Source organism: Nocardioides astragali (genome assembly GCF_024436375.1).
Classification (GTDB): Bacteria; Actinomycetota; Actinomycetes; order Propionibacteriales; family Nocardioidaceae; genus Nocardioides; species Nocardioides astragali.
Map to the genome: position 1 here is coordinate 514537 of NZ_JAFMZM010000004.1, position 56822 is coordinate 571358.

Genomic DNA, 56822 nt, shown 5'->3' on the forward strand with positions numbered 1-56822 from the left:
CGACCGAGGCCGGTCGGACGACGGCCGTCGCCTCGTAGGTGTGATTCCCGGCCCAGTTGCTCGCCATGCTCCGACTCCCTCGCCCCGATCTCCGATCGGCCAACCTATCTTCGATCACCGCACTGGACGCGCTCGTCCACGTGCGGTGAGCGGCGGTCGGGTGGGCGGGCGCCTGACGACGACCCAGGTGTGAGCGCCGCCCGATGGGGCAGGGTGGGCACATGACGATCCGGGCCGTGGTGTTCGACATCGGCGGAGTCCTCGAGGTCATCGACGACGCCGTCTTCCCCGGCCCGGCCGAGCAACGACTCGGTCTCGCGGCGGGCGCCATCACCGGCGGGCTGGCCGGGCTGCCGGGTGACGCGGTGATCGGGCAGGTGACGGAGGCCGAGGTGCGCGCCGAGTGGACGCGCAGCCTGGGGCTCGACGAGGCGCAGGCCGACGAGCTGCTGGCCGACTTCTGGAGGTGGTACGTCGGCACCCTCGACCGGCGGCTGGCCGACTGGTTCGCCGCGCAACGTCCGGACCGGCTCACCGGCATCCTGTCCAACTCGGGCCCGGGCGCGCGTGAGGCCGAACGCGTGCACGGCTTCGAGGCGATCACCGACGACATCGTCTACAGCCACGAGGTCGGCCTCGCCAAGCCCGACCCGGCGGCGTACGAGCTCACCACCCGCCGACTGGGGGTCGAGCCAGCCGAGGTGCTGTTCCTCGACGACGTCGAGGCCAACGTCGACGCGGCGCGCGCCTTCGGCTGGCACGCCGTCCTCCACGTCGACACGTCCACCTCCATCCGCGAGATGGAGGAGATCATCGCCGCGCAGGCCGGCCTCCACACCTAGGGGTGGAGGGTGGCCGAGGACTACCCGTTTCGTCGTTGAATATGCCGCCCGCGTGGGTGTGTTCTGCGTCCCGAGCCGGACGCACAGTGGAAGGAACCCCCCGGCTGCTCCGGGGGCCTCCGCAAGAAAAGGACATCCCCCGTGGACATCGGTGACAGCTTCCAGAACACGACCGACGGCATCTTCGACTTCCTGCCCAACCTGCTGGGCTTCCTGCTCATCCTGCTCGTCGGTTTCATCATCGCCAAGGTCGTCTCGGGCCTCGTGCGCACGCTCCTCCAGAAGGCGAACATCGACAGGCAGCTCCACGAGAGCTCCGCGAGCCGGTACGTCGACGCAGTCCTGCCCGGCGCCTCACCGGCCAAGGGCATCGCCCGCATCGTCTTCTGGCTGATCTTCTTCTTCTTCATCACCGTCGCCATCGGTGCGCTCGGCATCCCGGCGGCGACCAGCTTCATGAACGACGTGCTGGCCTACCTGCCCAACGTCATCGTGGCGATCCTGATCTTCATCGTCGCCGCGCTCCTCTCCGGGGCCGTGGCCGGTGTCGTGATGAAGTTCATGGGTGACACCCCCACCGGCAAGGTGGTGGGCACCGTCGCCCCGGCGGTCATCATGACGATCGCCTTCTTCATGATCCTCGAGCAGCTCCAGATCGCTCCTGAGATCGTGCGCATCGCCTTCACCGCCATCATGTTCGCGCTGGCGCTCGGGCTGGCCCTCGCCTTCGGCCTCGGTGGGCGCGAGCTCGCCGCCGACATGCTGCGCCAGGCCCGCGACAAGGGCGCCCAGGCGGCCGACCAGGCGAAGCGCGACGCCCAGCTCGGCAAGGAGCGAGCCCAGAGCGAGTACGGCTCGACGACGTCGACCGGCACGGCGACCACGGGCGCGACGACGGCCACCGGGCAGTCGACCTGGGACTCCCAGGACACTGGGCAGCCGACGTGGGACCAGCAGTCCACCCAGCAGATGCCTCCTCCCGCCCGCTGAACCACCACGAGCCCGCCCGCGACAGCCGACAAGGTGTCGCGGGCGGTGCTGTGCGGTGGAGTCGCGGTGAACCCGGGATGTCTGGGTACCGGGCCGCATGGACCCTGCATCGACCACGAGCACGACCGCGACCGCGCCGCCCAGCGAGCCGGACTCTCCCCGCGACCTGACGAAGCCCTCGTGGACCTACATCGCCCGCAAGACGTGGCGGGAGTTCTCCGCCGACCAGTGCACCGACCTGGCCGCGGCCCTGACCTACTACGCCGTTCTCGCCCTCTTCCCGGCCGCGCTCGCGATGCTGTCGCTGCTGGGCCTCGTGGGCCAGGGACGCGAGGCCGTCGATGCGCTGCTGCAGATCCTGCGTGACACCGGCGCCGGGGGAGCGGCCGACACGCTCGAGCCGACCCTCGTCCAGCTCAGCAACTCCTCGGGCGCCGGGTTCGGCCTCGTGCTGGGGCTCGTCGTGGCGCTGTGGTCGGCGTCCGGCTACGTCGGCGCCTTCGGACGCGGGATGAACCGGGTCTACGAGGTCGCGGAGGGCCGCCCGATCTGGAAGCTGCGGCCCATCATGCTGCTCGTCACCATCGTGACTGTGGTCCTCACCGCCGTCGTCGCCCTCGGTCTGGTGCTCACCGGGACTGCCGCGCAGGCGGTGGGAGACGCCCTCGGACTCGGGTCGAGCGTCGTCACCGTCTGGAACATCGCGAAGTGGCCCGTGCTGCTGCTGGTCGTCATGTTCGTGGTGGGCCTGCTCTACTACGCGACGCCCAACGTGAAGCAGCCCGGGTTCAGGTGGATCAGCGTGGGGGCCGCAGTGGCCATCCTCATCTGGATGCTGGCGTCCGCGGCGTTCGGCTTCTACGTCGCCAACTTCGGCAGCTACGACAAGACGTACGGCTCCCTGGCAGGGGTCGTGGTGTTCCTGCTCTGGCTCTGGATCACCAACCTCGCCCTGCTCTTCGGGGGCGAGCTCGACGCCGAGCTCGAGCGGGCCCGCGAGCTGCAGGCCGGGATCGCCGCGGAGGAGGAGATCCAGCTGCCGGCGCGTGACACCCGCAAGAGCGACAAGGCGGCCGAGAAGGAGCGGGCCGACCAGCTCCGGGGCCGTCGACTGCGCGAGACACGGGGGCGCGACTCCGACCCGCACGACGCGGGACGCACCCGATGAGCCGGTCGCCCCTCTCCCGCACGACCACCGTCTCGCGACCTCAGGTCGACCTCGCGGTGTTCGAGGGTGGCAACCGGGACGGGCAGACCCTGGTGATGGTCCACGGCTGGCCGGACACCCACCTGATGTGGCGTGGCGTGGCGGAGTGCCTCGAGTCTGAGTTCCGCCTCGTCGCCTACGACACCCGCGGGCAGGGGGAGTCGGCGACGGCCGCGCCCGACGCTGCCTTCACGCTCGACGAGCTGGCCGACGACCTGTTCGCCGTGCTCGACGCCGTCAGTCCCGCGTCGCCGGTGCACGTCCTGGCCCACGACTGGGGGTCGATCCAGGCGTGGGAGGCGGTGTGCCGCGCCGGTGCCGAGGACAGGATCGCCTCGTTCACGTCGATGAGCGGGCCGAACCTGGCGCACGTGGCGTCCTGGGTACGCCGGACCCTGAGCCACCCGAGCCCCCGCGGGCTCGTCGACGTCCTCACCCAGGCCGTCTCGTCGTCCTACGTGCCCTTCTTCGTCTCCCCGCTCGCTCCTCCGGTGCTCGAGAGGCTCGTCGACCGGGAGCGATGGCGGACCTTGCTGCGGGTGTCCGAGGGTCGTGCGCCGGTCCCGGACGCCCACGCGGAGTCACTGGTCCGCGACATGGTGGGTGGCCTGCGCTACTACCGCGCGAACCTCGTCGGTCGTCAGGATCGGACCGAGGAGCAGCGGACCCGCGTCCCCGTCCTGCAGCTCGCGTTGACTCGCGATCCGGCGGTCCGCCCGGCGACGCTGGCGGCCAGTGATCCCTGGACCGACGTGCTCGAGCGGCGAGGGCTTCCCTACGGCCACTGGGTCGCCCTCACGCACCCCGAGGTGGTTGCGGATGAGGTCGCTCGCCACGTTCGAGACCGCGCGCCAGCGAGGTAGCCGTTCCCGAGGCGCATGCGAGTCCGCACGTGATGGGTACGGGGCGTGCTCGCTCACCGACCTCGGAGGAACTGCCCATGAGTCCCAAGAAGCCTGTCGCCACTGCCAAGAAGGCTCCCAAGAAGGCTCCCAAGAAGGCTGCCAAGAAGGCTGCCAAGAAGGCCGGCGACGTCGTCGAGGCGGTCGCCCAGGCTGTCTCGCTCGTGGACAAGCCGGTCCCCGGCGCTCCGGGCAGCGAGCCGCCGGCGTTCGAGGAGCCCACCGAGCCCCGTACGCCGCCCGCGCCGAAGCCCGACCAGGCGGGTCCTCAGGTGGTGAGCGCGACCGGCGAACCGGCCGGCGACGACGAGCTGGTCCGTGCCCAGCACGGCGAGTTCCTGACCACTTCGACCGGGCTCCGGCTGCGCGACACCGACCACTCGCTCAAGGCGGGTCCTCGCGGTCCCACCCTGCTGCAGGACCACCACCTGCGCGAGAAGATCACTCACTTCGACCACGAGCGCATCCCCGAGCGCGTGGTTCACGCACGTGGCGCCGGCGCGCACGGCGTCTTCGTCGGCTACGGGACAGCCGACGCGGTGAGCCTGGCCGAGTTCCTCGGCGAGGGCGTGGAGACGCCGGTGTTCGTCCGCTTCTCCACCGTCCTCGGGTCCCGGGGCTCCGCCGACACCGTCCGTGACACCCGAGGGTTCGCGACGAAGTTCTACACCGAGCAGGGCACCTTCGACCTCGTGGGCAACAACATCCCGGTCTTCTTCATCCAGGACGGCATCAAGTTCCCCGACGTCGTGCACGCGGCCAAGCCGCACCCCGACCGGGAGATCCCGCAGGCGCAGAGTGCCCACGACACCTTCTGGGACTTCGTGTCGCTGCACACCGAGGGCCAGCACCACACGATGTGGAACATGTCCGACCGCGGGATACCGAGGTCCTACCGCACGATGGAGGGCTTCGGCGTCCACACCTTCCGGTGCCTCAACGCCGCCGGCGAGACGTCGCTGGTGAAGTTCCACTGGAAGCCGCGGCTCGGCGTCCACTCCTTGGTGTGGGAGGAGGCGCAGTTGCTGGCCGGGCTCGACCCCGACTTCCACCGCCGAGACCTCTACGACGCGATCGAGTCCGGCGCGCACCCCCAGTGGGAGCTCGGCGTCCAGGTGTTCCCGGACGTGCCGGAGCAGGTGTTCGAGGGCATCGACCTGCTCGACCCGACCAAGATCGTGCCGGAGGAGCTCGCACCCGTGCAGCCGATCGGCCTGCTGACCCTCACCGCCAACCCGACGAACTTCTTCGCGGAGACCGAGCAGGTGGCCTTCCACGTCGGCCACCTCGTGCCCGGCATCGACGTGACCGACGACCCGCTGCTCCAGGCGCGGTTGTTCTCCTACGTCGACACGCAGCTGAGTCGGCTCGGCGGGCCGAACTTCAACCAGATCCCGATCAACCGGCCGCACGCGCCCGTGAACGACATGCTGCGCGACGGGTTCCACCAGCACGCCGACCACACCGGGGTGGCGCCCTACCGGCCGAACTCGCTCGACGGCGGCTGCCCGTTCCATGCCGGAAGCACGGACGGCGCGTTCACCGACGTGCCCGTGACGGTGCCGGCCGCGTCGAAGGTGCGGGAGAACCCCGCGTCGTACGACGACCACTTCAGCCAGGTGCGCCTGTTCTGGACGAGCATGACCCCCGTCGAGCAGGAGCACATCGTCAGCGCCTACTCGTTCGAGCTCGGGAAGTGCTACGAGCAGGCGATCAAGGAACGCCAGCTGGTGGCGCTCGCCAACATCGACGACGAGCTGTGCTCGCGTGTCGCCCAGGGGTTGGGCCTGCCCGCCCCTGAGCGGACCATCGAGTACGACGAGCCCGAGCCGAGCCCCGCGCTCTCGCAGGTCGGGGAGATCTGGCCCACCGACGGCCGGATGGTCGGCGTGGTCGTGGACCCGGCCGGCGACCTCGAGGCCGTGGCCGAGATGCGCGAGACCCTGCTGGCGGCAGGCCTGTTGCCGCTGCTGATCGCTCCCCACGGTGGCGACCTGGGGAACGGGCTCGTGGCGCAACGGACCTTCGCCACGGCGCGGTCGGTCGAGTTCGACGCGATCGTCGTTGCCGGCGCTGCCCCGCCGGCGCCGGACGCAGTGCCCGCCCGTGACGCCAAGGCCGGAGATGCGTCCACCGTCGCCAGCGACCCGCGCGTGGGCCTGCTGGTGGAGGAGTGCTTCCGGCACAGCAAGTCGATCGCGGCCTTCGGTGAGGGCAGATCGATCCTCGACGAGCTCGCGATCAGCGGTGCCGGCGTGACGACCAGTGACGACGCCGCCGACGTGGTGGACGACCTCATGACGCTGCTGGGTGCGCACCGGGTCTGGGAGCGGTTCGCGACGACGGTCTGAGTGAGGGGCGGTGGCTCACCCTACGGCGAGCCACCGCCCGAGCTCGTCTCGGCGCACCAGTCCGCGCTCCTCGAAGGCCTCGAGCCATCCCAGCATCGGGGAGATGCCCCAACGGCTGCGGAAGACCTCGGCGTTGCGCACGATGTCGGCGACGTGCTCGACCGGCGGCCGGGAGATGGGGTGCCACTGGTGGAAGGCGCGTGCGGCGCCGACCCAGCCCAGGTCGAGGCCGACGCTGAGGGCCACCCTCGCGAAGTCTGTGTCCTCGCCGCCGTAGCCGACGTAGTCCTCGCAGAACCCGCCGCTGCGGCGCCACGCCTCGGCGGAGCAGGCGAACGACAAGGACCAGAAGAGGTCGGGGTCGGCGCCGCGCAGCCGCTCGCCGACGGCCGGGGAGGGCCGCGCCGGGTGCGGCGAGTCGAGGTCGCGGAGCGCGGTCAGGTCGTAGCCGTCGGCCGGCGGCGGGTCGAGGTAGGTGACCGGCCCGGACCAGATGGTGTCGGGCTCCGCGGCCGCGACGTCGGCGTACGCCTCGACCAGCGCCTCGTCCGCGAGGCAGTCGACGTCGAGGAAGACCAGCGTCCGGGCGCCCCGGTCCAGGGCGACCTGCGCACCGCGGTTGCGGGCTGCGGCCAGGGGGAGCCCCAGAGGCGTGGTCGGGAGGGAGGCGCTGCACCAGTCGGTGGCGGACAGGGCCGGGTCGTCGATGGCAACGACGACGTGGTCCACCTCGGCAGCACCCGCCGTGAGCGACGCCCGCTGCCTGGCGAGGTGGTCGTGCCGGCGGTGGACGACGGTGACCACGGCAGCGGTCATGCGGCCCCTCCCCGGGCGATCACCTGGTCCACCACGGCGGCGATGCGTCCGGGCGCGCCACCGTCGCACCAGTCGGTCCATCCCTCGCCGTCCAGGAAGAGCGCTGCATCGAGCAGGTCGTCCCAGCCGATGTCCGGCACCCAGTCGACGACCACGGCGGGCCACCCGTCGGCCAGCGCCGACGCGGTGACGTGCTGCTCGTGGAAGGGGCGCTGCGCGGGCACCACGACGGCCGGCACGCGCAGCGACGCGACCTCGGCCAGCGAGTTCTGCCCGGGGTGCAGCACCACGACGTCCGCGTCCGCGAGCACCGCGACCGGGTCCGCGTGCCACGACCCCAGCGATCGGCTGAGCACGCTCCAGTCCCAGCTGGGTGTCTGCTCCTGGGCGCGGGCGACGACATCGGCGGTGAAGCCGTCACCCCCGGTGCCCGCGAGGAGGACGACGTGTGGCCGATGGCGGTGCGAGGGGGCGCGGCGCGGGGCGACGGGGAACCGCGACACGGCCCCCACGGCGTGGAAGCGGTCGGCAGGCACCGTCGGCAGGCCCGGGAGGAGCCGGCGCGTCCACCCCTGCGGCCACGCGCCGACGAGTGCGGTGGCCGCGCCGAAGCCGAGGAGGTGGGGGGAGTCCGTACGCCGCCCGGGTGCGGTGAGGGCGACCACCGGGGTGCCGTGGAGCCGGGCGAGCAGGCACACCTCGATCGACTGGTCAACGACCACGGCCTGCGGAGTGTGGCACTCGATCCACCCCGAGATCGCGGCCATTCGCCCGCGGAGCCCCGCGTCGTCCAGCGGCGCCCAGTGCAGGAGGCCCTCGGCGGTGACGTCGGCGTCGGCGTACGTCGAGGCACCGTCGTCGCGGGGCAGCTGCACCCACGGACCGGTCCAGCCCTCAGGCCGGGGCAGCGACGACAGCCCGGTCACGGGACCCGGCAGCTGCGGGGCCACGGTCATCGCCCGGTGGAGGTGGCCGGTGCCGTGGTGGTGGACGTAGTAGCCGATCATGCCGCGAGCCGGCCGGGCCGCACCTCGGAGTAGAGCTGTTCGTAGCGGTCGACCATCCGCTCCAGGGAGAGGTGGGCGAGCGCGTGCTCGCGACACCGCCCGCGATCCAGCTCGAGGGCGTCGCGCATCGCGCCCGCCAGCAGCCTGACGTCACCGGCAGGTGCCAGCCGGCCGGTGTCGTCGGTCAGCACCTCGGGCAGCCCGCCGCGGGCGTAGGCCGCCACCGGGGTCCCGCACGACAGTGCCTCGGCGGCCACCAGGCCGTAGGGCTCGTCCCACGCGGGTGTCACGGCCGCGACGCTCGAGCTCCCGACGAGGGCCGCCAGCTCGGACTGCGCGAGGTGGCCGGCGTACATCGCGTCACCGCCGAGCAGCGGCTCGACCTCACTGCGGAAGTAGTCGAGGTCGAGGATCGGACCCGCCAGCACGATCGGGATGCCGGCGAGGCGGGCGGCGACGACGGCGTCGTGGGGTGCCTTCTCCGCGACCAGCCGGCCCGACCACACCGCATGCCCGCCACCGCGACCCGTCGGCCAGGCGGTGACGTCGATGCCGTTGAGCACGCACGTGCTCGGCGTAATCGAGGCCCAGGACGCCGCCGTGAAGCGGGAGACGGCGGCGAAGGTGCTGGTCCCCCCGTCCAGCCGCACCGCGGACTCCAGCCACCACAGCGGCGGGGTGTGCAGCGTGGTGAGCATCGGCATGGGCAGCGACCTGGCCATCGCGACGGGCAGGTAGTGGAGGCTGTTGTTGTGCAGCACGTCGAAGCGATCCCCTGCCGCGGCGAGCTCCAGCATGAGGGCGAGGTATGCGTGGTGCTCGGCCAGCTCGACGTACGGCGGAGCGCCGTGGTCGTGGCGCCCGGCATGGTCCGGCAGGGCGTCGACCGCGAGCTCGACGACCCCCAGCGTCGGATCGGATCCTGGTGCGGCGAAGACCGCCACCTCATGTCCGCGCCGGATGAGCTCACGGGCCAGGTGCCAGGTCATCGACTCGAGCCCGCCGGTGAACGGCTCACCGATGGGGAAGCGGCTGTTGGCGACCAGGCAGATCCGCAGCGGATCGATCGCACTCGACGCGGTCATCGACCGAGCACCCGGTAGAGCTCCTCGTGCATCCGGGCGACCTCGCGCCGCTGGGCGGTGCGCTCGTCGATGGTCGCTCCGAGGCGCGGGCGCTCGGTGTGGGCGCGCACGACCGCGTCGCGCAACGAGTCGGCGTCGAAGGTGTCGCCATCGTTGGTGTAGGAGAGGCACGGCCCCTGCTCGGCGTAGAAGCCGCAGGTGGGAGCCAGGACCGTGGTCTGCAGGTCACGGCACGCCTCGAGCCACCCCGAGTGAGTGCCGAAGGTGTAGGGCAGGACCGACAGGTCGAGCGACGACAGGTAGGCCCAGAGGTCTTCGTCGGAGTAGTAGTCGTGGACGTGCAGCTCGAGCCGCTCGGCCGCCGCCTCCCGGCGCAGCCAGGCCGACAGCTCCTCGTCCCGGCGCGCGCCGTCGGGGTCGAGGATGTCGCGGTGGCAGTTGACCTGCAGCACGGCGTCGTCGAGGCCTGCCACCGTCTCGACGAGGGTGGGCAGGATCCGCATCGGATCCATGTTGGCGCGCAGGCTCTTGAGGTGCAGGCCCACCCGGAACGGACGGTGCCGCCAGAGGGGTCGTACGGTCAGCGCTCGGGTGATGGTGGGCAGGTCCACGACGTGCGGGTGGGGGATGACCGTAACCTCGTGCCCCCAGCGCGACCGGATCTCGCGTGCCGCCCCGGGGGTGAGCGTGATGACGGCGTCGGCGGCGGGGACCAGCACGTCGAGCTGCTCGTCGTGCAGACGACGGTCGTGGTGGTGCGGGTTGCGCAGGTCGTGCACGGTGAACACGAACGGCTTGCCCCGCCCGCGCAGCACCCGGGTCAGCGTCTCCAGGCGCTCCGGGGGACAGGAGTCGAACCCGAAGTGGAGGTGGAAGACGTCCAGGTCCGCCTGCCTCGCCCACTCCGGGTCGAGCATCACCGGCGGCCACCAGGTCGCGCCGGCGGGTCGGTCGGGGTCCTCGGGAGAAGGGTCAGGGAGTCGGACCGCACCTCTGCCGTTCAGCGGCGCGAGGTGACGGACGTAGACGTGGCCCGACGGCACTGACGCAACCGTCACTGGCCGGGCGCCGGACAGCTGCTTCCCGGACTGCGCAAGTGTCATGCGTCCGGGTACCCCGAAGCGTCCACGGGCATCCGTGCACAGCAGGTGGGAAACCGGGGTGAGCGGGCCCTGGACCGGCCGATAGCATCGCGGGGAGATCGCGCGTGGACATCCGTCGCCCGCGCCCAGCGCCCACCCGAGCTTCAGAAGGAGCCCACGTGTCCGACATCAAGGTCGCCCGCATCCACGCCGGTCAGCGTGCGGAGACCACGGTCACGACGGGCACCAAGGCCTGGGAGCTCTTCCGCGACGACGCCGACGTGGTCGCCGCGCGGGTCGGTGCCCCGGGCGAGCAGAGCCTCAAGGACCTGGCCTACGAGCTCCGTGACGGCGACGAGGTCGAGGGGGTGGCCATCGACAGCCCCGACGGCCGCGACATCCTGCGCCACTCGACCGCGCACGTGATGGCCCAGGCCGTGCAGCAGATCTGGCCCGACGCCAAGCTCGGGATCGGACCGCCCATCGAGAACGGCTTCTACTACGACTTCGACGTCGAGACCCCGTTCGTGCCCGAGGACCTGGTGAAGATCGAGTCCGCGATGCGGAAGATCATCAAGGAGAACCAGCGCTTCGAGCGCCGCGTCACCACCGATGCCGATGCCCTCGACGAGCTCAAGGACGAGCCCTACAAGCTCGAGCTGATCGGGCTCAAGGGCGGTGCGGGTGCCGACGACACCGAGGGCGCGGCGGTGGAGGTCGGTGCCGGTGAGCTCACCATCTACGACAACGTCGGCCGCAGCGGCGAGGCCAAGTGGTCCGACCTCTGCCGTGGTCCGCACCTGCCGACCACCAAGCGCATCCCTGCCTTCAAGCTGATGCGGAGCGCCGCGGCCTACTGGCGCGGCGACGAGAAGAACAAGCAGCTCCAGCGCATCTACGGCACCGCGTGGGAGACCAAGGAGGCACTCGAGGAGCACCTCCACCGGATCGAGGAGGCCGAGCGGCGCGACCACCGCAAGCTCGGCCGCGAGCTCGACCTCTACTCGTTCCCGGACGAGATCGGCTCCGGGCTCCCGGTCTTCCACCCCAAGGGCGGCGTGATCAAGCGCGAGATGGAGGACTACGTCCGTCAGCGGCACATCGAGGAGGGGTTCGAGTACGTCGGCACCCCCCACATCGCCAAGGAGGGGCTCTTCTACACCTCCGGGCACCTGCCCTACTACGGGGAGGGCATGTTCCCGGCCCTCGACGTGGACGGCATGGACTATCGCCTGAAGGCGATGAACTGCCCCATGCACAACCTCATCTACCGCTCCCGGCAGCGCTCCTACCGCGAGCTGCCGCTGCGGCTCTTCGAGTTCGGTTCGGTCTACCGCCACGAGAAGTCCGGAGTCGTGCACGGCCTGACCCGGGTCCGCGGATTCGCCCAGGACGACTCCCACTCCTACGTCACGCCCGAGCAGGCGCCGAGCGAGATCAAGCACCTCCTCGACTTCTGCCTCGGTCTGTTCCGCGACTTCGGACTCAACGACTTCTACCTCGAGCTCTCGACCCGCGACGACTCCAAGCCGGACAAGTTCATCGGCTCCGACGAGGACTGGGCGATGGCCACTGAGGTGCTGCGCCAGGTCTGCGAGGAGTCCGGACTGGAGCTCGTGCCCGACCCCGGTGGTGCCGCCTACTACGGGCCCAAGGTGTCGGTGCAGGCGCGCGACGCGATCGGTCGTACGTGGCAGATGTCGACCATCCAGTACGACTTCAACCAGCCCTCGACCGACCGCTTCAACCTGGAGTACGTCGCCGCCGACGGCACCCGCCAGCAGCCGGTGATGATCCACTCCGCCAAGTTCGGCTCGATCGAGCGTTTCATCGGCGTCCTCGTCGAGCACTACGCCGGCGCGTTCCCGCCCTGGCTCGCTCCCGTGCAGGTGCAGGGGATCCCGATCGCCGAACGCCACAACGACTACCTCTTCGACATCGCCAGGCAGATGAAGTCGCAGGGGCTGCGGGTCGAGGTGGACGACTCCGACGACCGGATGCAGAAGAAGATCCGCAACGCGCAGCTGGCCAAGGTCCCGTTCATGATGATCGCCGGCGACAACGACGTGGAGGCCGGTGCCGTCTCGTTCCGCTACCGCGACGGCCGCCAGGACAACGGCGTACCCCTCGCCGAGGCGATCGAGCGGGTCGCGGCTGCGGTGGCGTCGCGCGAGCAGGTCTGAGCCTGCCGTGGAGAGGGCGGGGGACGTCTTCGAGCTGCGGTTCGAGCCGCGGGACCGGCGCGGGTTGCGGCTGCTCGCCGCGACGATCTGGCAGGCGGTCACGCTGGCCGACACCGTCCCGGGCAACGACGCCGGCGGGGCCGGCGGCACCTACGTCGTGACCCGACGCGCCGACCGCACGGAGCTGGTGCGGGTGGACGTCACGCACGAGGAGATCGCCGCGACCCGGGCGCACCTCGAGCGCCAGCTGACCGAGCTGTCCCCTGGGGAGCTCGAGGCAGCCTGGAGCAGCGACGGCGACGGCGACGGCGACGCCCACGAAGGACCGCAGTGATGGACACGACGGCCCGACGCCCGATCGTCGACCTGACCGACGCCGAGGCCCGCCTCAAGCTCCCGTTGAAGTGGGGAGTCCCCGAGGGCGTGATCCCGGCGTGGGTGGCGGAGATGGACTACGCCGTCGACCCGGTGGTGCTCGAGGCCGTGCAGCGGATGCTCGCCGACGGCATCACGGGCTACCCGATCTTCGGCTGGGACGTCGACCTGGCGGAGTCGTACGCAGGCTGGTCCGAGCGACACTTCGGCTGGGCGCCGGAGCCGGCCGCCGTGCACCCCGTGGTCGACGTGACCGCCGGGGTACGGGTGGCGATCGACGTGCTCAGCGGTCCGGGCGGAGTGGTCTTCCCGACGCCCGGCTACAACGCGCAGCACGGCCTGGCCCAGGTGACCGGTCGCGAGGAGCTCCTGCTGGAGCTGCCGACCTCCGCGGAGCGGGCCGAGATTGACCTCGACCGGCTCGACCGGCTTTTCGCCGCCGGCGCGCAGACCCTGCTGCTCACCCAGCCGCACAACCCGTGGGGGCGGGTGTTCTCGCGGGCCGAGCTGGAGGGGATTCGCGACGTCGTGGTCCGGCACGGTGCCCGCGTCGTCAGCGACGAGATCCACGCACCGCTGGTGCTTCCCGGCGCCGAGCACGTCTCCTACCTCTCGGTCGAGGGCACGCACGACCACGCCGTCGCGGTGGTGGCGGCGTCCAAGGCCTTCAACACCGCCGGCCTGCGATGCGCCCAGCTCGTGGTGCCCGACACGGCGGCACGGAAGCGGCTGGCGGACCAGCCGATGTCGCGCAACGACTCCTACTCCCCGCTCGGCGTCACGGCCGCACGGGCGGCGTACGACCACGGCGACGGGTGGCTCGCCTCGCTGGTCGAGCGGCTCGACCAGCAGCGCACCCTGCTCGGCGAGCTGCTGGCCACGCACCTGCCCGAGGTGCGGATGCGTCCGCTCGAGGCGACCTACCTCGCGTGGCTGGACGCCTCGGCCTACGGCCACGACGACGCTGCTGCGGTGGCGCTGCAGCGCGGCCGGGTGATGGTGAGCAGCTGTACGTCCTTCGCGCCGGGCACCACTGGCCAGGTGCGGCTCAACGTCGCCACCTCGCCCGGCCGGTTGACCGAGATCGTCGAGCGGCTGGCGGGGGCCTGGCGGTAGGTCGCCGGTTTCTGTTCGGTGGCTGGAGAGCGAGCGGTGCGAGCCTCGAACCCCGCCCAGGCGGGACGGCAATCTTGAGGTTTCCTGGACTCGCAGGCGGGGTCGGGTGTCAGTGGGTTTCCGTAGACTCGAACACATGATCGAGAGGCTGGAAGCAGTACCCGGGACCGAGGTCGACGACGACCTCACCGCCGCCGGCCTGCTGGCCTCGATCCGCTCCGCCCGGACGGCCGAGGACGCGGCCGCTGCGCGCCAGCTCGACCTCGCGGCCCGGTGGGCGGACCTGCATCCGCCGGAGTCGATCCACTCGGCCGCGACGTTCACCAGTGGTCGTGGGATCGGGATGGAGGTCGAGGAGCCCATCGCGGGGGAGGGCTGCCCGACGGTGGCGGAGTTCTGTGTCGCGGAGCTCGGCACCGTGCTGGGGATCTCGACGGTGTCGGCGAAGCGGCTGATCGGGCATGCCCTGGAGCTGCGGCACCGGCTGCCCCGGTTGTGGACCCTGGTCCAGTCGGGTCGGGTCGCGCCGTGGCGGGCCCGGTTGGTGGCCGAGGCCACGATCCACGCCACCCCGTCGCTGACTCCTGAGGCGGCCGGGTGGGTCGATGCCCAGGTCGCGGCCGTGGCCGGGCGCATCGGTCCCGCCCAGCTGGACCGGCTGGTCGCCGAGGCGATCAAACGGCACGAGCTCGCCGCCTACGATCCGGCGGCGGACCCGGAGGACGGCTACCTGTCGGTGGACCCGCGCCACGTCACGGTTCACGGCGAGGACGTCCACTTCGCCGGCACCGTACGGATCGAGGCGGAGGTCGACCTGGCCGACGCCCTCGACGTCGACCGGGCACTCGTCCACGGCGCCGAGCTGCGCAAAGCACTCGGCTCCACCGAGTCCCTCGACGTACGCCGCGCCCAAGCCCTCGGCGACCTCGCCCGCACCCAGACCGCCCTCGACCTGCACTCCCAAGGCCGGGCAGCCACCCCGAGCACACAGGACGGCCTGCCCGCAGCGCGGGAGGTGGTGCTGCACGCCCACTTCGACGCCCGCTCCGTGGAGGACGGGGACACGGTGTTCGGTCCGACCGGGCGGCTCGAGGAGGGCCAACGGCTCCTGCTGCTGGAGCAGGTCCGGTCCTGGTGCGGCGACTCCCGGACGAAGGTGACCGTCCAGCCCGTCATCGACCTCAACGCTCACCTCGAAGCGCCCGGCTACGAGGTTCCCGACCGGATCCGTGAGCAGATCATTCTCCGAGACACGACCTGCGTGTTCCCGTTCTGCACCCGCCCCGCACGTGGCTGCGACGTCGACCATGTCATCGAGTACGACCACGACGCCGAGGCCGAGGGCCGGCCCCAGCCCGGCCCCACCCTGACTCCCAACCTCGGTGCGCTGTGCCGGTTCCACCACCGCCTCAAGACCCACACCGCCTGGCACTACGACGTCATCGGACCCGGCGAGTTCGAGTGGACCAGCCCCCACGGCCACCGCTACCGCCGCGACCCCACCGGCACCACCCCACTCGACCCACTGGTCATCCCGCGACCACAGCGACCATGACCCCGCCCCGCACCCCGCCGCTCTACCGAGGGCGGGGCCACACGTCTGTCCATGCGCGGCAGTCGGGACGCTGGGCGGCAGGGCGGGCGTGCAGCAGCTCGACTGACCGCACTGGGACACGCACGCCTCGCCGCCTGACGGTCGTCACTCGAGCCATGGTGGCCGAGAAGCTGACCCTGACGCGGGTCGGCACGCATGAGTCGACCGATCGGCACGCCCTGCTCTCGTGCCCAGCCGCTAGACGCGGCTAGCCTCAATAGGTGGCCGACGTACCTCCGGAGCTGACACAAGACGCGGACGGCCCCGTAGAGCCTCAACTCTGGCATCGGTACGGGATGCAATCCACGATCAGCAGGGCGGGGCTCGATCCTGCACTGACCTCGGCCCAGAATAAGGCGTTCGAAGACGCCTGGGACGTCCTGGTCGTGCGGGAGGAGTGGCGCGCATGGGTCCGCGAACACCTCATCCCGCCCTCGCCCAACCTCATCCTCCTGATCAGGCCCGGACTCAACGCCAGACGGCTCCGGAAGACGAAGACCGGTGTATCCATGCACCTACCTGCCAGCGAGGTCCACGAGGCAGACGGCTCCGGCGACCTCATCTCGCTCTACCTCGACGTCATCTACGCCATGTACTTGAAATGGGCTCAGACGAGCGCTTGCCCGCCACCTCCGCGCCTGCCGACCTGATCAGACCTCCTTGACGTACCTCCGGCACGGCGAGGTCCACGTCCGCCCACCCGCGATCACCTCGTAGGGCAGCTCGCCGTTGTCGCGCCAGCCGCACTTCTCGTAGAACCGTCGTGCCCGGGCGTTGCCTTCGACCACGGCCAGCCAGGCCTCGGGGTGGCCGGCCGCCGCGACCTGGCCCTCGGCCTCGGCAAGCAGCTGGGCGGCGACACCGGAGCCGCGAGCGTCGGGTCCCACGAAGAGCTGCTCGACCTCATCGCCCACCACCGTCACGAAGCCCATCAGCTCATCCGCCTCGTCGAGCGCCACCGTCGTGTCTGCCACCCGCGTCGGTGTGCGGGCGTGGAAGGCCTCGAGCGTGCGCAGCGCGGTCAGCCCGTCGGGCACGTGTCCCGCGTGCCCTGCGTGCCAGCCCTCGTGCCACAGGTCGGCGACGGCAGCCATGTCGGCCCCGGTCGCCGGACGGATCAAGTTCATGGACGCATCCTCCCGTGAACTCCTTGCACCTGAGCCTTGTACGGGCAGACCGACGAGAGGAGATTGGGTCGAGCCGGTGGCGCCACCGGGGCGTCGCCTCAGAAGGGATGGTGTGCCGTGGTGTATGCACGCTCGACGTCGATCCAGGGTGATCCGGGCCGGATGGACGAGGGCATCAGATTCGCGCGGGAGGAAGTCATGCCGGCCCTGACCGGCATGGAGGGCTGCATCGGCATGTCGATGCTGGTCAATCGCGACACCGGACGCGGCATCGTCACGTCGTCGTGGATGTCGCAGGACGCGATGCGGGCCACTGACAGCCAGGTGGGTTCGCTCCGAGCCCGCGCTGCCGAGATCATGGGCGGCGAGGTGGACGTCAAGGAATGGGAGATCGCGGTCATGCACCGCGAGCACGAGGCGCGTGAAGGCTCGTGGTGCCGAGTCACCTGGCTGACGTGTCCTCCTGCCGAGGTCGACTCCACCGTCGAGTTCTTCCGGGACACGGTGATGACCCGCCTGGAGGAGGCCGAGGGGTTCTGCAGCGCGAGCATGATGGTCGACCGCGAGAGCGGTCAGTGCTGCGGGACTGCGCGCTTCGAGAGTCGCGAGTCCCTCGAAGCCACGCGGGAGATGGCCCAACGGATGCGCGACCAGCGCAGCCGTGAGGGCAACGTCCAGTTCGGCGACATCGAGGAGTGCGAGCTCGTGATCGCCCACCTGCGCGTTCCTGAGCTGGTCTGAGGGAGCACGAGAGGCGCATGCCGGCGATCGGGCCCGCGCCCGACCGTCGGCAGTGCGCAGGTTCAGCGGCCCTGGAACGCCGTGATCGCCGGGTTCTGGATCACGCCGTCCCTGATCTCGATCGCCCGGCTGATCGTCTCGTCCGCGTCCCACGCCTCGGGCCCGGACAGCACGGTCCCGATGAAGGGCAGCAGCGCCTCGCTGTTCTCCCAGGTGGCGGAGCTCCAGAGGTAGGACGGGCTGTGGTCGACCGCGTAGTAGTGGACCCGGTCGGCGACGGTGAACATCGGCTCGTCGAACGTCGTCGGCTTCGCCCACGAGAAGCCCATGCCCTCGTCGCACGAAACGTCCACGACCAGGCTGCCCACCCGGAAGTCCGCGAGGTCCTCGGTCCGGAGGTAGGTCAGCGGCGCGGCTGTGTCCTGGAGGGTGCAGTTGACGACAATGTCGTTCTCGGCGAGGTACGGCGCCAGCGGCACCCGGCCTTGGTCGGTGATCACCTGGCTCGCGCCCGGGTTGTCGGGGTCGTGGTCGAACTGGCGGATCCGCACCGAGTGGATGGGCGAGCCCACGGCAGCGACCCCGCGGGTCGTCAGGACTGCGACGTCGCCGACGCCGTGGGCCTTGAGGGCCGTGACCGCGCCGCGGGCGGTGGCACCGAACCCGATCACGACGGCGCTCAGCCGGCGTCCGTAGTCACCGGTGATGCCGACGAGCTGCATGGCCTGGAGCACCGAGCAGTAGCCGGCGAGCTCGTTGTTCTTGTGGAAGACGTGGAGGCCGACGTGGCCGTCGGACGTCCAGTGGTTCATCGCCTCGAAGGCGATCAGCGTCAGCTCGCGGTCGATCGCCAGCTGGGTCATCTCGGTGTCCTGGACGCAGTGCGGCCACCCCCAGAGGACCTGTCCGGCGTGCATGGCGGCGACGTCCTCGTGCTGGGGCTTCGGCAGCACCACCACGTCCGAGTCGCGGAGGATCTCGTCGCGTGACGCGAAACCGGCCACGTGCGGGGCCAGGTCGTCGTCGCCGAAGCCGAAGCGTTCGGCGTACCCGTGCTCGAGCGTCGTCCGCGCGGCGATGCCGGGGCCCAGGCGCGAGAGGTGCTCAGGATGCAGGGGGAGGCGGTGCTCGTTCTCCTTGGCGGACGTGCCGATGACGCCGAGGCTGAGCAGGCTCACTTCTTCTTCGGGGGCATCAGGGGCTCGGCGATGCCGCTCTTCCCGGCCGCCTTGGCGTGCTTGTCGGCACGCTTCTCCTTGATGGACTTGCCGGACTTCTTGGACATGCCTTGCCGCGGCGATTTGTCGCTCATCGGGGCTCCCTGGTCGGAAGCCTGGATGGCTCCGTGCGGCCACAGTACGCCCAACCCTAGGATCGCCCGCATGAGCGAGGAGAGCCCCGACGGACTCGAGCGCATCTGGACGCCGCACCGGATGGCCTACGTCCGCACCGCCGTCCAGGACGAGGGTTGCCCGTTCTGCGCGATCCCGGGCCACCCCGACGAGGAGTCGCTCGTCGTCGCGCGGGGGGAGGCGACGTACGCCGTCCTCAACCTGCACCCCTACAACCCGGGCCACCTGATGGTGCTGCCCTACCGTCACGTCGCGGACCTCACCGACCTCACCGAGCAGGAGGCGACGGAGCTGATGACGATGACGCAGCGGGCGCTGCGCACCATCCGCGCCGTCAGCCGTCCGCACTCCTTCAACGTCGGGCTCAACCTGGGCACGTCAGCCGGCGGGTCGCTCGCCGACCACCTCCACCAGCACGTCGTGCCCCGCTGGACGGGCGACGCCAACTTCATCACGGTCGTCGGCGGTACGAAGATGCTGCCGCAGCTCCTCGCCGAGACCCGCGGCCTGCTGGCCGAGGCCTGGCTGCGCGCGTGAGACCCCACTCGCTCGCGGCCGACGCCGCCCTGGCCGCCGACCTGGTGCGGGAGGCGGCGCTGCTGGCTGCCCGGATCCGCGTCGAGGGGCTCGACGTGTCGCGCAAGACCAGCGGCTCCGACATCGTCACGCAGGCCGACACGGCCGCGGAGCGGCTCATCGTGGCGCAGCTCACGGCCGAGCGACCCGACGACGCGATCGTGGGGGAGGAGGGCGCCTCGCGCCCGGGCACGTCGGGCCGCACGTGGGTGATCGACCCCGTGGACGGCACCTACAACTTCTCGCGCGGCAGCGACTGGTGGTGCAGCGCGATCGCGCTCCACGATGCCGACGACGTGCTCCTCGGCGCCGTTCACCATGCCGCGTCGCGCCAGACCTGGGTCGGGGGTCCCGACCTGCCCAGCACGTGCGACGGCGAGCCCTTGGGTCCGCTGCCCGACACGCCCCGCGAGGCCCGCTGCGCGGTCACCTACCTGCACCCACCGTTCTACGAGAGCGGGGTGGGAGAAGCGTTCGCCCGCGCGCTCGGGCAGGTCGGCACCCTGCGGATGCTGGGGTCGGGGACCATGGACCTGATGGCCGTCGCCTCGGGTCAGTGGGACGTCCTCTTCCAGCACTCCGTCGCCGACTGGGACCGACTGCCGGGTGCCGCGATCATCCGCGGCACCGGGGGCGCGTCCGTCGTCGTGCCCGCCGCGGGGGTGGACTGGACCGTCACCGGGGCGGCGAGCGCCGTGGAGGACGTGCGGTCCGCCCTTCTCGGCAACCGGTAGCCTGCGCCCGTGCTCGACAGGTTCAAGCAGTTCTGGCAGGGCGTCATGCTCGCGCCCTTCATCAACCTCTTCATCAGGCTGGGGATCAGCCCCGACGTGGTGACTGTCGTCGGCACGCTCGGGGTCAGCGCGGGCGCGTTGGTCTTCTTCCCGCTCGGCCTGGTCTGGCAGGGCGTGCTGGTCATCACCGCGTTCGTCTTCAGCGACCTGGTCGACGGGGCGATGGCACGCAAGATGGGCCGCAAGGACAACTTCGGTGCGTTCCTCGACTCCACGCTCGACCGGATCGCCGACGGGGCCCTCTTCGGTGGCCTGGCGCTCTACTTCGCATGGCACGCCGAGAGCCGCCTCTACCTCGTGCTCTGCCTCGTCATCCTGGTCATGGGTGCGGTGACGTCGTACGCCCGCGCCAAGGCCGACCACCTCGGCTACGACGCCAAGGTCGGCATCGCCGAGCGCCCGGACCGCCTCGTGGGCATGCTCGTCCCGGCGTTCTTCGCCGATGTCCTCGACCTGCCGGTCCTGCTCCAGGTCGCGCTGTGGGCACTGGCGATCGCCGCGACCGTGACGGTCGTCCAGCGGATCTGGGTCGTACGCCGTCAGGCCCTGGCACGGGCGGCGTCCCAGGGCTGATCCCGGGGTCGGAACCGCCGCCGCTGCGCCGTAGGATCGAGTCATGGCTGAGCACACCCCCGAGACCCCCATCGAGCACGGCACCAGCCGCGTCAAGCGCGGCATGGCCGAGATGCTCAAGGGCGGCGTCATCATGGACGTCGTCACCGCAGACCAGGCGAAGATCGCCGAGGACGCCGGCGCGGTCGCCGTGATGGCCCTCGAGCGCGTCCCGGCCGACATCCGCGCGCAGGGCGGCGTCTCCCGCATGAGCGACCCCGACATGATCGACGGCATCATCGAGGCCGTCTCGATCCCCGTCATGGCCAAGGCCCGCATCGGCCACTTCGCCGAGGCGCAGGTCCTGCAGTCGCTCGGCGTCGACTACATCGACGAGTCCGAGGTGCTCACCCCGGCCGACTACACCCACCACATCGACAAGTGGGCCTTCACGGTCCCCTTCGTCTGCGGTGCCACCAACCTCGGCGAGGCGCTGCGCCGCATCACCGAGGGCGCCGGGATGATCCGCTCCAAGGGCGAGGCCGGCACCGGCGACGTCTCCAACGCCGTCACCCACATGCGCACCATCCGCGGCGAGCTCAACCGGCTGCACGGCATGGCCGAGGACGAGCTCTACCTCGCCGCGAAGGAGCTCCAGGCCCCCTACGAGCTGGTCAAGGAGGTCGCGGCCGCCGGCAAGCTCCCGGTCGTGCTCTTCACCGCCGGTGGCATCGCCACCCCCGCCGACGCGGCGATGATGATGCAGCTCGGTGCCGAGGGCGTGTTCGTCGGCTCCGGCATCTTCAAGTCCGGCAACCCCGCCCAGCGCGCCGAGGCCATCGTCAAGGCCACCACGTTCTTCGACGACCCCGACGTGGTCGCCAAGGTCTCCCGCGGCCTGGGCGAGGCCATGGTCGGCCTCAACGTCGACGAGATCCCCCAGCCGCACCGCCTGTCCGAGCGCGGCTGGTGACAAGGGTGGGCGCCGCGCCCACCATCGGCGTGCTGGCGCTCCAGGGCGACGTCCGCGAGCACCTCGCCGCACTGCGCTCGCTGGGTGCCGACCCGATCTCCGTACGCCGACCGGCGGAGCTCGCCGCCTGCGACGGGCTGGTCGTCCCGGGCGGGGAGTCGACGACGATGATCAAGCTCGCCACGATCTTCGACCTGCTCGAGCCGCTGCGCGAGGCTGTCCGCGGAGGGCTGCCCGCCTTCGGGACCTGCGCGGGCATGATCATGCTCGCCGACCGGATCGAGGACGGGACAGTGGGGCAGGAGACCATCGGCGGCCTCCACATCACGGTGCGCCGCAACGCCTTCGGGCGCCAGGTCGACTCGTTCGAGGAGGACCTCCACGTCGACGGGCTCGCCGACCCGGTGCGCGCCGTCTTCATCCGCGCGCCCTGGGTGGAGGCCGTCGACGACGACGTCGAGGTCCTGGCTCGGGTCGAGGCCGGACCCGCCGCGGGTAGGATCGTCGCGGTCCGTCAGGGCCCGCTGATGGCGACCTCGTTCCACCCGGAGGTCGGCAGCGACGACCGCGTCCACGGCATGTTCGTGGACCTGGTGCGCTCGTCCTGACGCGTCGTACGAGCTCAGCACCGCACCTGCATCTCCACCCGTGACACTGCACCCGATCCGATAGAGGGACTCATGTCAGGCCACTCCAAGTGGGCAACGACCAAGCACAAGAAGGCCGCGATCGACGCCAAGCGCGGCAAGCTCTTCGCCAAGCTGATCAAGAACATCGAGGTCGCGGCCAAGCAGGGCGGCGGCGACCCGGCCGGCAACCCGACGCTCTACGACGCCATCCAGAAGGCGAAGAAGAGCTCGGTCCCCAACAAGAACATCGACTCGGCCCTCAAGCGCGGCTCCGGCGCCGAGTCCGGCGGGGTCGACTACAAGACGATCTCCTACGAGGTCTACGGCCCGCAGGGCGTCGCGATCCTGGTCGAGTGCCTCACCGACAACACCAACCGTGCCGCGATGGAGGTCCGCACCGCCGTCACCCGCAACGGCGGCACGATGGCCGACCCCGGCTCGGTCTCGCGCCTGTTCACCCGCAAGGGCGTCGTGACGGTGCCGAAGTCGCAGGAGGACCGTGAGGTCACCGAGGACGACGTCCTCGAGGCGACGCTCGACGCCGGTGCCGAGGAGGTCAACGACCTCGACGAGGCCTTCCAGGTGCAGAGCGAGGCCACCGACGTGGTCGCCGTGCGCACCGCCCTCCAGGACGCCGGGATCGACTACGACTCCGCCGACGTGGAGTTCGTCGCGAGCCTGGAGATCCCGGTCGACGCCGACGGCGCCGGCAAGGTCATGCGCCTCGTCGACGCGCTCGAGGACCTCGACGACGTGCAGGACGTCTTCACCAACGTCGACATCCCGGCCGACGTGCTGGCCGAGCTCGAGGCCGCCGACGCCTGAGCCCGGGCCGGGGCGCCGCGTGTCGTACGCCGTCCCGCGCCCGCGGCGGGTTAGCGTGATCCGGACGAACATGTGTTCGGACGGACCGGCTGGCGAAAGGTGTGAGGCGTGCGCGTGCTCGGCATCGACCCGGGTCTGACCCGCTGCGGCGTGGGGGTCGTCGACGGCAGTGTCGGACGCCCGCTGACGCTGGTCGACGTCGGCGTGATCCGCACCAGCTCGACGCTTCCGATCGCCCAGCGCCTGGTCACCATCGAGCGCGGCCTGGACGCCTGGATCGAGGAGCACCGCCCCGACGCCGTCGCCGTCGAGCGGGTGTTCGCGCGCTCGGACTCCAGCACGATCATGGGCACCGCGCAGGCCAGCGGGATCGCCCTCGTGGTCGCCGCCCGCCGCGGCCTGCCGATCGCCATGCACACCCCCAGCGAGGTCAAGGCCGCCGTCTCCGGCAACGGGCGCGCCGACAAGGCCCAGGTCGGAGCGATGGTCGTCCGCATCCTGCGACTGAGCGAGCTTCCCAAGCCCGCCGACGCCGCGGACGCGCTCGCCCTGGCCATCACCCACGTCTGGCGCGGGGGTGCCCAGTCACGCATCGACGCAGCAGTGGCCGCGACTCGACGACCAGTGAGGACCCGATGATCGCCTTCGTCCGCGGCGAGGTCGCCGCCGTCACGCTCAACAGCGCCGTGCTCGAGGTGGGCGGTGTCGGCCTGGAGCTCATGTGCACGCCCGGCACGCTCGCCACGCTGCGCGTCGGCCACCAGGCGATGCTGCCGACCAGCATGGTGGTGCGCGAGGACAGCCTCACCGTGTTCGGCTTCCTCGACGACGACGAGAAGCAGGTCTTCGAGATCGTGCAGACCGCGTCGGGCGTCGGACCCAAGGTCGCCCAGGCGATCGTCGCGGTGATGAAGCCCGACGACGTACGCCGCGCGATCGCAGGGGAGGACGTCAAGGCGCTGACCCGGGTCCCGGGCATCGGGCAGAAGGGCGCCCAGCGCATCATCCTCGAGCTCAAGGACCGCATCGGACCGCCCGTCGGCGCCCACCAGGCCGCTGTCGGCGCGCCCCCGTCGGCGCCGTGGCGCGACCAGGTGCACCAGGGCCTCGTGGGCCTGGGCTGGTCGGCCAAGGAGTCCGAGAAGGCCGTCGAGGCCGTCGCGCCCGAGGCCGGCGACTCGCCCGACGTCGGCGCCCTGCTGCGCGCAGCACTGCGCACGCTGAGCCGGGCCTGAGCGAGGACGGGACCGGATGGACTGGGACGACACCGACCTCGACACCGACCACGAGGCAGAGCTGACGGGCGCGGAGCTCACCCACCTGCAGCGCCTCACCGACGCCGACGCGGACGGTGACGAGCGCGCCGTCGAGGCGGCGCTGCGCCCCCGCACGCTCGACGAGGTCATCGGCCAGGTCCGCGTACGCGACCAGCTGGGGCTGGTCCTCGAGGCCGCGCGCCGCCGGGGCCGGGCGCCCGACCACGTGCTGCTGTCCGGGCCGCCCGGGCTCGGCAAGACCACGCTGGCGATGATCATCGCCGGCGAGATGAGCACGCCGCTGCGGCTCACCAGCGGCCCGGCGATCACCCACGCCGGCGACCTGGCCGCGATCCTCTCCGGGCTCAACGACGGCGACGTCCTCTTCGTCGACGAGATCCACCGGATGTCTCGGCCGGCCGAGGAGATGCTCTACATGGCCATGGAGGACTTCCGGGTCGACGTGGTCATCGGCAAGGGGCCGGGGGCCACCGCGATCCCGTTGGAGATCCCGCCCTTCACGCTCGTGGGCGCCACCACCCGCGCCGGGCTGCTCCCCGGCCCGCTGCGCGACCGGTTCGGCTTCACCGCGCACCTGGAGTTCTACGAGCCCCACGAGCTCGACCAGATCGTGCACCGCTCCGCCGGCCTGCTCGGCGTACACCTGACCGCCGAGGGGTCCAGCGAGATCGCGTCACGCTCGCGCGGCACGCCCCGCATCGCCAACCGCCTGCTGCGCCGGGTCCGCGACTACGCCCAGGTGCGCGCCGACGGCGTGCTGACCCTGCCCGTCGCCCAGGCTGCCCTCGAGATGTTCGAGGTCGACGAGTCCGGGCTCGACCGCCTCGACCGGGCGGTGCTCGACGTCCTGTGCCGCCGCTTCGGCGGGGGACCGGTCGGGGTCTCGACCCTGGCCGTCGCGGTCGGCGAGGAGCGCGAGACCGTCGAGGAGGTCGCGGAGCCGTTCCTGGTCCGCACCGGCCTGCTCGCCCGCACCCCACGAGGGCGCGTCGCGACCCCGGCGGCGTGGCAGCACCTCGGCCTCACACCGCCGCTCGTCCCCACGGTCGACTCGACCCTGTTCGACGACGCGTAGCCGCAGCCGGCCCCGGCCAGCGGGGTCCGCGTAGACTCCACGCGCTCCCGCACCCGACCCTCTCGAGGAGAGCCCCGACCGTGAACGACCTCGCTGCACTGCTGCCCCTCGTGGCCATCCTGGCCCTCTTCTGGCTGATGGTCGTCCGGCCCCAGCAGCGCCGGGCGAAGGAGGTCAGGAACCTCCAGCAGGCCATCGAGGTCGGCCAGCGCGTGATGATGTCCTCGGGCGTCTTCGGCACCGTCACCTCGCTCGCCGACGACCGGGCCCGCCTCGAGATCGCCCCCGGCACGGAGATCGAGATCGCGCGTGCCGCGATCGCCAAGGTGGACACCCCGCCCACCGGCGAGGTCGACGATGCCTGATCGTCGCACCGCACAGGAGGCGCTGAAGCGGCTCACGGTCGACGTACCCGACTGGCCCGAGAAGGGCGTCACGTTCAAGGACATCACCCCGGTGCTGGCCGACCACCACGCCTTCTCCGCCGTCGTCACCGCCCTGGCGGCTGCTGGTCGGGACGACCACGGCAACGTCGTGGTCGACAAGGTCGTCGGCATGGAGGCGCGGGGCTTCATCCTGGCCGCCCCCGTGGCGCTGGCCCTGGGCGTCGGCTTCGTGCCGGTCCGCAAGGCCGGCAAGCTCCCGCGCGAGTCCCACGCGGTGTCCTACACCCTGGAGTACGGCGCGGCGACCCTCGAGGTGCACCGCGACGGGATCGCGCCGGGGGAGCGGGTGCTGATGATCGACGACGTGCTCGCCACGGGCGGCACCGCCGACGCCACGCGCCAGCTGATCGAGGCCTGTGGCGGGGTCGCCACTGGTGCCTCGGTGCTCATGGAGCTCAGCTTCCTCGACCCCCGCTCGGTCACCGGCGACCTGCCCGTCTCCACCCTGCTGACCATCTGACCAGCCCTGACCGCATCCCTGACCACATCCCGAGCACTTCCCCTGACGACTCGGCGCACGGGAGTGCCCGCAGCCTCACTAGACTGAGGAGATGGCAGAGGAGCACGCACCCGCGCAGGAGCCGAAGGCGCCCCTGACCGCGCGCGGCATGCGTGCCCGCCTCGCTCGCGTCGGCACCCGCCCGCCGTCGTCCAACCCCGTGCTCGAGCCGCTCTTCCGGGCGGTGCGCGCCAACCACCCCAAGGCCGACCTCGCGCTGCTGGAGCGGGCCTACGCCGTCGCCGACAAGTGGCACACCGGCCAGATGCGCAAGAGCGGCGACCCCTACATCACCCACCCGCTCGCGGTGACCACGATCTTGGCCGACACCGGCATGACCGAGCCCACCCTGGTCGCCGCACTGCTGCACGACACGGTCGAGGACACCGCCTACACGCTGGAGGAGCTGCGCGCCGACTTCGGTGACGAGGTCGCCCTGCTCGTCGACGGGGTGACCAAGCTCGACAAGGTCCAGTACGGCGACTCGGCGCAGGCCGAGACGATCCGCAAGATGATCGTGGCGATGTCGCGCGACATCCGCGTCCTGGTCATCAAGCTCGCCGACCGGCTGCACAACATGCGGACGCTGCGCTACGTCCCCGCCGCCTCGCAGGAGCGGTCGTCTCGCGAGACGCTCGACATCTACGCCCCGCTGGCCCACCGGCTCGGCATGAACACGCTCAAGTGGGAGCTGGAGGACCTGGCCTTCGCCACCTTGCACCCCAAGATCTACGACGAGATCGTGCGGATGGTGGCCGAGCGCGCGCCGTCGCGAGACCAGTTCCTCGCCGAGGTGGTCGCCGACATCGAGCAGGACCTCAAGGCCTCGCGGATCAACGCCAAGGTCACCGGGCGCCCGAAGCACTACTACTCGATCTACCAGAAGATGATCGTCGGCGGCCGGGAGTTCTCCGACATCTACGACCTGGTCGGCATCCGGATCCTCGTCGAGGAGGACCGCGACTGCTACAGCGCGCTGGGCGTCATCCACTCCCGGTGGAACCCGGTGCTGGGGCGGTTCAAGGACTACGTCGCGATGCCGAAGTTCAACATGTACCAGTCGCTCCACACGACCGTCATCGGGCCGCAGGGCAAGCCTGTCGAGGTGCAGATCCGCACGTTCGCCCAGCACCGCCGCGCCGAGTACGGCGTCGCCGCGCACTGGAAGTACAAGGAGAACACCAAGGCGGGGGTCGACACCGACCGCATGGGGGACCGCGACGACCTGACCTGGCTGCGCCAGCTGCTCGACTGGCAGAGCGAGGTCGAGGACCCGGGGGAGTTCTTGGAGTCGCTGCGCTTCGAGATGAACCAGGCGCAGGTCTACGTGTTCACGCCGCGCGGAGACGTCATCCCGCTGCCGATGAGCTCGACCCCGGTGGACTTCGCATACGCCGTGCACACCGAGGTCGGCCACCACACGATCGGCTCGCGGGTCAACGGCCGCCTGGTGCCGCTGGAGTCCAAGCTCGACAACGGTGACGTGGTCGAGGTCTTCACCTCCAAGTCGCCCACGGCCGGCCCCTCACGCGACTGGCTCAACTTCGTCCAGTCACCGCGAGCCCGCTCCAAGATCCGGCAGTGGTTCACCAAGGAGCGCCGCGAGGAGGCGATCGAGCACGGCAAGGACCAGATCGCCAAGCTGATGCGCAAGGAGGGACTGCCCCTCACCCGGCTGATGACCCACGACGTGCTGGCCCTGGTGGCCGAGCACTTCCACCACGCAGACGTCTCCGCGCTCTACGCCGCCGTCGGCGAGGGCAATCTCAGCGCCCAGGCAGTCGTACGTCGGGTCATCGACCTGCACGGCGGTGACGAAGGGGCTGCGGAGGACCTGTCCGAGGGCGTCACCATCACCGGTCGCTCCCGTGCCGCGCGCAGTCCGACCGACTCCGGTGTCGTCGTCCCGGGCGTCGACGACCTCTGGGTGAAGCTCGCCAAGTGCTGCACCCCCGTGCCGCCGGACCCGATCCTCGGGTTCGTCACGAAGGGTGGGGGAGTGTCGGTCCATCGGCGCGACTGCACCAACGCCTCCAGCCTGCTCGGCCAGCCCGAGCGGGTCCTCGAGGTCGAGTGGGCGCCGACGTCCCAGTCGACGTTCCTGGTCAACATCCAGGTCGAGGCGCTCGACCGCGCGCGCCTGCTCTCCGACATCACGATGGCGCTCTCCGACGCCCACGTGAACATCCTCAGCGCGACCCTGTCGACCACCCGCGACCGCGTGGCCAAGAGCCGGTTCTCCTTCGAGATGGCCGACGCCGCCCACCTCGACGGCGTGCTCCGCGCCGTACGCCTGGTGCCGGGGGTCTTCGACGCCTACCGCGTCACTAGCTGAAAGGCGAGCGCAATCTAACCGAACTCGGCCGCTGCCTTCTTGGCCATGTCGAGGAACGCCTCCTGGTTGGCGAGCTCGCCCTCGAGGTCCTTCGCCTTCTTGGTGTCCCCGGCCGCGGTGGCCTTGTCCAGCTTGGCCTGGGTCTCGGCGATGCCGGCCTCGAGCTTGCCGATCATGTCGTCGGCGCGGGCCGACTTCTCGGGGTCGCTGCGGCTCCACTGCTCGTCCTCGACCGCGCGGATGGCCTGCTCGACCTTGCGCATCCGCGCCTCGAGGTCCTTGATGCGGTCGCGCGGCACCTTGCCGGCGGCATCCCAGCGGTCCGCCAGGACGCGGAAGGCCTTCTTGGCCGCATCGATGTCGGTGACGGGGAGCAGGGCCTCGGCCTCCACCAGGATCTGCTCCTTCACCTCGGCGTTGGCCGCGAACTCCTCGTCGAGCGCCGAGTTGGCGGCGTCGCGGGCACCGAAGAACGTGTCCTGGGCTCCGCGGAATCGCTGCCAGAGCCTGTCGTCGACGTCGCGCGGCGCGGGGCCGGCGGCCTTCCACTCGCGCATCAGGTCGCGGTACTTGCCGGCGGTGGGGCCCCAGTCGGTGGACGTCGCCAGCGCCTCCGCCTCCTTGGCCAGGCGCTCCTTGACCACGCGAGCCTCGTCGCGGCGCTCGTGCTCCTCCGCGAAGTGCGCCTTGCGGTGACGGGTGTACGTCGTCCGCGCGGTGGAGAAGCGACGCCACAGGGCGTCGTCCGTGGCCCGGTCGAGCCGCGGGAGCTCCTTCCACGTCGCGAGCAGCTCCCGCAGACGGTTGGCACCGTTGCGCCAGTCGCTGCTCTCGGCGAGGCGCTCGGCCTCGGCGACCAGCTTCTCCTTCTCCGCCTTCGACTCCGCGCTCTTCTGGGCCCGCTCCTCCTTGCGGGCGGCCCGCTGGGCCGCGATCACGGGAGCGAGGGCGTCGAGGCGGGCAGCGAGCGAGATCAGGTCTCCGACGGCGTGGGCGTTCACGACCTGCTCACGCAGGGCCTTGATCGAGGAGGTGGCCTCCTCGGGGGCCAGCCGGCCCGACGCCACGCGCTGCTCGAGCAGGTGGACCTTGCCCTCGAGCTCGTCGAAGCGCTTGGTGAAGAACTCCATGGCCTCGGCCGGCGTGCCGGCCTCGTAGGACCCGACGGGACGCTCTCCGTCGGGGGTGCGGACATAGACCGTGCCGTCCTCGGCCACCCGGCCCCAGGGGGCAGAGTCGTCTCGGAACTGCTTGTCGGAGCTCATGGTCGCCCATCGTAGTCATGGCCCGGGACGGCCTCGGTAGGCTTCCCACCTGTTCACGACACCGACCGACGCCCGACCCGCCCAGCCGCACGACGAGCCGCACGACAAGCAAGGACTGACGCCTGTGTTCATCGCTGGCTTCCCCGCCGGACCCTGGGGGACCAACTGCTATGTCGTGGCGACGGGACCCGGTGCGGAGTGCGTGGTGATCGATCCGGGCAAGGACGCCGCGGCAGGCGTCGACCAGGTCGTGCGCGAGCACCGCCTCAAGCCGGTCAGCGTGCTGGTGACGCACGGGCACGTCGACCACATGTGGTGCGTGGCCCCGGTCGCGGGGACCTACGACGCGACGGCCTGGATCCACCCCAGCGACCGACACCTGCTCACCGACCCGATGTCCGGGATGAGCCGCGAGACGACCCAGATGCTGCTCGGCGGCAGCTACGCATGGGCCGAGCCCGACGACGTACGCGAGCTGTCCGACCTGGCCGAGCTGGAGCTCGCCGGCCTGAGGTTCGTCGTCGACCACACTCCGGGGCACACCCAGGGCTCGGTGACCTTCCGCTCGCCGTACGCCCAGCAGGACGTCTCCGAGGTGATGTTCTCCGGTGACCTGCTGTTCGCAGGCTCCATCGGACGCACCGACCTCCCAGGCGGCGACCACGCCACGATGCTCCGCAGCCTGAGCGACAAGGTGCTGCCGCTGGCCGACGACATCGTCGTCCTGCCCGGCCACGGCGAGCAGACCTCGATCGGGCGCGAGCGCGCCACCAACCCCTACCTCCAAGACCTGGGCCAGGACCTTTCATGAGCAAGATCAGCCCGCTGAGCGGGTTCCCCGAGCTGCTGCCTGCGCAGCGCACCGTCGAGCGCGACGTCATCGCGTCGCTGTCGCGCACCTTCGAGCTGCACGGCTTCGCCAACATCGAGACGCGCGTCGTCGAGCCGATCGACCGCCTGGCCAAGGGCGGCGAGGTCGACAAGGAGATCTACGTCCTCCAGCGGCTCCAGGCCGAACGCCACGGGGGTGGCCCGGCGCCGACGGCCGAGCTCGGCCTGCACTTCGACCTCACCGTCCCCTTCGCCCGCTACGTGCTCGAGCACGCCGGCCACCTGGAGTTCCCCTTCCGCCGCTTCCAGATCCAGCCGGCCTGGCGGGGGGAGCGGCCGCAGGAGGGCCGCTACCGGCAGTTCACCCAGGCCGACGTCGACATCGTCGGGCGTGACGAGCTGCCGTTCCACCACGACGTCGAGGTGATGTCGGTGATGGTCGACGCGCTCGGCCGGCTGCCCATCCCGCGCGTGTCGTTCCAGTTCAACAACCGCAAGCTCATCCAGGGCTTCTACCGCGGCCTCGGCATCGACGACGTCACCGATGCGATCCGGGTGATCGACAAGCTCGACAAGCTGCCCGCCGACGAGGTGGCGGCGATGCTCGTCGAACGTGTCGGCACGACGCCGGAGCAGGCGCAGCGCTGCCTCGAGCTGGCCACGATCCGGGTCGAGGACACGTCCTTCGTCGAGCGGGTCCGCGCGCTCGGTGTCGCTGACGACCTCCTCGACGAGGGCCTCGCGGAGCTCGCGGAGGTGGTCGAGGCCTGCAGCGCCGTCGCCGGCGACCGCGTCGGCGTGGAGGCCAACCTGCGCATCGCCCGCGGTCTCGACTACTACACCGGCACCGTGGTCGAGGTCTTCATGGAGGGCTACGAGCACCTGAAGTCCGTCGGCGGTGGGGGTCGCTACGACGCACTGGCCAGCGACGGCCGGACGACCTATCCCGGGGTCGGCGTCTCGTTCGGCGTCTCCCGCACACTGATCCCGCTGATCGCCGACGGCGTGCTCTCCGGCAGCCGGCCGGTGCCGAGCGCCGTGCTCGTCGCGCTCAACGCCGAGGAGGACCGCGCCGCGAGCGCCGCGGTCGCGCAAGGCCTGCGCGAGCGCGACATCGCGTGCGAGGTCGCCCCCACGCCGGCCAAGTTCGGCAAGCAGATCCGCTTCGCCGACCGCCGCGCGATCCCGTACGTCTGGTTCGTCCAGGCCGACGGTCCGGACGAGGTCCGGCACCAGGTCAAGGACATCCGCACCGGCGAGCAGGTCGACGCGGACCCAGCCACCTGGACCCCGCCCGAGGCCGACCTCCGGCCCGGCATCGTCACCACGATCCCCATGCCCAGCACCCACACCAGCACCACCGAGGAGAACCAGTGATCCGCACCCATGACGCCGGCGCCCTGCGCACCGAGCACGTCGGCCAGACCGTCACCCTCGCCGGGTGGGTGGCGCGGCGGCGTGATCACGGCGGCGTCGCGTTCCTGGACCTCCGCGAGGCCAGCGGGGTCGTGCAGGTGGTCGTGCGTGACGAGGCGGTGGCCCACAGCCTGCGCAGCGAGTACTGCCTGAAGGTCACCGGCGAGGTCGTGGCCCGCAAGGCCGGCAACGAGAACCCCAACCTGGCGACCGGCGAGATCGAGGTCGTCGCCCTGCCCGGCGAGGCCGGCGTCGAGGTGCTCTCCACCGCCGACCCACTGCCGTTCCCGGTCGACGACGCGTCCGGCCACAAGGGCGGCGAGGTGGGGGAGGAGGCGCGGCTCAAGCACCGCTACCTCGACCTGCGCCGCTCCGGTCCCAACGCCGCGCTGCGCTTGCGCAGCAGGATCAACAAGGCGGCCCGCGACGTGCTCGACGAGCGTGACTTCGTCGAGGTCGAGACGCCCACCCTGACCCGCTCGACCCCGGAGGGCGCTCGCGACTTCCTGGTGCCGGCGCGGCTCGCGCCGGGGAGCTGGTACGCCCTGCCGCAGAGCCCGCAGCTGTTCAAGCAGCTGCTGATGGTCGGTGGCATGGAGCGCTACTACCAGATCGCGCGGTGCTACCGCGACGAGGACTTCCGCGCCGACCGCCAGCCCGAGTTCACCCAGCTCGACATCGAGATGAGCTTCGTGGACCAGGAGGACGTCATCACCCTCATGGAGGACGTCCTCGAGGCCATGTGGGCCGAGGCCGGTCACACCATCGAGCGGCCGCTGCCGCGGATGACGTACGCCGACGCGATGGCGCGCTTCGGCTCCGACAAGCCCGACCTGCGGATGGGTCTCGAGCTGGTGGAGTGCACCGACTACTTCAAGGAGACCTCCTTCCGGGTGTTCCAGGCCCCCTACGTGGGTGCCGTGGTCATGCCCGGTGGCGGCAGCCAGCCGCGCCGCCAGTTCGACGCGTGGCAGGACTGGGCCAAGCAGCGTGGCGCCAAGGGCCTGGCCTACGTCACCGTCGCTGACGACGGCGAGCTGGGCGGGCCGGTCGCGAAGAACCTCACCGACGCGGAGCGGGACGGTCTGGCCGCCCACGTCGGAGCGCGGCCGGGCGACTGCATCTTCTTCGCCGCAGGACCGGCCAAGAGCAGCCGGGCACTCCTCGGCGCCGCCCGGCTGGAGATCGGCCGCCGCGGAGGCATGCTCGACGACTCGACGTTCGCCTTCACCTGGGTGGTCGACGCGCCGCTGTTCGAGCCGAGCTCCGACGCGGTCGCCGGGGGCGACGTCGCCGTGGGTGCCGGCGCGTGGACGGCCGTGCACCACGCCTTCACCAGCCCCAAGCCGGAGTTCATCGACACCTTCGACACCGACCCCGGCAGCGCGTTGGCCTACGCCTACGACATCGTCTGCAACGGCAACGAGCTCGGTGGCGGGTCCATCCGTATCCACCGCGGCGACGTCCAGAGGCGCGTCTTCTCGGTGATGGGCATCGACGAGGCGGAGGCTCAGGAGAAGTTCGGCTTCCTGCTCGATGCCTTCAAGTTCGGCGCGCCCCCGCACGGGGGCATCGCCGTGGGCATGGACCGCATCGTCGCGCTGCTCGCCGGGACCGACTCGATCCGCGACGTGATCGCGTTTCCGAAGTCCGGAGGGGGCTTCGATCCGCTCACTTCGGCGCCCGCGCCCATCACCCCCCAGCAGCGCAAGGAAGCCGGTGTCGACGCCGTCGCGGCGAAGGACGTCTCGCCCGCAGAGTGATCCGCCGGAGGTTTGACAGTCCGCTGAGCGAACGCCGTCGTGACGAGATCGTTACCCGTCAGTGATCGTCCATGCGGTACGGGTCACATAGAGTCCCGTTTCGGCGCAGGCTCCGGGGGACCCCCGGACTGTGCCGGGATGTTCCCGAACCAGATGGGGAGAGTATGTCGGCTGGAACCGCAGGACCGGAGACGCTGGGCTCGTTGACTGACGAGCCGGAGCTGGATCCCAACAGCCAGCAGGCCAAGGAGATCGCCGGCAAGTCGCCGATGCGGATCGCGCTGGGTCGTCTGGCCCGCGACAAGATCGCCGTCGTCTGTGCGTTGTTCGTGCTGTTCTTCATCATCTGTGCGGTCTTCGCGGGGCCGATCTGCAGCCTGTTCGGGGTCTCGCTCGACACTCCGCTGGCGAGCGAGCGGGTCGACGGCCTCAACAGCGGCCTCCCCAAGCCGGCGATGGGGCCGCCTGACGGGCCCTTCACGTGGGACCACCCGATGGGCGTGGCTCCCCGCACGGGTCAGGACAACCTCGCCTACTGGCTCCACGGGTGCCGGGCCTCGCTGATGATCGCCACCACGGCGGCGATCGTCGCCTCGCTGGTGGGGGTCGTGGTCGGCCTGCTGAGCGGCTTCCTCGCCGGCACCGTCGACAAGGTGCTGTCGTTCTTCATCGACATGTTCCTCACCGTCCCGTTCCTGCTGGCCGCGCTGACCATGGCGCCGATCCTCAACGAGCGGTTCAACACCTCCGACAACTACGGGACGATCCAGAAGGTCAGTCTCATCGTGATCCTGTCGCTCTTCGGCTGGATGGGCACCGCGCGCCTGATCCGCGGCGAGGTGATGTCGCTGCGTGAACGTGAGTTCGTCCAGGCCGCGCGGGTGATCGGCATGCCCACCTCGCGCATCCTGTTCAAGGAGCTGCTCCCCAACCTGGCCGCGCCGATCATCATCAGCGTCTCCCTGATGCTGCCGGCCTTCGTGGCCCTCGAGGCGGGCCTGGCGTTCCTCGGCATCGGGGTCACCGACGGCGTGTCGTGGGGCCAGATGATCCTCGACGCCGCGACCCCCCTCTTCTTCCGTGAGTACCCGCAGTACCTCTGGCAGCCGATGCTCGGGGTCGTCGCGCTGGTGCTCTCCCTCAACCTCTTGGGCGACGCAATCCGCGATGCCCTCGACCCCAAGACCCGACGCTGAGTCGAGACTTGTGCACGTCACCGGAGACGCCGTCCTCGGTGAGAACAAAAAGGAAAGGCTGGACAGCATGAAGCGGAACAAGCCGCTCGCGCTCGTCGCTGGTGCCGCTCTTCTGACCCTCGCTGCCTGTGGCGGCGGGTCGTCGGACGACGGCGAAACCGGCGGGGGCGAGGAGAGAGAGTTCGGTGGACAGGAGGGTGGCACCAAGGACGCGGAGCGTCAGGGCCCCGCTCCTGAGGTCGAGGGCGCGGCCGCCGGTGGGACCATCACGGTCTACCTGCCGGGCGACCCCGGTCCCGACACGCTCGACCCAACGGGTGGATGGTCCGTCACGGGCAACTCCATCCAGCAGGCGCTCACGAGCCGCTCGCTGACGCAGTACATCCGTGACGAGGAGGGCCAGCCGGTGCTGGTCCCCGACCTCGCCACCGACCTGGGCACGCCCAACGAGGACTTCACGGAGTGGACCTTCACCATCCGTGACGACGCCACGTGGGAGGACGGCCAGCCCGTCACCGCCGAAGAGGTCGCGTTCGGCATCTGCCGCTCGCTCGACTCCGAGGCGTTCCCGTCCGGTCCCGGCACCGAGTACTCCAAGCACTACTTCGAAGGTGCCGAGGACTACGAGGGCCCCTACACCGGCAAGGACCCCAAGTGCGAGGCCTGGGACGGCATCTCGGTCGAGGGCCAGGACATCACCATCACGATGTCCACCCCGTTCCCGGACATGGACTACTGGGGCGCCTTCATGGCGATGGGCCCGGCTCCGCTGGGCAACGCCTCCAAGCCGCCGAACTACGGCCAGAAGCCGCTGGCCAACGGCCCCTACAAGGTCGAGAGCTACAAGCCCAACGAGGAGCTGGTCCTGGTCAAGAACGACCAGTGGTCCGGTGACTCCGACCCGGGCCGTCACCAGTACGCCGACGAGTGGGTCTTCAAGTTCAACCAGGACCAGGCCAAGGTCGACGAGATCATGCTGTCGGGCAACTCCGACAGCCAGACCGCCGTCTCCACCGCGCTCGGTTCGGGCAACTACAACGACGCCAACAGCCAGCTCGGCGAGCGCCTCGTGCAGCAGACGTCGCAGTGTGTCTCGACGCTGACGCCCGACTACAACAAGATCAAGGAGATCGAGGTCCGCAAGGCCCTCGCCTACGCCTACCCCTACGAGGACGTCTGGATCTCCGGCGGCGAGGTCCCGGGTGTGACCCGCACCTACGCCAACTCGGTCATGCCTCCCGGCATGGCCGGCAAGAAGGAGTTCCAGGTCGACGGGGAGCAGATCAAGTACGACCCCGAGAAGGCCAAGGAGCTCCTGGCCGAGGCCGGCTACGGTGACAAGCCCTACGAGATCACCATGGTCTACTACGAGGTCGACCCCCTGGCCAAGGACGCACAGGACCAGATCACCAAGGGCTTCGAGGCCAGCGGCTTCTCGGTCAAGGCCATCCCGGTCCAGGAGTCGCCCTACAACATCTGGCTCGACCCCGACAACAAGGTCAACAAGACCCTCAACCTCCGTGGCGTCAACTGGTGCTCGGACTGGCCGTCGGGTTCGACCATGCTGCCGCCGCTGCTGAAGGGTGAAGCTGTCTACAACACCGCCTTCTTCGACGAGGCGTCGGTCAACGAGGAGATGGACGCCATCGCCACGATGCCGATCGAGGAGCAGGCTGACGCCTGGGGGGCGCTGGACGAGAGGATCATGACGGAGTACTTCCCGATCATCCCGACCGCGTTCCGCAACGACCTGTTCGTCTTCGGCGAGAAGATCGGCAACCCGACCGGCGACGGTTCGATCGGTGCGCCGAACTACAAGGACCTGTACGTCATGCAGTGATCCTGGTGCCCTCGTTCCACTTGAGAGCATCACGTAGTACCCAGTAGCAACCACTGACGGGTGGGGGCTCCCGACCGGGAGCCCCCACTCGCCAGCCCGGAGCCGAGTAGGCTGTCAGCCTCAGGGCTCCGACTCATCCACCACCCCCGGAGAGTGACCTGCGATGTTCGCGTATGTCGTGAAGCGGCTGATCTCGGGAGTCCTCGTCGTGACCTTGGTCTCGATGGCGATCTTCCTGCTGTTCTGGTACGGCCCCTCGAGTCCCGCGCAGCCGATCTGTGACCGCGAGACCAGCAACCGGTGCACCCAGGCCAAGCTGGCTGTCTACGAGAAGACGCTGGGCTACGACAACCCCGTCTACGAGGAGTACGGGAAGTTCGTCAAGGGCATCTTCATCGACCGTACGCTCACCATCGCCTCCAGCGAGTACGAGTGCACCGCACCGTGCCTCGGCGTCAGCTTCCGCACCAAGCAGCCGGTGAAGGAGGAGCTGATCTCGCGGATGCCCGCGACCTTCTCCATCGCCATCGGCGGCGCGTTCCTCTACCTCCTCTTCGGTGTGCCGATCGGCGTCGCGGCGGCGCGACGACGCGGCTCCGTGGCCGACAAGGCCCTCGTCTCGAGCTTCCTGTTCATCAGCTCGATCCCCTACTACCTCTTCGCGCTGCTCACCTGGCTCTACCTGACGATCACGTTCGAGATCCCGCTGTTCAGCGACACGGGCTACTTCTCACCGATCAGCGAAGGACCATGGAAGTGGTTCAGCGGGCTGCTCCTGGCCTGGGTGGCGCTCGGCATCTTCGGCTGCACCCAGTACACCCGTTTCACGCGCGGGGCCATGGTCGAGGCGCTGAGTGAGGACTACATCCGCACGGCCAAGTCCAAGGGCCTGCCCGCCCGGACGATCGTCTACAAGCACGGCCTGCGGGCGGCCCTGGTGCCGGTCGTCACCATCTTCGGCATCGACTTCGGCACGCTGCTGGCCGGCACCATCTTCACGGAGCGGATCTTCGAGATCCAGGGCATCGGCTGGTGGAGCCTCGAGGCCGTCTACGGCAAGGACCTTCCCGTGGTGATGGCGACCGCACTGTTCAGCGCCGTCGTCCTGATCACCGCCAACCTGCTGGTGGACATCGTCTACAGCATTCTCGACCCGAGGGTGAGGCTTTCGTGACCAGCATTCCCATGACCCAGTCCTCCGCGGCGGAGACCTCGGAGGTCGAGGGCCCTTTCCTCCAGGTGGAGGACCTCAAGGTCACCTTCCCGACCGAGGACGGTCCGATCACCGCGGTGAGCGGCCTCTCCTACTCGGTGGAGAAGGGCAAGACGCTCGGCATCGTCGGTGAGTCCGGATCGGGCAAGTCCGTCTCCAGCATGGCCGTGATGGGCCTGCACGACGCCAAGTCCGCACGGATCTCCGGCTCGATCCGCGTCGGCGGCACCGAGGTCGTCGGCCTGGGCGAGTCGCGCATGCGCGCCCTTCGCGGCAACTCGATGGCGATGATCTTCCAGGACGCCCTGGCGGCGCTGCACCCCTTCTACAAGATCGGGGCGCAGCTCGAGGAGGCCTACCTCGTCCACCACTCCAGCGCGTCCAAGCGCGACGCGCGCCGCAAGGCCATCGAGATGCTCGACCGGGTCGGCATTCCCCAGCCCGACCGGCGGGTCGACGACTTCCCGCACCAGTTCTCCGGCGGCATGCGGCAGCGCGCCATGATCGCGATGGGCCTGATCAACGACCCGTCCCTGCTCATCGCGGACGAGCCGACGACCGCCCTCGACGTGACGGTCCAGGCGCAGATCCTCGACCTGCTCCAGGACCTGCAGCGCGAGTTCAACTCGGCCGTCATCATCATCACCCACGACCTCGGCGTCATCGCCGAGATGGCCGACGACGTCCTCGTGATGTACGCCGGACGCTGCGTGGAGTACGGATCGACCAAGGAGATCCTCGTCGCGCCGGAGATGCCCTACACGTGGGGCCTGCTCTCGAGCGTCCCCGACGTGACCGCCTCGACCGACGCCCGACTGATCCCGATCCCCGGCAACCCGCCCAGCCTGCTGAGGCCACCGACGGGATGTCCCTTCCACCCGCGGTGCGTGCACTCGGACAAGGTCCCCGGCGACCTGTGCCGCACCACGCTTCCCGAGCTGCTGCCGGCCACCTCCGGTCCCGCTCACCTCAAGCGCTGCCACCTCGCGGACCCCCTCAAGGTCTACCGCACCGAGGTGCTGCCCGAGATCGCCCCCGACCTGGTCGAGGAGACCCGATGACGCAGGACCCCAACGCCGAAACCCAGGTCCAGCCCACCGAAGTGGGCGCCAACGCCGCCGAGGCGGGGGAGCGCCAGCTGACCGCCGAGGCCAGCGATGCGTACGGCACCCACGAGGTCGGCATCGACAACCTCGACTTCGCCGCTGTCGCCGAGCACGGCCACGCCGCGAGCGAGCTCGACCCGGACGCCCCGGCCGTCCTCACCGTCGACAACCTCAAGATGTACTTCCCCGTGAAGTCGTCGGGGGTCGTGCGCCGCACCATCGGTCACGTGCAGGCCGTCGACGGCATCTCGTTCGAGGTGCCGAAGGGTGGATCGATCGGGCTCGTGGGCGAGTCGGGCTGTGGCAAGTCGACCACGGGACGTCTCATCACCCGGCTCTACAAGCCGACCGGCGGGTCCATGATGTTCGCCGACCAGGACCTCGCCAAGCTGTCCAACAGCGAGATGAAGCCGCTGCGCCGCGACGTGCAGATGATCTTCCAGGACCCCTACACCTCGCTGAACCCGCGCCACACCGTCGGCACGATCGTCGGAGCTCCTCTGGAGGTTCACAAGATCGTCCCCAAGAACAAGGTGCTCCCGCGGGTCCAGGAGCTGCTCGAGGTCGTGGGTCTCAACCCGGAGCACTACAACCGCTACCCCAACGAGTTCTCCGGCGGCCAGCGCCAGCGCATCGGCATCGCCCGTGCCCTCACGCTCAACCCCAAGCTGCTCGTGGCCGACGAGCCCGTCTCGGCCCTCGACGTCTCGATCCAGGCCCAGGTCATCAACCTGCTCCAGGACATCCAGGCCGAGTTCGAGGTGGCGTTCCTCTTCATCGCCCACGACCTGGCCATCGTGCGCCACTTCTGCCCCGAGATCGCCGTGATGTACCTCGGCAAGATCGTGGAGATCGGTGACCGCGACACCATCTACAACCACCCCCACCACCCCTACACGCAGGCGCTGCTGTCGGCCGTGCCCGACGTGAAGCAGGCGGCGGTCGGCGGGCGTCGTGAGCGCATCCGGCTCGAGGGCGACGTGCCCAGCCCGATCAACCCGCCCTCGGGGTGCCGGTTCCGCACGCGCTGCCAGTTCGCCCAGGAGATCTGCGCCAAGGTCGAGCCGCCGCTGCTGCAGATCGGCAAGCGTCACAAGGCCGCGTGCCACTTCGCCGGCGAGCTGGGCGCCCACCCCGCCACCCCCGTGACGACGCAGCTGCTCGGCGTCGACGACCAGGGCAGCCCGGTCCCCGGCGCCACGCCGACCAACACGCAGCTCACGATCCCGGGCTACGAGAAGACCTGGTACGACCTCAAGACCAAGCAGACCACGGGGGCCTGAGCCAGGCCCGGCGACGCCGGGGGATACTCACCGACGTGGACGGCTTGTTCGAGGTTCCGGGCGCGGGGCGACCCGCGCCCGGAACCACGCCAGACCCCGGTGCCGGATCCCTCGGCGCCAACACGCACGCGTCGGCGCCCCTGGCGGTCCGGATGCGGCCCCGCACGATCGACGAGCTGGTCGGTCAGCAGCAGCTGCGCGCCGTCGGCTCGCCGCTGCGCCGCCTGATCGAGGGCGACCAGTCGATGTCGCTGCTGCTCTGGGGACCGCCCGGCACCGGCAAGACGACGATCGCCGCGATCGTCAGCCAGCAGACGAGGCGGCGCTTCGTCGAGGTCTCAGCGGTCGCCGCGGGGGTCAAGGAGGTTCGCGCCGCCATCGATGCCGCCCGGGCCGAGCTGGCACGCGGTGGGCAGGAGACGGTGCTCTTCGTGGACGAGGTGCACCGCTTCACCAAGGCGCAGCAGGATGCGCTGCTGCCCGGTGTCGAGAACCGCTGGGTCACCCTCATCGCCGCCACCACCGAGAACCCGTTCTTCTCGGTCATCAGCCCTCTCCTGTCCCGCAGCCTGCTGCTGCGCCTGCAGTCCCTGACCGACGAGGACGTGGCGGAGGTGATCGACCAGGCGCTGACCGACGAGCGCGGGCTGGCCGGTCGCGCGGAGCTCGACGACGACGCCCGCGCCCACCTCGTACGCCTTGCCGGGGGCGACGCGCGCCGGGCGCTCACCTACCTCGAGGCGGCCGCCGGGGCAGCCGGGGCCGCCGCCACCGGGTCGGGCGACGAGACGCTGGTCATCGACCTCGCCACCGCGGAGACGGCCGTGGACCAGGCGGCGGTCCGCTACGACCGCCAGGGGGACCAGCACTACGACGTCATCAGCGCCTTCATCAAGTCGATCCGCGGCTCCGACGCGGACGCCGCGCTGCACTACCTCGCCCGGATGGTCGAGGCCGGCGAGGACCCCCGCTTCATCGCCCGCCGCCTGGTCATCAGCGCCAGCGAGGACATCGGCCTGGCCGACCCGACTGCGCTGACGACGGCCGTGGCCGCCGCCCAGGCGGTGCAGCTGATCGGGATGCCGGAGGCGCGCCTCAACCTCGCGCAGGCCACGATCGCCCTCGCGGTGGCGCCGAAGTCCAACGCGGTGATCATGGCGATCGACGCGGCCCAGGCCGACGTACGGGCCGGGAAGATCGGTGCGGTGCCCCCGCACCTGCGCGACGGGCACTACGCCGGCGCGGCCAAGCTGGGGCACAGTGCGGGCGCACCCAAGCCCTACGTCTACAGCCACGACGAGCCCTACGGCATCGCCGAGCAGCAGTACGCCCCGGACGAGCTCATCGATGCGACCTACTACCGCCCCACGTCGCTGGGCGCCGAGGCGGCGGTCAAGGAGCGGTGGGAGCGGATCCGGCGCATCGTGCGCGGCCGCTGAGCGGTCTACGGTGACGGGATGCGCCTCGGTTTCCACGCGTCCCACGAGCAGATCGCACCCTCCCGGCTCCTGACCGACGTCGAGCACGCGGAGCGGGCCGGCTTCGAGATGGCCATGTGCTCCGACCACTTCTCGCCGTGGGGCACCCGGCAGGGCCACTCCGGCTACACCTGGGCGTGGCTGGGAGCCGCCCTGGCGCGGACGGACCTGGAGCTCGGGTGTGTCTGCGCGCCCGGCCAGCGCTACCACCCGGCGGTGGTGGCGCAGAAGATCGCGACCCTGGCCGAGATGTTCCCGGGCCGGTTCTGGACCGCGTTGGGCAGCGGCGAGGCGAGCAACGAGCACATCACCGGGGATCGCTGGCCCCCGAAGGAGCAGCGGACCCGTCGCCTCGAGGAGTGCGTCGACGTCATCCGGCGCCTCCTCGACGGGGAGGAGGTCACACACGAGGGTCTGGTCACGGTCGACCGGGCCCGACTGTGGGACCGGCCCGAGGTCCCGCCGCGCCTGCTCGGCCCCGCGGTGTCCGTCGCGTCGGCCGGGCGCGTGGCCGCCTGGGCCGACGGCCTGGTGACCATGAACCAGCCGGTCGACGTGCTGCGCGACGTGGTGTCCGCCTACCGCGACGCCGGTGGTCGCGGTCCCATGGCGCTGCAGGTCCACCTGTCGTGGGCACCGACTCGCGAGGAGGCGGAGGCGGTCGCGCTCGACCAGTGGCGCACCAACGTCTTCCCGGAGCCCGTGTGCTGGGACACCGAGACCGCCGAGGCCTTCGACGTGATGGCCGAGCACGTCGACATCGAGGGCGTACGCCGCTCGGTGGAGGTCTCCCACGACCTGTCGTGGCACCGGGACCGGATCGCGGAGCTCGCGGCTGTCGGCTTCGACGACGTCTACCTTCACTTCGTCGGGCAGGAGCAGGCAGCGTTCATCGACACCTTCGGCTCCGAGGTCCTGCCCGCGCTCCGGGGCTGACGCGCACCACGCTCGTCTGCTTGTGTGGAGGCATGCGAGTGAGTGACACGAGCGACCTGTGGTGGAAGAGCGCCGTCATCTACTGCCTCGACGTGGAGACGTTCTACGACTCCGACGGGGACGGCATCGGAGACCTGGCCGGCCTGGCGCAGCGCATCGACTACCTCGCCGAGCTCGGCGTCACCTGCCTGTGGCTGATGCCGTTCTACCCGAGCCCCGACCGCGACGACGGCTACGACGTCACCGACTTCTACGGCGTGGACCCCCGGCTGGGCACCCTGGGTGACCTGGTCGAGGTCATCCGGACCGCCCACGACCGCGGCATCAACGTGATCGCCGACCTCGTGGTCAACCACACCTCCGACCGGCACCCGTGGTTCCAGGCCTCGCGACGCAGCACGTCCAACCGCTACCGCGACCACTACGTGTGGCGCGACACCGAGCCCCCGGACACCGCCGGGCAGGTGGTCTTCCCCGACCAGGAGGACTCCATCTGGGAGCTCGACGACCGCACCGGCGAGTGGTACCTGCACAACTTCTACAAGCACCAGCCCGACCTCAACCTGGCGAACCCCGCCGTGGTGGAGGAGATCATGCGGATCATCGGGTTCTGGCTCGAGCTCGGGTTCGACGGCTTCCGCGTCGACGGCATCCCGTTCCTGGAGCAGAACGCGAAGAACGCCGGTGACCCCGCCCTGACGGTGGACCCGCACGAGCTGATGAGGACGATCCGCGGCTTCCTCAACCGGCGGACCGGCTGGTCGATGATGCTCGGGGAGGTCAACCTGCCCCACGCGCAGCAGCGGGCGTTCTTCGGCGGCGATGCTGCCAACGAGCTGCAGATGCAGTTCGACTTCATCGGGATGCAGGCGACCTACCTGGCCCTGGCCCGCGGGGACGCACGTCCGCTCGTCAAGGCCCTGGCACAACGGCCGCCGATCGACAGCACGTGCCAGTGGGCGACGTTCCTTCGCAACCACGACGAGCTGACGCTCGACAAGCTCACGGACGCCCAGCGCAAGGAGGTGTTCGCCGCGTTCGGGCCCGAGCCGGCCATGCAGGTCTACGACCGCGGGCTCAAGCGTCGGCTGCCGACGATGCTCGGCGGCGATCCGCGCCGGATCCGGATGGCGTACAGCCTGATGTTCTCACTCCCGGGGACGCCGACCCTCTACTACGGCGAGGAGATCGGCATGGGAGAGGACCTCGATGCCGACGGCCGGATGGCCGTCCGCACGCCCATGCAGTGGAGTGCGGGGCGCAACGGCGGATTCTCCACGGCGAGGCCGGGGCGTCTCCTCCAGCGAGTGGTGCCGGGTGCCTGCGGCCCCGAGCACGTGAACGTCGCCGCCCAGCTGCACGACCCGGACTCCCTGTGGAGCTTCATGCGCAAGCTGATCAGCATCCGCCGGACGTGTCCCGAGCTCGGCTGGGGGACCTGGAGCGTCGTGGAGCAGCCGGAGACGAGCGTGCTGGTCCAACGGTGCGACATCGACCGCTCCGCCGTGGTCACCGTCCACAACCTCGCGTCCGAGCCGGTGACCGTCGACGTGCCGGTGGACCCGGGCGGGGACGGGCTCGAGGCGGTGGACCTGATGTCGGACGAGGTCGTGACGGGGGCCGCCACGACGCGGGTCGCGCTCGACGGCTACGGCTACAGGTGGCTGCGCCTGCGACCGACGGGTGATCTCGCCATCCCGTGAGGCTTGTAGGCTCGGCGCCGTGACGACCGAGCAGGCCTGGCTGGCCGCGACCGGCACCCTGGCGATCGGGGTGGCACTGGTGGCGGTGGCGCTTGCTGTCCGCGCGTCCCGTCGTGCGGCCCGAGCGGAGGCGTCCGTCGACACGCTGGTCGAGCGGCTCGAGGTCCTCGAGTCCGCGGTCCCGCCGGCCGCGACCACCCCCACGGCCACCTCCACGGCCACCGGGCCGGCTGAGCCCGCGCCGGGCGCGTTCGTGATCACCCGGCTGGACGAGTCCGAGCGCCCCGACGTGCCGGTGGCCCGCGACATCGACGGCCGCCTGTTCGCGGACATCGTGGCTCGCGAGACCGTGGTGAAGGCGGCGTCCTGGACCCACGGGCTGCGCCGGGCACTGTCGGCCGACAACCGCCACCGGATCCGCCTCGAGGTGCGCCGGGAGATCAGGCGCGCCGGGCGTGACCGACGGGCGGAGACCAAGCAGGCGCTGCGCGAGTACCGCGCACGCGAGCGAGCGGGCCACGACGGGGGAGTCAGGGAGGACGTCGCCTGATGGGCCGCCCACTCTGGTTCGTCGCCGGGGCGGGGGTCGGGGTGTACGCCGCCGCCCGCGCCCGCCGTGTCGCCGACGCGTTGACCGCCGACGGACTGCGCGACCGCCTGCGCGGCTGGCAGGCCGGCGCCCGGCTCTTCGCCGAGGAGGTCCAGCAGGGCCGCACCCAACGCGAAACGCAGTTGCGCGAGCAGCTCGGCCTCAGGCCCACTGAAGCCCGCACTGGAACGCCGGAGCTCACCTCCGCACCCGACACGCAGAAGGATCACCACTGATGGACACCGCCGAGATCCGCCGCCGCTTCCTCGCGCACTTCGAGGCCGCCGGTCACGCGGTGGTGCCCTCCGCCTCGACGCTCGCCGACGACCCCAACCTGCTCTTCGTCAACGCCGGCATGGTGCCGTTCAAGCCCTACTTCCTCGGCCAGGAGACGCCGCCCTTCGACCGCGCCACCAGCGTGCAGAAGTGCATCCGGACCCCGGACATCGAGGACGTCGGCAAGACCACCCGGCACGCCACCTTCTTCGAGATGTGCGGCAACTTCTCCTTCGGCGACTACTTCAAGGAAGGCGCCATCGAGCTGGCCTGGGACCTGATCACCAAGCCGGTGGCCGACGGCGGCTACGGGCTCGACAAGGACCGCCTCTATCCCTCGGTGCTGGTCGGCGACCAGGAGGCCATCGATCTCTGGATGAAGGTCACCGGCCTGCCCAAGGAGCGGATCGTCCAGCTCGGCCCCAAGGAGAACTACTGGTCGATGGGCGTGCCCGGACCCGGCGGCCCGTGCTCGGAGATCCTCTTCGACCGCGGACCGGACTTCGGTCCCGACTTCGACGCTGCGACGCTCGGACCCGACATGCCCGTCGAGCTCGAGGACCGGCTGCTGGAGATCTGGAACCTCGTCTTCATGCAGGACGACCTGAGTGCCGTCCGCTCCAAGTCCGACTTCGACGTCGCCGGCTCGCTGCCGAAGAAGAACATCGACACCGGCATGGGTCTGGACCGCGTCGCGTTGCTGCTGCAGGGCAAGAAGAACATGTACGAGATCGACCTGGTCCACCCGGTCATCGCCAGGGCCGAGCAGCTGACTGGGAAGACCTATGGCATCGACCGCGAGGACGACATCAGGTTCTGCGTCGTCGCCGACCACGTGCGCTCTTCGATGATGCTGATCGGTGACGGCGTCACCCCAGGCAACGACGGCCGCGGCTACGTCCTGCGTCGGCTCCTGCGCCGTGCGGTGCGCTCGATGCGCCTGCTCGGGTGCGAGGACCGGGTGCTCCCCGCGCTCATGCCGGTCTCGCGCGACGTCATGGGCCCGACCTACCCCAACCTCTTCACCGACTGGGAGCGCATCTCGCAGGTCGCTTTCGCCGAGGAGGACGCGTTCCGCAAGACGCTGCAGGCCGGCACCCAGATCTTCGACCTCGCCGCGGGCGAGGTGAAGTCGTCCGGCGGCTCGACCCTGTCCGGCGAGCGCGCGTTCGCGCTCCACGACACCTACGGCTTCCCGATCGACCTGACCCTGGAGATGGCCGCCGAGCAGGGCCTGCAGGTCGACGAGCAGGGCTTCCGCGGGCTGATGGCCGAACAGCGTGAGCGTGCCAAGGCCGACGCCCGGTCCAAGAAGGGCGCGCACGGCGACACGGCCGTCTACCGCGGCCTGCTCGACGAGTTCGGCCCCACCGAGTGGCTTGCCTACGAGACGCTCGAGACCGAGTCCCGGCCGCTGGCGCTGCTCAGCGGCGGTGCCGCCACACCGCGGCTCGCCGAGGGCGAGATCGGCGAGCTGGTCCTGGACCGGACGCCGTTCTACGCCGAGTCCGGCGGCCAGGTGGCCGACGCCGGCACGATCGTCTTCGACGGCGGTCGCCTCGAGGTGATCGACGTCCAGCGCCCGATCAAGGGCCTGGTCGTCCACCAGGTACGCGTGACCGAGGGCGAGCTGGACCCGTCGCGGGAGGTGCACGCCCGGGTCGACCCCGAGTGGCGCATCGGTGCCCGGCAGGCGCACTCCGGCACCCACGTGGTGCACGCCGCGCTGCGCGAGGTGCTCGGTCCGACCGCGCTGCAGTCCGGCTCCTACAACCGGCCGGGCTACCTCCGGCTCGACTTCGGGTGGACCCAGGCGCTGAGCCCGCAGCAGGTCCGCGACATCGAGCAGGTCTCGCAGCAGGCGCTGCGCGCCGACCTGGCGGTCGCCTGGGACTACATGACGCTCGAGCAGGCCAAGGAGTGGGGCGCGATCGCGCTCTTCGGCGAGACCTACGACAACACCAAGGTGCGGGTCGTGGAGATCGGCGGCCCGTGGTCGCGCGAGCTCTGCGGCGGCACGCACGTCGACCACTCCTCCCAGATCGGCACCGTCGTGGTGACCGGCGAGACCAGCGTCGGCTCCGGCAACCGGCGGATCGAGGCGCTGACCGGTCTCGAGGGCTTCGCCTACCTCGCGCGGGAGCGCGACGTGGTGGCCCAGCTGACGGGGCTCCTCAAGACCCAGCCCGACGACCTCGTCGGCCGGGTCCAGGGCCTCACCGAGCGGCTCCGAGCGGCGGAGAAGGAGCTGGAGAGGGCTCGACTCGCCCAGCTGCTGGGTGCCAGCGCCCAGCTGGCCTCCGGGGCGGCGCAGGTCGGCCCGGTCAAGGTGGTGGCCCACCGCGCCGACGGCGCCGGCGGGAGCGACGTACGACAGCTGGCGATGGACGTGCGCGGACGGCTGCCGCAGGGCGAGCCCGGCGTGGTCGTGATCATCGGCCATGCAGAGGGCAAGGTGTCCGTGGTGGCCGCGACCAACGACGAGGCGCGCGCCCGGGGCCTGTCGGCCGGCGAGCTGGTGCGCGTCGTCGGTCCCCTGCTCGGCGGCAAGGGCGGCGGCAAGGACGACGTGGCCCAGGGCGGCGGCACCGACGCCTCGCGCATCGACGAGGCGCTCGCGCTGGTGTCGCGCGAGGTCGCCACGCGGGTCGGCCAGGGCTGAGCGTGCGCTTCGGGGTCCGGCTGGGGATCGACCCGGGTGACGCCCGGATCGGCGTCGCGACCAGCGACCCCTCCGGCTTCCTCGCGACCCCGGTCGAGACGGTGCGGCGCGGCAGGGGCGACGTACGACGCCTCGCGCAGCTGGTCACGGAGCTCGAGGCGGTCGAGGTCGTGGTCGGGCTGCCCCGCTCGCTCAGCGGTGCGGAGGGACCGGCGGCCGCGAAGGCCCGCGAGTTCGCCGCGCGGCTGGCGCGCCGAGTTGCGCCCGTACCCGTCAGGCTGTGTGATGAACGACTGACCACGGTCTCGGCCGAGTCGATGCTGCGCGAGCAGGGTCGGAACGGCGCCAAGCGACGTGCCGTGGTGGACCAGGCAGCAGCGGTGCTGATCCTGCAGACCGCGCTCGACACGGAGCGGTCGAGCGGGCGAGCACCGGGAGAGATCGTCGAGGTGGCAGATGAGTGAGCACGAGGTCCAGCAGGACGAGGTCGAGCAGGAAGAGACCTACGACTACGTCCCCGGAGGCAGGCGGCGCAAGGGCCGCGGCCTCAAGGGATGCCTGGCCGTGCTCATCGCGCTCGTGGTGCTCGCCGGCGGCTTCTGGTTCGGGCTGACGCGGGGCGTCGAGTGGGTCGCCGACCAGTTCCAGGGCCCAGAGGACTACCCCGGTCCCGGCACCGGCTCCGTTGAGTTCACCGTCAACGAGGGCGATGCGGTCGCCCAGATCGGCCGCAACCTCAAGGCCGACGGCGTGACGGCCTCCGTGCAGGCCTTCATCGACGCGTGCCAGGAGGACGGAACCGGTATCCAGGTCGGTGCCTACGAGCTGCAGAAGGAGATGAAGGCCGCCGACGCGTGCGAGGTCCTCGCCGACCCCGACAACCTCATCGGCTTCCCGACCGTGACCGTCCCCGAGGGTCTGCGCCTGACCGAGATCGTCTCCACGCTCGCGGAGAACACCGACTTCCCCGAGGCGGCGTGGAACCGCGCCCTCCAGCAGCCCGACAAGCTCGGACTACCCGACTACGCCGAGGGCAACGCCGAGGGCTACCTCTTCCCCGCGACCTACGAGATCAAGCCGGGCATGAAGCCGGTCGCGATCCTCAAGACCATGGTCGACCGGTGGCGCGAGGCCGCCGAGGCCGCCGACCTCGAGGCCAAGGCCGCCGAGCTCGGCCACACGCCCGCCGAGCTGATGATCATCGCCTCGCTCGTCGAGGCCGAGGGTCGCGGCGACGACATGCCCAAGATCGCGCGCGTCATCTACAACCGCCTCGACGGGCCGGGCGACCAGGGCGGCACCAACGGCACGCTCGGGATCGACGCGTCCATCGCCTACGGCCTGGGCCTCTCGCCCGGCTCGACGGAGCTGACCCCCGAGCAGCTGGCGGAGGACACGCCCTACAACACGCGGATCAACGCGGGTCTCCCGCCGACCCCGATCGAGGCCCCGGGCGACGACGCCATCGCGGCGGCGGCCAACCCGGCCGAGGGCGACTGGTACTACTACGTCACCGTCGACCTCTCGACCGGCGAGACCAAGTTCTACGAGGACTACGAAGGGTTCCTCGAGGGACGAGACGAGTACAAGGCCTACTGCGAGACCTCGGACCGATGCTGAGGTGAGCGAGCCTGCGAGCACGGCGCCTGGACGTGCGCGGCGCTGTGGCGTGCTGGGCGACCCGATCGGCCACTCGCTCTCGCCGGTCCTGCACCGTGCCGCCTACGCCGCGCTCGGGCTGGACTGGTCCTACGACGCGCGCCGGGTGCCGGCAGGTGGCCTGGAGGCGTTCCTCGCGGGGCTCGACGGGACCTGGCGCGGGCTGTCGCTGACGATGCCGCTCAAGCGCGAGGCGCTGGGTCTCGCCGACCGACTCACGGACCGCGCGCGCCTGGCCGGTGCGGTGAACACCCTCCTCCTCGACGAAGAGGGCGAGCGGGTCGGCGACAACACCGACCTGCCCGGCGCGGTCGCCGCGATCCGGGAGCGTACGACGGCCCCGCTGGCGTCGGCCGCCATCCTCGGCGGCGGGGCCACGGCCACGTCGATCGGGCTCGCGCTGGTCGACCTCGGCGTCACCTCCGTCGACCTGCTCGTGCGGGACGCGGCGCGTGCGGCGGAGACGGTGCACGCGCTGCGGGCCCACCCCGCCGGCGTCGAGGTCCGCACCCGGGCACTGGACGACAACGCCGCGGTCGTCGCCGACATCGTGGTCTCGACGATCCCGGCGGCTGCCCAGACCGACGTGCTCGTGGCCCGGTGCGGGGGGGTGCCGGTGGTGTTCGAGGCTCTCTACGACCCCTGGCCCACTCCGCTCGCCGCGTCGGCGTCAGACCGGGTGCTCGTGGGCGGGCTGGACCTGCTGGTGCACCAGGCCGTGCTCCAGTTCGAGCTGTTCACTGGTCTCCGGGCACCGCGTGAGGCCATGAGAGCGGCCGGCCGGAAGGCACTCGACGGACGGAGCGCGGAGTGAACGAGATGGTCCTGGCTGCCCTGCTGGGAGCCGTCGTCGCTGGTCTCGGCGGACTGCTCGTGCCGCGGATCATCGCGCTCGTCCCTGAACCGGAGCCCGAACCCGAGCCGGCGCCGGTGCCGGACGTCGAGGCCGCCGTCGAGGCCGAGGGCGACGACGTACGCACCGTCGACGAGCCCCCGAAGGTGCTCTACGCCGAGATCGCCGCCCGGCCCGGCCTGGGCCGGCGGAGCGCGGTGCTCGCGGCGGTGTGCGGCGGCCTGCTCGGTGGCGTGACCGGGCTGGACTGGCCGCTGGTGTGGCTGGTCCCGCTGACCCCGCTCGCGGTCGCCCTGTCGGTCATCGACTGGCACACCCGCCTCCTGCCGCGGGTCATCGTCATCCCGCTCACCCTCGCGGCGATCGTGGCCGTGACCGTCGTCGGCCTCGCGACGGGGGAGCGCGAGGCCCTGGTGCGGGCGCTGCTCGGGATGGTCGCTGCCCGCTCGTTCTACTGGGCCCTCTGGGGGATCCATTCGGCCGGGATCGGTTTCGGTGACGTACGCCTGGCAGCGCCCGTGGGACTGGTGCTCGCCTGGGTCGGGTGGGGGCCGCTGATGATCGGGCTGTGGGCCGGATTCCTCGCCTTCAGCCTGCCCGCACTCGTTGCGCTCGTGGTCCGCCGCGACCGGAAGCTGCTCAAGAAGTCCTTCCCGTTCGGTCCGTTCATGGTGATCGGCGCCCTCGTGGGTCTCGTCTGGGGGACCGCGCTCGCCGGGCGCATCTGGGGCTGAGAGACTTCGCGCATGCTCCGATGGCTCACAGCAGGCGAGTCCCACGGTCCCTCGCTGGTGGCGATCCTCGAGGGGCTCCCCGCCCACGTCCGCGTCACGACCGACGACCTCGCCGACTCGCTCGCCCGGCGGCGCCTCGGCTACGGCCGCGGCGCGCGGATGAAGTTCGAGCAGGACGCGATCCGCGTGATCGGTGGCGTCCGGCACGGCGAGACCCAGGGTGGCCCGGTCGCGATCGAGGTCGGCAACACCGAGTGGCCCAAGTGGGAGAAGGTCATGTCGGCCGACCCGGTCGACCCGGTGGAGCTCGAGGCCTTGGCCCGCAACGCCCCGCTGACGCGTCCCCGGCCCGGCCACGCCGACCTCGTGGGCATGCAGAAGTACGCCTTCGACGAGGCCCGCCCGATCCTCGAGCGCGCGTCGGCCCGTGAGACCGCGGCCCGCGTGGCGCTCGGCCGGGTGGCCTCCAACTTCCTCGAGCAGGCCGTCGGGGCGCGGATCGTCTCGCACGTGGTCTCGCTCGGCGGCGTCAAGGCGCCGGCCGGCGTCGTACCGACTCCCGACGACCTCGAGCGGCTCGACGCCGACGAGGTGAGGTGCCTCGACCCCGACGCCAGCGCCGCGATGGTGGCGCGCATCGACCAGGCCCACAAGGACGGTGACACCCTCGGCGGCGTCGTCGAGGTCGTCGTCCACGGGCTCCCGCCGGGCCTCGGCTCCCACGTCCACTGGGACCGGAGGCTCGACGCGAAGCTCGCCGGCGCGCTGATGGGCATCCAGGCGATCAAGGGCGTCGAGGTGGGGGACGGGTTCGAGCTCGCCGACACCCCTGGGTCGTTGGCGCACGACGAGATCGTGTCGACCGACGAGGGGCTGCGACGTACGTCGGGTCGCTCCGGCGGCACCGAGGGTGGCATGTCGACCGGCGAGGTCCTGCGCGTGCGTGCGGCGATGAAGCCGATCGCGACCGTGCCGAAGGCCCTGCGCACGGTCGACGTCGCGACCGGTGAGGCCACCGTCGCGCACCACCAGCGCTCCGACGTCTGCGCCGTCCCCGCCGCCGGGATCGTGGCGGAGGCGATGGTCGCGCTCGTGCTCGCTGACGCGGTCGTGGAGAAGTTCGGCGGCGACTCGGTCGCCGAGACCCGCCGCAACGCCGAGGCCTACCTCGACACCCTCAGGTACCGCTGATGCCCCCTCGGGTGGTGCTCGTCGGGCCGATGGGCGCCGGCAAGACGACCGTCGCCGAGCTGCTCGGCCGGGCGTGGGACCTGCCGGTGCGCGACACCGACGCCGACATCGTCGCCGGCACCGGACGCGAGATCTCCGACATCTTCGTGGAGTCGGGGGAGGACCACTTCCGCGACCTCGAGGCCGACGCGGTCACCACGGCGCTCGCCGAGCACGACGGCGTGCTCGCCCTGGGCGGCGGCGCCGTGATGCGGGCCGAGTCCCGCGAGCTCCTGACCGGCGTGCCCGTGGTGTTCCTGCGGGTCGGCCTGTCCGACGCGGTGAAGCGGGTCGGGCTCGGCGCCGGCCGTCCGCTGCTGCTCGGCAACGTCCGCTCGCGCATCAAGGCCCTGCTTGACGAGCGCACGCCCATCTACGAGTCGGTCGCGACCCACGTGGTCGACACCGACGGACGCACGCCCGACGAGGTCGCGGCCGAGATCCAGGAGCTGCTTCGATGAGCGACACCGTGCTCCACGTCGGGGGTGCCTCGCCCTACGACGTCGTCGTCGGCAACGGACTCGCCGGACGCCTGCCCGAGCTGCTCGGCGAGTCGGTCGAGCGCGTCGCCGTGCTGTACGCCGGGTCGCTCGGCGCGCTCGCCGACCCCATCGTCGACTCCCTCGTCGAGCACTATGACGTGCTGGCGCTCGGGCTGCCCGAGGGCGAGCGTGCCAAGACCGCGCCGGTCGCCGCCGACTGCTGGGAGGCGCTCGGGGAGGCCGGCTTCACCCGGTCCGACGCGGTCGTGACGGTCGGCGGGGGAGCCACCACCGACCTGGGCGGCTTCGTGGCCGCCACCTGGCTCCGGGGCGTGCGCGTCGTGCACGTGCCGACCACCCTGCTCGCGATGGTCGACGCGGCGGTGGGGGGCAAGACCGGCATCAACACCGGCGCCGGCAAGAACCTGGTCGGGTCCTTCCACGAGCCCGCCGGCGTGCTGTGCGACCTCTCGCTGCTGGTCTCGCTGCCGCGCGAGGAGCTCGTCGCGGGCCTGGGCGAGGTGGTCAAGTGCGGCTTCATCGCCGACCCGGCCATCCTCGACATCGTGGAGAGGACCGAGCCGGCCGCGCTGACCGCGGAGTCGCCCGAGCTGCGTGAGCTCGTCGAGCGCGCGATCCGGGTCAAGGTCGACGTCGTGGTCGGTGACCTCAAGGAGGCCGGCGGCGTCGACGGGCACCCGGGCCGCGAGGTGCTCAACTACGGCCACACCCTCGCCCACGCCATCGAGCGCACCAGCGACTACACCGTCCGGCACGGCGAGGCCGTCGCCATCGGCTGCGTCTACGTCGCCGAGCTCGCCGCGCTCGCGGGCTCCCTCGCCCCGGCGCTCGTCGAGCGGCACCGCGCCGCGCTGTCGCGCGTCGGGTTGCCGACGACGTACGACGCCGCCTCCTTCGACGACCTGCACGCCGCGATGAGGATCGACAAGAAAGCGCGAGGCTCGCAGCTGCGGTTCGTCGTGCTCGACGACCTCGCGGCGCCTCGGATCCTCGCCGGGCCGAGCGAGGACGACCTGCGCGCGGCCTACGCCGCGATATCGTCCGCCGGGTGACTGACCCAGATCCCGGCTCGGACGTCCAGCTCTCCGACTCCGGAGGGACCATGCAGCGCCTCACGGGCAGCGCGACCGCGCGGCCCGTCGACCTGGAGCTGCTCGAAACGCTGCGACTCGCGGAGTCGGACGGTCCGTGGACGGCTGCCGGATCGGCGCCGTTCCTGTCGCCAGGGGACGTCGTCCAGTGGCGCTACGGCCGCAGTTGCGACCCGATGCGGGTGGTCCGCGACGACGAGCGCGGACTCGTGGCGTGGCTGGCCGACGCCACCGACGTGCTCGCCTGGACCCCCGCCGACGGCCGGTCCCTGCGGGAGCACCCGCTCGCCGAGCGGTTCGGCGTCGAACGGGCCCCGGCGATCCAGGGCTGGCAGTCGAGCGGCGTGCTCCGAATCGCGCCCACCGGGCGGCCGTGGTCGGTGTGGGTGTTCTGGGAGGACGACGGGTCGTTCGCCGGGTACTACGTCAACCTCGAGCTCACCCATCGGCGCCGCGGCGACGAGACCAACACCCGCGACCTGGTCCTCGACCTCTGGCTCGAGCCGTCGGGGCAGCTGTGGCTCAAGGACGCCGACGAGCTGGAGGCGGCAATTGCCGCCGGGATGTACGACGCCGGCCTCGCCGACGAGGTTCGGGCCATCGCCGACTGGGCGCGCGCCGACCTCGTCGAGGCCGGTGGCTGGCCGCTCGACGACGAGTGGACGACGTGGCGCCCACCGTCGCACTGGACCGTCCCACCGCTGCCTGACACTCCATTCGTGGCCGAGGCGCGGCGCACTACGCTGCTCCGATGAAGGTCCTCGTGCTCAACGGCCCCAACCTCGGGCGGCTCGGTCGGCGCCAGCCGGAGATCTACGGCACGACGACCCACGCCGAGCTCGCCCACCTGTGCGTGGACTGGGGGAGCGGGCTCGGCCTCGACGTCGAGGTGCGCCAGACCAACCACGAGGGCGATCTCCTCGACTGGCTCAACGCCGCCGCCGACGACGGCGTGCCCGTGGTCCTCAACGCCGGTGCGTGGACGCACTACTCCCTGGCGCTCTTCGACGCCTGCGCCCAGCTGACGGCGCCCTTGGTCGAGGTGCACATCTCCGACCCCAAGCAGCGGCCGGAGGAGTTCCGGCACACCTCCGTCGTCGAGCCGCACGCGGCAGCGACGATCGCCGGCGAGGGCGTGGACGGCTACCGTCAGGCACTCGTCGTGCTGGCCAGCGCGACCAGCTGATCCCGGGTGCCGGCGTCGGCGTCATGTCGGCCAGCAATGGCAGGATCGTCGGCATGGACGACGTCGAGGTCAGCGCTCTGGCGATCAACGTGACCATCCCCGAACCTCTGCGGTGGCGCGACACCCGCCGGGACGAGGAGTTCGAGCTCCAGACCCTCAACGTGCGGCTCCTGCCTGACGGATCCCTGGCCGCCAAGGCCTACGGACGGCCGGTCGCGGGTGGCCGCGGCGGCTACGTCTCGTTCGCGGTGCCCGAACGGCCCGAGCTCGTGGCCCTCGTCTCCGCCGCGGCCGACGAGGCCGGTCGGCGCTGGAGCAACCACACCTGACCCGCTGGGCGGAGGCGTGCCGGGCGCTGTGCTTGGATCCTCGGGTGCTGCCCTTCCGCCAGGTCGATGTCTTCAGCGCCGAGCCGTGGCTCGGCAACCCGCTCGCCGTGGTCCACGACGCCGATGGCGTGAGCGAGGACCAGATGGCCCGCTTCGCTCGCTGGACGAACCTCTCCGAGACCACGTTCCTGTGCGCTCCGACCGATCCCCGGGCCGACTACCGCGTGCGCATCTGGACTCCCGGTGGCGAGCTCCCGTTCGCCGGCCACCCGACGATCGGCAGCGCCCACGCGTGGCTGGAGGCCGGAGGCGTCTCGCACGGTGATGTCGTGGTGCAGGAGTGCGGCGCCGGGCTCGTCGACGTACGCCGCTCGCCACGGCTCGGCTTCTCTGCCCCACCGCTGCGGCGCTCCGGGCCCGTGGACGGCGACCTGCAGCTGCGCGTGGTGCGGGCGCTGGGCGTCGAGGAGGCGGTCGTGCAGGACATGGCATGGATCGACAATGGCCCGGGCTGGATCGGCGTCGACATCGGCGCCGCGGAGGCGGTGCTCGACCTCGTACCCGACGTCGCTGCCTTCACCGACCTGAAGGTGACGGTGCTGGGTCGGTGGGATTCGGCTCGAGCCTCGGAGCTCGGCGCCGACGTCGAGGTGCGCGCGTTCTTCGCCGACGGGCGCGACTTCGCCGAGGACCCGGTCACGGGCAGCGCCAACGCTGGGCTCGCGCAGTGGCTGATCGGCGCGGGTGCGCTGCCCGAGGCCTACACCGCGCGTCAGGGAAGCGTCATCGGGCGCGAGGGCCGGGTGTGGGTCGAGGCCGATGCCGACGAGGTGTGGGTGTCCGGCGACGCCGTCACCCGGATCCTCGGCGAGGTCGACCTCGGCTGAGCCGATCGTCCCTCACAGCGCTCGCTCACGGACGAAGTCGTT

At 70.9% G+C, this 56822-nt stretch carries 58 protein-coding genes (2 of these 58 only partly in view); 48 read left to right on the top strand and 10 right to left on the bottom strand.

Going from position 1 to position 56822, the window contains the following annotated elements; all coding sequences use genetic code 11:
• A protein-coding gene (locus tag J3P44_RS15715) for an FAD-binding protein (protein WP_255891374.1) crosses the window boundary here: on the bottom strand, positions 1-67 show its 5' portion. 1172 nt of this gene lie to the left of the window's left edge; only the first 67 of its 1239 coding nucleotides appear in the window; its start codon is at positions 65-67; its stop codon lies beyond the left edge, outside the window.
• A 154-nt stretch (positions 68-221) separates the two neighbouring features.
• Between J3P44_RS15715 and J3P44_RS15720 the strand changes: the two genes are divergently transcribed.
• The 5 genes from J3P44_RS15720 (at position 222) to J3P44_RS15740 (ending at position 6292) form a co-directional block, all read left to right on the top strand.
• Positions 222-842, top strand: coding sequence for an HAD-IA family hydrolase (locus J3P44_RS15720; RefSeq protein ID WP_255891375.1), 621 nt, complete (start codon positions 222-224; stop codon positions 840-842).
• A 141-nt stretch (positions 843-983) separates the two neighbouring features.
• Positions 984-1832: a mechanosensitive ion channel family protein gene (locus J3P44_RS15725; protein WP_255891376.1), complete on the top strand. Its 849-nt coding sequence runs from the start codon at positions 984-986 to the stop codon at positions 1830-1832.
• Positions 1833-1929: 97 nt separating this feature from the next.
• A complete protein-coding gene (locus J3P44_RS15730; RefSeq protein WP_255891377.1) occupies positions 1930-3000 on the top strand; it encodes a YihY/virulence factor BrkB family protein in 1071 nt (356 codons plus the stop codon).
• Entirely contained in the window at positions 2997-3902 is a 906-nt protein-coding gene (locus J3P44_RS15735) for an alpha/beta fold hydrolase (RefSeq protein ID WP_255891378.1), read from the top strand. The genes J3P44_RS15730 and J3P44_RS15735 overlap by 4 nt, the downstream gene beginning before the upstream one ends.
• A 77-nt stretch (positions 3903-3979) precedes the next feature.
• The gene (locus J3P44_RS15740) at positions 3980-6292 is read left to right on the top strand and encodes a catalase (RefSeq protein ID WP_255891379.1); all 2313 of its coding nucleotides are present in this window, start codon (positions 3980-3982) and stop codon (positions 6290-6292) included.
• A 15-nt stretch (positions 6293-6307) separates the two neighbouring features.
• Here J3P44_RS15740 and J3P44_RS15745 read toward each other — a convergent pair whose 3' ends face one another.
• The 4 genes from J3P44_RS15745 to J3P44_RS15760 are packed head-to-tail and all read right to left on the bottom strand — an operon-like array spanning position 6308 to position 10303.
• Positions 6308-7108, bottom strand: coding sequence for a glycosyltransferase family 2 protein (locus J3P44_RS15745; protein WP_255891380.1), 801 nt, complete (start codon positions 7106-7108; stop codon positions 6308-6310).
• Positions 7105-8115 carry a glycosyltransferase gene (locus J3P44_RS15750; protein WP_255891381.1) on the bottom strand — a complete coding sequence of 337 codons (1011 nt, stop codon included), beginning with the start codon at positions 8113-8115 and terminating at the stop codon, positions 7105-7107. Before J3P44_RS15750 ends, J3P44_RS15745 begins: the two co-directional genes overlap by 4 nt.
• Entirely contained in the window at positions 8112-9200 is a 1089-nt protein-coding gene (locus J3P44_RS15755; RefSeq protein WP_255891382.1) for a glycosyltransferase, read from the bottom strand. Before J3P44_RS15755 ends, J3P44_RS15750 begins: the two co-directional genes overlap by 4 nt.
• Positions 9197-10303, bottom strand: coding sequence for a glycosyltransferase (locus J3P44_RS15760; RefSeq protein ID WP_255891383.1), 1107 nt, complete (start codon positions 10301-10303; stop codon positions 9197-9199). Before J3P44_RS15760 ends, J3P44_RS15755 begins: the two co-directional genes overlap by 4 nt.
• A gap of 158 nt (positions 10304-10461) precedes the next feature.
• Here J3P44_RS15760 and thrS point away from each other — a divergent pair, with 158 nt between their 5' ends.
• From thrS to J3P44_RS15785, 5 genes are all read left to right on the top strand, one after another.
• On the top strand, positions 10462-12465 hold the full coding sequence (thrS, locus tag J3P44_RS15765; protein WP_372496586.1) for a threonine--tRNA ligase: 2004 nt from the start codon (positions 10462-10464) through the stop codon (positions 12463-12465).
• A 7-nt stretch (positions 12466-12472) separates the two neighbouring features.
• Positions 12473-12799: a hypothetical protein gene (locus J3P44_RS15770; RefSeq protein ID WP_255891384.1), complete on the top strand. Its 327-nt coding sequence runs from the start codon at positions 12473-12475 to the stop codon at positions 12797-12799.
• Positions 12799-13956, top strand: a complete 1158-nt coding sequence (locus J3P44_RS15775) for a MalY/PatB family protein (RefSeq protein WP_255891385.1) — start codon at positions 12799-12801, stop codon at positions 13954-13956. Before J3P44_RS15770 ends, J3P44_RS15775 begins: the two co-directional genes overlap by 1 nt.
• Before the next feature lie 136 nt (positions 13957-14092).
• Positions 14093-15511, top strand: coding sequence for an HNH endonuclease signature motif containing protein (locus J3P44_RS15780; protein WP_255891386.1), 1419 nt, complete (start codon positions 14093-14095; stop codon positions 15509-15511).
• A 260-nt stretch (positions 15512-15771) separates the two neighbouring features.
• Positions 15772-16200 (top strand): hypothetical protein, encoded by a 429-nt coding sequence (locus J3P44_RS15785; RefSeq protein WP_255891387.1) that lies wholly within the window; start codon positions 15772-15774, stop codon positions 16198-16200.
• On the opposite strand, the gene J3P44_RS15790 is transcribed toward J3P44_RS15785, so the two are convergent.
• Positions 16201-16677 carry a GNAT family N-acetyltransferase gene (locus J3P44_RS15790; RefSeq protein ID WP_255891388.1) on the bottom strand — a complete coding sequence of 159 codons (477 nt, stop codon included), beginning with the start codon at positions 16675-16677 and terminating at the stop codon, positions 16201-16203.
• A 120-nt stretch (positions 16678-16797) separates the two neighbouring features.
• Here J3P44_RS15790 and J3P44_RS15795 point away from each other — a divergent pair, with 120 nt between their 5' ends.
• Positions 16798-17418, top strand: coding sequence for an antibiotic biosynthesis monooxygenase (locus tag J3P44_RS15795; RefSeq protein ID WP_255891631.1), 621 nt, complete (start codon positions 16798-16800; stop codon positions 17416-17418).
• Positions 17419-17480: 62 nt separating this feature from the next.
• Here J3P44_RS15795 and J3P44_RS15800 read toward each other — a convergent pair whose 3' ends face one another.
• Both J3P44_RS15800 and J3P44_RS15805 read right to left on the bottom strand, forming a co-directional pair.
• Positions 17481-18596: a N(5)-(carboxyethyl)ornithine synthase gene (locus J3P44_RS15800; protein WP_255891389.1), complete on the bottom strand. Its 1116-nt coding sequence runs from the start codon at positions 18594-18596 to the stop codon at positions 17481-17483.
• Positions 18593-18730, bottom strand: a complete 138-nt coding sequence (locus tag J3P44_RS15805) for a hypothetical protein (protein ID WP_255891390.1) — start codon at positions 18728-18730, stop codon at positions 18593-18595. The genes J3P44_RS15800 and J3P44_RS15805 overlap by 4 nt, the downstream gene beginning before the upstream one ends.
• Before the next feature lie 70 nt (positions 18731-18800).
• On the opposite strand from J3P44_RS15805, the gene J3P44_RS15810 reads away from it, so the two are divergent.
• The 12 genes from J3P44_RS15810 (at position 18801) to J3P44_RS15865 (ending at position 28751) form a co-directional block, all read left to right on the top strand.
• Positions 18801-19307: an HIT family protein gene (locus J3P44_RS15810; protein WP_255891391.1), complete on the top strand. Its 507-nt coding sequence runs from the start codon at positions 18801-18803 to the stop codon at positions 19305-19307.
• On the top strand, positions 19304-20080 hold the full coding sequence (locus J3P44_RS15815) for an inositol monophosphatase family protein (protein WP_255891392.1): 777 nt from the start codon (positions 19304-19306) through the stop codon (positions 20078-20080). The genes J3P44_RS15810 and J3P44_RS15815 overlap by 4 nt, the downstream gene beginning before the upstream one ends.
• 9 nt (positions 20081-20089) lie before the next feature.
• A complete protein-coding gene (gene pgsA / locus J3P44_RS15820) occupies positions 20090-20713 on the top strand; it encodes a phosphatidylinositol phosphate synthase (RefSeq protein WP_255891393.1) in 624 nt (207 codons plus the stop codon).
• 43 nt (positions 20714-20756) lie between these two features.
• On the top strand, positions 20757-21665 hold the full coding sequence (gene pdxS / locus J3P44_RS15825) for a pyridoxal 5'-phosphate synthase lyase subunit PdxS (protein WP_255891394.1): 909 nt from the start codon (positions 20757-20759) through the stop codon (positions 21663-21665).
• 5 nt (positions 21666-21670) lie between these two features.
• Positions 21671-22273: a pyridoxal 5'-phosphate synthase glutaminase subunit PdxT gene (pdxT, locus tag J3P44_RS15830; protein WP_255891395.1), complete on the top strand. Its 603-nt coding sequence runs from the start codon at positions 21671-21673 to the stop codon at positions 22271-22273.
• A gap of 72 nt (positions 22274-22345) precedes the next feature.
• Positions 22346-23119, top strand: coding sequence for a YebC/PmpR family DNA-binding transcriptional regulator (locus J3P44_RS15835; RefSeq protein WP_255891396.1), 774 nt, complete (start codon positions 22346-22348; stop codon positions 23117-23119).
• Between the two features lie 108 nt (positions 23120-23227).
• Complete coding sequence (ruvC, locus tag J3P44_RS15840; RefSeq protein ID WP_255891397.1) at positions 23228-23758, top strand: crossover junction endodeoxyribonuclease RuvC; 531 nt, start codon at positions 23228-23230, stop codon at positions 23756-23758.
• Complete coding sequence (gene ruvA, locus J3P44_RS15845) at positions 23755-24354, top strand: Holliday junction branch migration protein RuvA (RefSeq protein ID WP_255891398.1); 600 nt, start codon at positions 23755-23757, stop codon at positions 24352-24354. Before ruvC ends, ruvA begins: the two co-directional genes overlap by 4 nt.
• A gap of 16 nt (positions 24355-24370) precedes the next feature.
• Positions 24371-25471 (top strand): Holliday junction branch migration DNA helicase RuvB, encoded by a 1101-nt coding sequence (gene ruvB / locus J3P44_RS15850; RefSeq protein ID WP_255891399.1) that lies wholly within the window; start codon positions 24371-24373, stop codon positions 25469-25471.
• 80 nt (positions 25472-25551) lie between these two features.
• Complete coding sequence (gene yajC, locus J3P44_RS15855) at positions 25552-25836, top strand: preprotein translocase subunit YajC (RefSeq protein WP_255891400.1); 285 nt, start codon at positions 25552-25554, stop codon at positions 25834-25836.
• Positions 25829-26377 carry an adenine phosphoribosyltransferase gene (locus tag J3P44_RS15860; protein WP_255891401.1) on the top strand — a complete coding sequence of 183 codons (549 nt, stop codon included), beginning with the start codon at positions 25829-25831 and terminating at the stop codon, positions 26375-26377. The genes yajC and J3P44_RS15860 overlap by 8 nt, the downstream gene beginning before the upstream one ends.
• Before the next feature lie 91 nt (positions 26378-26468).
• The gene (locus J3P44_RS15865; protein WP_255891402.1) at positions 26469-28751 is read left to right on the top strand and encodes a RelA/SpoT family protein; all 2283 of its coding nucleotides are present in this window, start codon (positions 26469-26471) and stop codon (positions 28749-28751) included.
• Positions 28752-28765: 14 nt separating this feature from the next.
• On the opposite strand, the gene J3P44_RS15870 is transcribed toward J3P44_RS15865, so the two are convergent.
• Positions 28766-30016 (bottom strand): DUF349 domain-containing protein, encoded by a 1251-nt coding sequence (locus J3P44_RS15870; RefSeq protein WP_255891403.1) that lies wholly within the window; start codon positions 30014-30016, stop codon positions 28766-28768.
• 124 nt (positions 30017-30140) lie between these two features.
• On the opposite strand from J3P44_RS15870, the gene J3P44_RS15875 reads away from it, so the two are divergent.
• The 25 genes from J3P44_RS15875 (at position 30141) to J3P44_RS15995 (ending at position 56780) form a co-directional block, all read left to right on the top strand.
• A complete protein-coding gene (locus J3P44_RS15875) occupies positions 30141-30827 on the top strand; it encodes an MBL fold metallo-hydrolase (protein WP_255891404.1) in 687 nt (228 codons plus the stop codon).
• Entirely contained in the window at positions 30824-32224 is a 1401-nt protein-coding gene (gene hisS, locus J3P44_RS15880) for a histidine--tRNA ligase (protein WP_255891405.1), read from the top strand. The genes J3P44_RS15875 and hisS overlap by 4 nt, the downstream gene beginning before the upstream one ends.
• A complete protein-coding gene (aspS, locus tag J3P44_RS15885; protein WP_255891406.1) occupies positions 32221-34026 on the top strand; it encodes an aspartate--tRNA ligase in 1806 nt (601 codons plus the stop codon). Before hisS ends, aspS begins: the two co-directional genes overlap by 4 nt.
• A gap of 203 nt (positions 34027-34229) precedes the next feature.
• The gene (locus J3P44_RS15890; protein WP_255891407.1) at positions 34230-35222 is read left to right on the top strand and encodes an ABC transporter permease; all 993 of its coding nucleotides are present in this window, start codon (positions 34230-34232) and stop codon (positions 35220-35222) included.
• Between the two features lie 67 nt (positions 35223-35289).
• Positions 35290-37062, top strand: coding sequence for an ABC transporter substrate-binding protein (locus J3P44_RS15895; RefSeq protein ID WP_255891408.1), 1773 nt, complete (start codon positions 35290-35292; stop codon positions 37060-37062).
• Between the two features lie 163 nt (positions 37063-37225).
• Complete coding sequence (locus J3P44_RS15900) at positions 37226-38236, top strand: ABC transporter permease (RefSeq protein ID WP_255891409.1); 1011 nt, start codon at positions 37226-37228, stop codon at positions 38234-38236.
• A gap of 11 nt (positions 38237-38247) precedes the next feature.
• Entirely contained in the window at positions 38248-39336 is a 1089-nt protein-coding gene (locus tag J3P44_RS15905) for an ABC transporter ATP-binding protein (protein WP_255891632.1), read from the top strand.
• A gap of 221 nt (positions 39337-39557) precedes the next feature.
• A complete protein-coding gene (locus tag J3P44_RS15910) occupies positions 39558-40664 on the top strand; it encodes an ABC transporter ATP-binding protein (RefSeq protein WP_372496611.1) in 1107 nt (368 codons plus the stop codon).
• A gap of 35 nt (positions 40665-40699) precedes the next feature.
• A complete protein-coding gene (locus J3P44_RS15915; RefSeq protein ID WP_372496588.1) occupies positions 40700-42103 on the top strand; it encodes a replication-associated recombination protein A in 1404 nt (467 codons plus the stop codon).
• Between the two features lie 18 nt (positions 42104-42121).
• Positions 42122-43078, top strand: coding sequence for a TIGR03885 family FMN-dependent LLM class oxidoreductase (locus tag J3P44_RS15920; RefSeq protein ID WP_255891411.1), 957 nt, complete (start codon positions 42122-42124; stop codon positions 43076-43078).
• A gap of 32 nt (positions 43079-43110) precedes the next feature.
• Entirely contained in the window at positions 43111-44781 is a 1671-nt protein-coding gene (locus J3P44_RS15925) for an alpha-amylase family protein (protein ID WP_255891412.1), read from the top strand.
• A gap of 19 nt (positions 44782-44800) precedes the next feature.
• Positions 44801-45331 (top strand): hypothetical protein, encoded by a 531-nt coding sequence (locus tag J3P44_RS15930; RefSeq protein ID WP_255891413.1) that lies wholly within the window; start codon positions 44801-44803, stop codon positions 45329-45331.
• Positions 45331-45606: a DUF6167 family protein gene (locus J3P44_RS15935; protein ID WP_255891414.1), complete on the top strand. Its 276-nt coding sequence runs from the start codon at positions 45331-45333 to the stop codon at positions 45604-45606. The genes J3P44_RS15930 and J3P44_RS15935 overlap by 1 nt, the downstream gene beginning before the upstream one ends.
• Complete coding sequence (gene alaS / locus J3P44_RS15940; RefSeq protein ID WP_255891415.1) at positions 45606-48308, top strand: alanine--tRNA ligase; 2703 nt, start codon at positions 45606-45608, stop codon at positions 48306-48308. Before J3P44_RS15935 ends, alaS begins: the two co-directional genes overlap by 1 nt.
• Before the next feature lie 2 nt (positions 48309-48310).
• Complete coding sequence (gene ruvX, locus J3P44_RS15945; protein WP_255891416.1) at positions 48311-48772, top strand: Holliday junction resolvase RuvX; 462 nt, start codon at positions 48311-48313, stop codon at positions 48770-48772.
• Entirely contained in the window at positions 48765-49928 is a 1164-nt protein-coding gene (gene mltG, locus J3P44_RS15950) for an endolytic transglycosylase MltG (protein WP_255891417.1), read from the top strand. Before ruvX ends, mltG begins: the two co-directional genes overlap by 8 nt.
• A 1-nt stretch (position 49929) precedes the next feature.
• Entirely contained in the window at positions 49930-50781 is an 852-nt protein-coding gene (locus J3P44_RS15955) for a shikimate dehydrogenase (protein ID WP_255891418.1), read from the top strand.
• A 5-nt stretch (positions 50782-50786) separates the two neighbouring features.
• Positions 50787-51554, top strand: a complete 768-nt coding sequence (locus J3P44_RS15960) for a prepilin peptidase (protein WP_255891634.1) — start codon at positions 50787-50789, stop codon at positions 51552-51554.
• 12 nt (positions 51555-51566) lie between these two features.
• Positions 51567-52745, top strand: coding sequence for a chorismate synthase (aroC, locus tag J3P44_RS15965; protein ID WP_255891419.1), 1179 nt, complete (start codon positions 51567-51569; stop codon positions 52743-52745).
• A complete protein-coding gene (locus tag J3P44_RS15970) occupies positions 52745-53245 on the top strand; it encodes a shikimate kinase (protein ID WP_255891420.1) in 501 nt (166 codons plus the stop codon). Before aroC ends, J3P44_RS15970 begins: the two co-directional genes overlap by 1 nt.
• Positions 53242-54339: a 3-dehydroquinate synthase gene (gene aroB / locus J3P44_RS15975; protein ID WP_255891421.1), complete on the top strand. Its 1098-nt coding sequence runs from the start codon at positions 53242-53244 to the stop codon at positions 54337-54339. The genes J3P44_RS15970 and aroB overlap by 4 nt, the downstream gene beginning before the upstream one ends.
• Positions 54336-55133 (top strand): DUF402 domain-containing protein, encoded by a 798-nt coding sequence (locus J3P44_RS15980; RefSeq protein ID WP_255891422.1) that lies wholly within the window; start codon positions 54336-54338, stop codon positions 55131-55133. Before aroB ends, J3P44_RS15980 begins: the two co-directional genes overlap by 4 nt.
• Positions 55130-55564 carry a type II 3-dehydroquinate dehydratase gene (locus J3P44_RS15985; protein ID WP_255891423.1) on the top strand — a complete coding sequence of 145 codons (435 nt, stop codon included), beginning with the start codon at positions 55130-55132 and terminating at the stop codon, positions 55562-55564. The genes J3P44_RS15980 and J3P44_RS15985 overlap by 4 nt, the downstream gene beginning before the upstream one ends.
• Positions 55565-55617: 53 nt before the next feature.
• Positions 55618-55893 (top strand): hypothetical protein, encoded by a 276-nt coding sequence (locus J3P44_RS15990; RefSeq protein WP_255891424.1) that lies wholly within the window; start codon positions 55618-55620, stop codon positions 55891-55893.
• A 44-nt stretch (positions 55894-55937) separates the two neighbouring features.
• Positions 55938-56780 carry a PhzF family phenazine biosynthesis protein gene (locus tag J3P44_RS15995; protein WP_255891425.1) on the top strand — a complete coding sequence of 281 codons (843 nt, stop codon included), beginning with the start codon at positions 55938-55940 and terminating at the stop codon, positions 56778-56780.
• Between the two features lie 12 nt (positions 56781-56792).
• On the opposite strand, the gene J3P44_RS16000 is transcribed toward J3P44_RS15995, so the two are convergent.
• Positions 56793-56822 carry the 3' end of a GNAT family N-acetyltransferase gene (locus tag J3P44_RS16000; protein WP_255891426.1) on the bottom strand. It continues 513 nt past the right edge of the window, so only the last 30 of its 543 coding nucleotides appear in the window; the start codon falls outside the window, past its right edge; the stop codon is at positions 56793-56795.

Bases quoted from the DNA above. Each gene is read 5' to 3' on its own strand.
- J3P44_RS15720 (WP_255891375.1), top strand. From the start codon at position 222: ATGACGATCCGGGCCGTGGTGTTCGACATCGGCGGAGTCCTCGAGGTC.
- J3P44_RS15730 (WP_255891377.1), top strand. From the start codon at position 1,930: ATGGACCCTGCATCGACCACGAGCACGACCGCGACCGCGCCGCCCAGC.
- J3P44_RS15735 (WP_255891378.1), top strand. From the start codon at position 2,997: ATGAGCCGGTCGCCCCTCTCCCGCACGACCACCGTCTCGCGACCTCAG.
- J3P44_RS15740 (WP_255891379.1), top strand. From the start codon at position 3,980: ATGAGTCCCAAGAAGCCTGTCGCCACTGCCAAGAAGGCTCCCAAGAAG.
- J3P44_RS15745 (WP_255891380.1), bottom strand. From the start codon at position 7,108: ATGACCGCTGCCGTGGTCACCGTCGTCCACCGCCGGCACGACCACCTC.
- J3P44_RS15750 (WP_255891381.1), bottom strand. From the start codon at position 8,115: ATGATCGGCTACTACGTCCACCACCACGGCACCGGCCACCTCCACCGG.
- J3P44_RS15755 (WP_255891382.1), bottom strand. From the start codon at position 9,200: ATGACCGCGTCGAGTGCGATCGATCCGCTGCGGATCTGCCTGGTCGCC.
- J3P44_RS15760 (WP_255891383.1), bottom strand. From the start codon at position 10,303: ATGACACTTGCGCAGTCCGGGAAGCAGCTGTCCGGCGCCCGGCCAGTG.
- J3P44_RS15775 (WP_255891385.1), top strand. From the start codon at position 12,799: ATGGACACGACGGCCCGACGCCCGATCGTCGACCTGACCGACGCCGAG.
- J3P44_RS15780 (WP_255891386.1), top strand. From the start codon at position 14,093: ATGATCGAGAGGCTGGAAGCAGTACCCGGGACCGAGGTCGACGACGAC.
- J3P44_RS15790 (WP_255891388.1), bottom strand. From the start codon at position 16,677: ATGAACTTGATCCGTCCGGCGACCGGGGCCGACATGGCTGCCGTCGCC.
- J3P44_RS15805 (WP_255891390.1), bottom strand. From the start codon at position 18,730: ATGAGCGACAAATCGCCGCGGCAAGGCATGTCCAAGAAGTCCGGCAAG.
- J3P44_RS15810 (WP_255891391.1), top strand. From the start codon at position 18,801: ATGAGCGAGGAGAGCCCCGACGGACTCGAGCGCATCTGGACGCCGCAC.
- pdxS (WP_255891394.1), top strand. From the start codon at position 20,757: ATGGCTGAGCACACCCCCGAGACCCCCATCGAGCACGGCACCAGCCGC.
- J3P44_RS15835 (WP_255891396.1), top strand. From the start codon at position 22,346: ATGTCAGGCCACTCCAAGTGGGCAACGACCAAGCACAAGAAGGCCGCG.
- ruvA (WP_255891398.1), top strand. From the start codon at position 23,755: ATGATCGCCTTCGTCCGCGGCGAGGTCGCCGCCGTCACGCTCAACAGC.
- ruvB (WP_255891399.1), top strand. From the start codon at position 24,371: ATGGACTGGGACGACACCGACCTCGACACCGACCACGAGGCAGAGCTG.
- J3P44_RS15860 (WP_255891401.1), top strand. From the start codon at position 25,829: ATGCCTGATCGTCGCACCGCACAGGAGGCGCTGAAGCGGCTCACGGTC.
- J3P44_RS15865 (WP_255891402.1), top strand. From the start codon at position 26,469: ATGGCAGAGGAGCACGCACCCGCGCAGGAGCCGAAGGCGCCCCTGACC.
- J3P44_RS15870 (WP_255891403.1), bottom strand. From the start codon at position 30,016: ATGAGCTCCGACAAGCAGTTCCGAGACGACTCTGCCCCCTGGGGCCGG.
- hisS (WP_255891405.1), top strand. From the start codon at position 30,824: ATGAGCAAGATCAGCCCGCTGAGCGGGTTCCCCGAGCTGCTGCCTGCG.
- J3P44_RS15895 (WP_255891408.1), top strand. From the start codon at position 35,290: ATGAAGCGGAACAAGCCGCTCGCGCTCGTCGCTGGTGCCGCTCTTCTG.
- J3P44_RS15900 (WP_255891409.1), top strand. From the start codon at position 37,226: ATGTTCGCGTATGTCGTGAAGCGGCTGATCTCGGGAGTCCTCGTCGTG.
- J3P44_RS15905 (WP_255891632.1), top strand. From the start codon at position 38,248: ATGACCCAGTCCTCCGCGGCGGAGACCTCGGAGGTCGAGGGCCCTTTC.
- J3P44_RS15910 (WP_372496611.1), top strand. From the start codon at position 39,558: ATGTACTTCCCCGTGAAGTCGTCGGGGGTCGTGCGCCGCACCATCGGT.
- J3P44_RS15920 (WP_255891411.1), top strand. From the start codon at position 42,122: ATGCGCCTCGGTTTCCACGCGTCCCACGAGCAGATCGCACCCTCCCGG.
- J3P44_RS15925 (WP_255891412.1), top strand. From the start codon at position 43,111: ATGCGAGTGAGTGACACGAGCGACCTGTGGTGGAAGAGCGCCGTCATC.
- J3P44_RS15935 (WP_255891414.1), top strand. From the start codon at position 45,331: ATGGGCCGCCCACTCTGGTTCGTCGCCGGGGCGGGGGTCGGGGTGTAC.
- alaS (WP_255891415.1), top strand. From the start codon at position 45,606: ATGGACACCGCCGAGATCCGCCGCCGCTTCCTCGCGCACTTCGAGGCC.
- mltG (WP_255891417.1), top strand. From the start codon at position 48,765: ATGAGTGAGCACGAGGTCCAGCAGGACGAGGTCGAGCAGGAAGAGACC.
- J3P44_RS15960 (WP_255891634.1), top strand. From the start codon at position 50,787: ATGGTCCTGGCTGCCCTGCTGGGAGCCGTCGTCGCTGGTCTCGGCGGA.
- aroC (WP_255891419.1), top strand. From the start codon at position 51,567: ATGCTCCGATGGCTCACAGCAGGCGAGTCCCACGGTCCCTCGCTGGTG.
- J3P44_RS15970 (WP_255891420.1), top strand. From the start codon at position 52,745: ATGCCCCCTCGGGTGGTGCTCGTCGGGCCGATGGGCGCCGGCAAGACG.
- aroB (WP_255891421.1), top strand. From the start codon at position 53,242: ATGAGCGACACCGTGCTCCACGTCGGGGGTGCCTCGCCCTACGACGTC.
- J3P44_RS15985 (WP_255891423.1), top strand. From the start codon at position 55,130: ATGAAGGTCCTCGTGCTCAACGGCCCCAACCTCGGGCGGCTCGGTCGG.
- J3P44_RS15990 (WP_255891424.1), top strand. From the start codon at position 55,618: ATGGACGACGTCGAGGTCAGCGCTCTGGCGATCAACGTGACCATCCCC.